The sequence below is a fragment of the Mesorhizobium sp. LNHC221B00 genome (genome assembly GCF_000502935.1).
In the GTDB taxonomy this organism is placed as follows: domain Bacteria; phylum Pseudomonadota; class Alphaproteobacteria; order Rhizobiales; family Rhizobiaceae; genus Mesorhizobium; species Mesorhizobium opportunistum.
Genome location: NZ_AYWR01000005.1, coordinates 344,703 through 397,823 on the forward strand (window position 1 = coordinate 344,703; position 53,121 = coordinate 397,823).

General features: G+C 61.1%; 44 protein-coding genes and 1 tRNA gene (1 of these 45 cut by a window edge). 25 read left to right on the plus strand and 20 right to left on the minus strand.

What is annotated here, in order from left to right; translation table 11 throughout:
* From X741_RS1000000169675 to X741_RS156950, 4 genes are all read left to right on the plus strand, one after another.
* Nucleotides 1–1,289, plus strand: partial view of a glycosyltransferase gene (locus X741_RS1000000169675; protein ID WP_198023946.1) — the 3' end only. Its footprint begins 1,975 nt before the window's first position; the window shows 1,289 of its 3,264 coding nt (coding positions 1,976–3,264); its start codon lies beyond the left edge, outside the window; the stop codon is at nt 1,287–1,289.
* Nucleotides 1,290–1,306: 17 nt separating this feature from the next.
* Nucleotides 1,307–1,990, plus strand: a complete 684-nt coding sequence (locus tag X741_RS156955; RefSeq protein ID WP_023777241.1) for a class I SAM-dependent methyltransferase — start codon at nt 1,307–1,309, stop codon at nt 1,988–1,990.
* A gap of 6 nt (nt 1,991–1,996) precedes the next feature.
* Complete coding sequence (locus X741_RS1000000167470) at nt 1,997–2,782, plus strand: class I SAM-dependent methyltransferase (protein WP_023777242.1); 786 nt, start codon at nt 1,997–1,999, stop codon at nt 2,780–2,782.
* Between the two features lie 128 nt (nt 2,783–2,910).
* The gene (locus X741_RS156950; protein WP_023777243.1) at nt 2,911–3,708 is read left to right on the plus strand and encodes a sulfotransferase family 2 domain-containing protein; all 798 of its coding nucleotides are present in this window, start codon (nt 2,911–2,913) and stop codon (nt 3,706–3,708) included.
* 29 nt (nt 3,709–3,737) lie between these two features.
* On the opposite strand, the gene X741_RS156945 is transcribed toward X741_RS156950, so the two are convergent.
* From X741_RS156945 to X741_RS156910, 8 genes are all read right to left on the minus strand, one after another.
* The gene (locus X741_RS156945) at nt 3,738–4,517 is read right to left on the minus strand and encodes a class I SAM-dependent methyltransferase (protein ID WP_023777244.1); all 780 of its coding nucleotides are present in this window, start codon (nt 4,515–4,517) and stop codon (nt 3,738–3,740) included.
* A 183-nt stretch (nt 4,518–4,700) separates the two neighbouring features.
* Nucleotides 4,701–6,632 (minus strand): hypothetical protein, encoded by a 1,932-nt coding sequence (locus X741_RS156940; protein ID WP_156937867.1) that lies wholly within the window; start codon nt 6,630–6,632, stop codon nt 4,701–4,703.
* The gene (locus X741_RS156935; protein ID WP_023777246.1) at nt 6,629–7,009 is read right to left on the minus strand and encodes a hypothetical protein; all 381 of its coding nucleotides are present in this window, start codon (nt 7,007–7,009) and stop codon (nt 6,629–6,631) included. The genes X741_RS156940 and X741_RS156935 overlap by 4 nt, the downstream gene beginning before the upstream one ends.
* Before the next feature lies 1 nt (nt 7,010).
* Entirely contained in the window at nt 7,011–7,949 is a 939-nt protein-coding gene (locus tag X741_RS1000000171445) for a WxcM-like domain-containing protein (RefSeq protein WP_023777247.1), read from the minus strand.
* Entirely contained in the window at nt 7,946–8,884 is a 939-nt protein-coding gene (locus tag X741_RS156925) for a glycosyltransferase family 2 protein (protein ID WP_198023947.1), read from the minus strand. Before X741_RS156925 ends, X741_RS1000000171445 begins: the two co-directional genes overlap by 4 nt.
* Nucleotides 8,881–10,011, minus strand: a complete 1,131-nt coding sequence (locus tag X741_RS156920; RefSeq protein WP_023777249.1) for a DegT/DnrJ/EryC1/StrS family aminotransferase — start codon at nt 10,009–10,011, stop codon at nt 8,881–8,883. The genes X741_RS156925 and X741_RS156920 overlap by 4 nt, the downstream gene beginning before the upstream one ends.
* A 35-nt stretch (nt 10,012–10,046) precedes the next feature.
* Nucleotides 10,047–10,787: an ABC transporter ATP-binding protein gene (locus tag X741_RS156915; RefSeq protein ID WP_023777250.1), complete on the minus strand. Its 741-nt coding sequence runs from the start codon at nt 10,785–10,787 to the stop codon at nt 10,047–10,049.
* Nucleotides 10,788–10,794: 7 nt separating this feature from the next.
* Nucleotides 10,795–11,682, minus strand: a complete 888-nt coding sequence (locus tag X741_RS156910; RefSeq protein WP_224687107.1) for an ABC transporter permease — start codon at nt 11,680–11,682, stop codon at nt 10,795–10,797.
* Nucleotides 11,683–12,040: 358 nt separating this feature from the next.
* Here X741_RS156910 and X741_RS156905 point away from each other — a divergent pair, with 358 nt between their 5' ends.
* The 3 genes from X741_RS156905 to X741_RS156895 all read left to right on the plus strand — a co-directional run bounded on the left by X741_RS156905 (nt 12,041) and on the right by X741_RS156895 (nt 15,586).
* Nucleotides 12,041–13,987 carry a nucleoside-diphosphate sugar epimerase/dehydratase gene (locus X741_RS156905; protein WP_023777251.1) on the plus strand — a complete coding sequence of 649 codons (1,947 nt, stop codon included), beginning with the start codon at nt 12,041–12,043 and terminating at the stop codon, nt 13,985–13,987.
* The gene (locus X741_RS156900) at nt 13,987–14,919 is read left to right on the plus strand and encodes a glycosyltransferase family 2 protein (RefSeq protein WP_023777252.1); all 933 of its coding nucleotides are present in this window, start codon (nt 13,987–13,989) and stop codon (nt 14,917–14,919) included. Before X741_RS156905 ends, X741_RS156900 begins: the two co-directional genes overlap by 1 nt.
* 118 nt (nt 14,920–15,037) lie before the next feature.
* Nucleotides 15,038–15,586 carry a sugar transferase gene (locus tag X741_RS156895; protein ID WP_023777253.1) on the plus strand — a complete coding sequence of 183 codons (549 nt, stop codon included), beginning with the start codon at nt 15,038–15,040 and terminating at the stop codon, nt 15,584–15,586.
* On the opposite strand, the gene X741_RS156890 is transcribed toward X741_RS156895, so the two are convergent.
* Nucleotides 15,565–16,518, minus strand: a complete 954-nt coding sequence (locus tag X741_RS156890) for an NAD-dependent epimerase/dehydratase family protein (protein WP_023777254.1) — start codon at nt 16,516–16,518, stop codon at nt 15,565–15,567. The genes X741_RS156895 and X741_RS156890 overlap by 22 nt on opposite strands.
* A gap of 17 nt (nt 16,519–16,535) precedes the next feature.
* The gene (locus tag X741_RS156885; protein WP_023777255.1) at nt 16,536–17,915 is read right to left on the minus strand and encodes an O-antigen ligase; all 1,380 of its coding nucleotides are present in this window, start codon (nt 17,913–17,915) and stop codon (nt 16,536–16,538) included.
* 481 nt (nt 17,916–18,396) lie between these two features.
* Here X741_RS156885 and cysD point away from each other — a divergent pair, with 481 nt between their 5' ends.
* Genes cysD through cysQ form a run of 3 tightly spaced genes read left to right on the plus strand, consistent with a single transcriptional unit; the run spans nt 18,397 to nt 22,044 of the window.
* On the plus strand, nt 18,397–19,302 hold the full coding sequence (cysD, locus tag X741_RS156880; protein WP_023777256.1) for a sulfate adenylyltransferase subunit CysD: 906 nt from the start codon (nt 18,397–18,399) through the stop codon (nt 19,300–19,302).
* A 2-nt stretch (nt 19,303–19,304) separates the two neighbouring features.
* Nucleotides 19,305–21,242: a sulfate adenylyltransferase subunit CysN gene (gene cysN / locus X741_RS156875; protein ID WP_023777257.1), complete on the plus strand. Its 1,938-nt coding sequence runs from the start codon at nt 19,305–19,307 to the stop codon at nt 21,240–21,242.
* A gap of 10 nt (nt 21,243–21,252) precedes the next feature.
* On the plus strand, nt 21,253–22,044 hold the full coding sequence (cysQ, locus tag X741_RS156870; RefSeq protein ID WP_023764432.1) for a 3'(2'),5'-bisphosphate nucleotidase CysQ: 792 nt from the start codon (nt 21,253–21,255) through the stop codon (nt 22,042–22,044).
* A gap of 28 nt (nt 22,045–22,072) precedes the next feature.
* Here cysQ and X741_RS156865 read toward each other — a convergent pair whose 3' ends face one another.
* The 4 genes from X741_RS156865 to X741_RS156850 form a co-directional block, all read right to left on the minus strand.
* Nucleotides 22,073–23,215, minus strand: coding sequence for a DegT/DnrJ/EryC1/StrS aminotransferase family protein (locus X741_RS156865; protein ID WP_023777258.1), 1,143 nt, complete (start codon nt 23,213–23,215; stop codon nt 22,073–22,075).
* Nucleotides 23,216–23,470: 255 nt separating this feature from the next.
* Complete coding sequence (locus tag X741_RS156860; protein ID WP_023777259.1) at nt 23,471–24,394, minus strand: carbohydrate kinase; 924 nt, start codon at nt 24,392–24,394, stop codon at nt 23,471–23,473.
* Nucleotides 24,391–24,837, minus strand: coding sequence for an RbsD/FucU domain-containing protein (locus X741_RS156855; RefSeq protein ID WP_023777260.1), 447 nt, complete (start codon nt 24,835–24,837; stop codon nt 24,391–24,393). Before X741_RS156855 ends, X741_RS156860 begins: the two co-directional genes overlap by 4 nt.
* Nucleotides 24,838–26,064 (minus strand): ROK family transcriptional regulator, encoded by a 1,227-nt coding sequence (locus X741_RS156850; RefSeq protein WP_023777261.1) that lies wholly within the window; start codon nt 26,062–26,064, stop codon nt 24,838–24,840.
* A 229-nt stretch (nt 26,065–26,293) separates the two neighbouring features.
* On the opposite strand from X741_RS156850, the gene X741_RS156845 reads away from it, so the two are divergent.
* The 10 genes from X741_RS156845 to X741_RS156800 all read left to right on the plus strand — a co-directional run bounded on the left by X741_RS156845 (nt 26,294) and on the right by X741_RS156800 (nt 42,463).
* Nucleotides 26,294–27,310, plus strand: a complete 1,017-nt coding sequence (locus tag X741_RS156845) for a sugar ABC transporter substrate-binding protein (protein WP_023777262.1) — start codon at nt 26,294–26,296, stop codon at nt 27,308–27,310.
* 160 nt (nt 27,311–27,470) lie between these two features.
* Nucleotides 27,471–28,532: an ABC transporter permease gene (locus X741_RS156840; RefSeq protein WP_023777263.1), complete on the plus strand. Its 1,062-nt coding sequence runs from the start codon at nt 27,471–27,473 to the stop codon at nt 28,530–28,532.
* 2 nt (nt 28,533–28,534) lie between these two features.
* Nucleotides 28,535–29,317, plus strand: a complete 783-nt coding sequence (locus X741_RS156835; RefSeq protein WP_023777264.1) for an ATP-binding cassette domain-containing protein — start codon at nt 28,535–28,537, stop codon at nt 29,315–29,317.
* Nucleotides 29,318–29,448: 131 nt separating this feature from the next.
* Nucleotides 29,449–31,917 carry a glycogen/starch/alpha-glucan phosphorylase gene (locus X741_RS156830; RefSeq protein ID WP_023777265.1) on the plus strand — a complete coding sequence of 823 codons (2,469 nt, stop codon included), beginning with the start codon at nt 29,449–29,451 and terminating at the stop codon, nt 31,915–31,917.
* 107 nt (nt 31,918–32,024) lie between these two features.
* Nucleotides 32,025–34,238 carry a 1,4-alpha-glucan branching protein GlgB gene (gene glgB / locus X741_RS156825; protein ID WP_023777266.1) on the plus strand — a complete coding sequence of 738 codons (2,214 nt, stop codon included), beginning with the start codon at nt 32,025–32,027 and terminating at the stop codon, nt 34,236–34,238.
* A 52-nt stretch (nt 34,239–34,290) separates the two neighbouring features.
* Nucleotides 34,291–35,556, plus strand: a complete 1,266-nt coding sequence (gene glgC, locus X741_RS156820; RefSeq protein ID WP_013896505.1) for a glucose-1-phosphate adenylyltransferase — start codon at nt 34,291–34,293, stop codon at nt 35,554–35,556.
* Nucleotides 35,557–35,639: 83 nt separating this feature from the next.
* Entirely contained in the window at nt 35,640–37,085 is a 1,446-nt protein-coding gene (gene glgA / locus X741_RS156815) for a glycogen synthase GlgA (protein WP_023777267.1), read from the plus strand.
* Nucleotides 37,086–37,088: 3 nt separating this feature from the next.
* Complete coding sequence (locus X741_RS156810) at nt 37,089–38,717, plus strand: alpha-D-glucose phosphate-specific phosphoglucomutase (RefSeq protein WP_023777268.1); 1,629 nt, start codon at nt 37,089–37,091, stop codon at nt 38,715–38,717.
* Nucleotides 38,718–38,769: 52 nt separating this feature from the next.
* Nucleotides 38,770–40,836, plus strand: a complete 2,067-nt coding sequence (gene glgX, locus X741_RS156805; protein WP_023777269.1) for a glycogen debranching protein GlgX — start codon at nt 38,770–38,772, stop codon at nt 40,834–40,836.
* Nucleotides 40,829–42,463, plus strand: a complete 1,635-nt coding sequence (locus tag X741_RS156800) for an alpha-glucosidase family protein (RefSeq protein WP_023777270.1) — start codon at nt 40,829–40,831, stop codon at nt 42,461–42,463. Before glgX ends, X741_RS156800 begins: the two co-directional genes overlap by 8 nt.
* 42 nt (nt 42,464–42,505) lie before the next feature.
* Here X741_RS156800 and X741_RS156795 read toward each other — a convergent pair whose 3' ends face one another.
* Together X741_RS156795 and X741_RS01000000166440 are read right to left on the minus strand one after the other, a co-directional pair.
* Entirely contained in the window at nt 42,506–44,275 is a 1,770-nt protein-coding gene (locus tag X741_RS156795) for a TadG family pilus assembly protein (protein ID WP_023777271.1), read from the minus strand.
* Between the two features lie 2 nt (nt 44,276–44,277).
* Nucleotides 44,278–44,724 carry a TadE/TadG family type IV pilus assembly protein gene (locus X741_RS01000000166440; protein WP_023764417.1) on the minus strand — a complete coding sequence of 149 codons (447 nt, stop codon included), beginning with the start codon at nt 44,722–44,724 and terminating at the stop codon, nt 44,278–44,280.
* A gap of 283 nt (nt 44,725–45,007) precedes the next feature.
* Between X741_RS01000000166440 and X741_RS156790 the strand changes: the two genes are divergently transcribed.
* The 4 genes from X741_RS156790 (at nt 45,008) to X741_RS156775 (ending at nt 50,458) form a co-directional block, all read left to right on the plus strand.
* The gene (locus X741_RS156790; protein ID WP_023777272.1) at nt 45,008–46,600 is read left to right on the plus strand and encodes a peptide ABC transporter substrate-binding protein; all 1,593 of its coding nucleotides are present in this window, start codon (nt 45,008–45,010) and stop codon (nt 46,598–46,600) included.
* A gap of 164 nt (nt 46,601–46,764) precedes the next feature.
* The gene (locus tag X741_RS156785; protein WP_013896497.1) at nt 46,765–47,688 is read left to right on the plus strand and encodes an ABC transporter permease subunit; all 924 of its coding nucleotides are present in this window, start codon (nt 46,765–46,767) and stop codon (nt 47,686–47,688) included.
* Nucleotides 47,681–48,802, plus strand: a complete 1,122-nt coding sequence (locus tag X741_RS156780; protein ID WP_023777273.1) for an ABC transporter permease subunit — start codon at nt 47,681–47,683, stop codon at nt 48,800–48,802. The genes X741_RS156785 and X741_RS156780 overlap by 8 nt, the downstream gene beginning before the upstream one ends.
* Nucleotides 48,803–48,838: 36 nt before the next feature.
* A complete protein-coding gene (locus X741_RS156775) occupies nt 48,839–50,458 on the plus strand; it encodes an ABC transporter ATP-binding protein (protein WP_023764414.1) in 1,620 nt (539 codons plus the stop codon).
* A 40-nt stretch (nt 50,459–50,498) separates the two neighbouring features.
* On the opposite strand, the gene X741_RS156770 is transcribed toward X741_RS156775, so the two are convergent.
* From X741_RS156770 to X741_RS156755, 4 genes are all read right to left on the minus strand, one after another.
* Complete coding sequence (locus X741_RS156770; RefSeq protein WP_023777274.1) at nt 50,499–50,858, minus strand: hypothetical protein; 360 nt, start codon at nt 50,856–50,858, stop codon at nt 50,499–50,501.
* Nucleotides 50,859–50,959: 101 nt separating this feature from the next.
* Nucleotides 50,960–51,406 carry a hypothetical protein gene (locus X741_RS156765; RefSeq protein ID WP_245272679.1) on the minus strand — a complete coding sequence of 149 codons (447 nt, stop codon included), beginning with the start codon at nt 51,404–51,406 and terminating at the stop codon, nt 50,960–50,962.
* On the minus strand, nt 51,407–51,622 hold the full coding sequence (locus X741_RS156760) for a hypothetical protein (protein ID WP_023777276.1): 216 nt from the start codon (nt 51,620–51,622) through the stop codon (nt 51,407–51,409).
* A gap of 656 nt (nt 51,623–52,278) precedes the next feature.
* Complete coding sequence (locus X741_RS156755; protein WP_013896490.1) at nt 52,279–52,566, minus strand: hypothetical protein; 288 nt, start codon at nt 52,564–52,566, stop codon at nt 52,279–52,281.
* Between the two features lie 271 nt (nt 52,567–52,837).
* Here X741_RS156755 and X741_RS156750 point away from each other — a divergent pair.
* Nucleotides 52,838–52,914 (plus strand) — tRNA-Pro (locus tag X741_RS156750).
* Nucleotides 52,915–53,121 lie beyond the last annotated feature (207 nt).

A 53,121-nucleotide genomic window follows, 5' to 3' on the forward strand; every position in this document is an offset into this window, starting at 1 on the left:
TCGTTCTGGAAGTCGATCGCCATCCTGACGCCGAACTGATCTATAGCGATGAAGACAAGATCGATTTGGAGGGCAGGCGTTATGATCCATGCTTCAAGCCGGATTTCTCGCGGGAGCTTTTCCGATCCCAGAACTATCTGAACCATCTCACCGCACACCGGGCGGAAAATATCCGCGCCGCCGGCGGCTGGCGACCCGGCTTCGAGGGCAGCCAGGATTATGACCTCAATCTGCGCGTCATCGAGCGCATTGCCCCTGAGAGAATTCGGCACATTCCGAAAGTGCTCTACCATTGGCGGGCGGTGGAAGGCTCGACGGCGCTTGACGGTTCTCAAAAGAACTACGCCTACATGGCGGGGTTGCGGGCGCTGGACGAACACGTCGAGCGCATGGGCATTCCGGCGAGAGCCGAGGAAGCTCCAGGCATACCCTGTTACCGTCTTCGATTTTTCGTGCCCGAGCCACAGCCGCTTGTGAGCCTTATCGTCCCAACGCGTGACAAGGTCGAACTCCTGCGCCGCTGCGTGGAGTCCATCCGCGAAAAGACAACTTACAGGAACTACGAGATTTTGGTGGTCGACAACGGCTCGGTGGAAGAGGAAACCCTTGCCTATTTCAGCGAGTTGAAGGAAGCGAAGAATGTTCGTGTGCTCCGTTACGACAAACCGTTCAACTATTCTGCGATCAATAACTTCGCCGTGGGGAAAGCGAAGGGATCGATCATCGGTCTTGTCAACAACGACATCGAAGTGATCTCGCCGGACTGGCTTACAGAAATGGTCTCCTGGGCCGTTCAGCCGGATGTGGGCTGCGTCGGCGCAAAGCTCTATTATGGTAATGATACGATTCAGCATGGCGGCGTGATTGTTGGCTTGGGCGGTGTCGCAAATCATTCGCACAAGCATTTCCCACGCCATCATCCAGGGTATTTTTGCAGGCTGAAGGTCCTGCAGAATCTCTCCGCTGTTACGGCAGCCTGTCTCCTGATCCGCAAAAGCTTGTTCAAAGAAGTCGGTGGTCTCAACGAGGTCGACCTGACGGTCGCCTTCAACGATGTGGACCTTTGTCTGAAAGTACAGGAAGCCGGCTACTCAAACGTCTGGACGCCCTATGCCGAGCTTTACCACCTTGAAAGCGTCTCTCGCGGCGTTGAGGATGCTCCGGAAAAAATGGCGCGTTTCAACAGTGAAATTGCGTATATGCAAAGGCGGTGGAAAAAGATCATCGAGCGTGATCCCTTCTATTCGCCGAACTTGACAAAAGCGCGCGAAGATTTCTCGCTAGGCTGATACCGGAAAGAATAGCAATGGCCGAATTCCATTTCGTCGAAGACTACGAAAAGCACGTCGCGAGACTCATGCGCGATCATCCGATCGACGAGGCGATGTCGCTCGACGTCGGTGGCGCCTATGACATTATCGGCCGCATTGAAGCCGAAGCCCTCGTCAAGAACGGCTTGCGCGACGGGATGCGCCTTGCCGATGTCGGCTGCGGTTCCGGGCGCACGGCGGTTGCGCTCGCAAGACGCTTGCGCATCGACTATGACGGTTACGATATCGTTCAGGCTTTGCTCGACTATGCCAGGAGCAAGGCACCCGAAAAGTATAGGTTCCACATGAACCGAGCGGTGAAACTCCCGGCCCCGGACGCAACATTCGACTATGTGTGTGCCTTCAGTCTGTTTACCCACCTTCTGCACGAAGAGACCTTCATCTATATGCGCGACTGTCACCGTGTGCTGAAGAAGGGCGGCAAGCTGCTTTTTTCTTTCCTGGAGTTTCGCATGGCCGCCCTCTGGTCCATTTTTGAGGCGACTGTGAAACAATACGAGGCGAGTACTCGCCCGACTCTCAACATGTTCCTTGAACGCCAGGCCATTGAGGTCTTCGCGGCCAAGATCGGCTTTAGTGTGGAGGCATTCATCGACGCCGACGCTCCGGTTCTCGATGGGCATAAGCTCGGCCAGTCTATGTGCGTGATGGTGAGATAAAGTCAGATGCGATTATTTCAAAAGCCTCGCCCAGCGCTACCACCGCGCACGAAGAAAATCACTTCGGCGTTGAACCTTGCCGGAAAGGGTATCGAATACGGGCCTTTGCACGCGGTACTTTTGCGAAAGGCGCACTATGACGTTTCCTATGTGGACTATGCCGACCGCGCTTACTTGGCCGAGCACTATGCCAACAATCCTGACGTCGATGTCAGCCTAATCCCGGAGATCGACATAGTCACCGGCGGCAAGCTGATTTCTGAATTTCTCCCGGAAGAGTCCATCGACTATGTCGTGGCATCGCATGTAATGGAACATGTGCCTGACTTGCTTGGTTGGCTCGAATCGAATCTGCGTGTACTCAAGCTAGGCGGTCGGATTGCCGTCGCCTTTCCGGACAAGCGCTACTGCTTCGACCTGAAACGAAAAAATAGCACGATTTCTGACGTTATGGCGGCTTACTTGGAGAAGCGCACAAAACCTAGCTTCCAGCAGATTTGTGACCACTTCTGGAATGTTAGCAAGGCCAAGGCGGCGGATTGTTGGAAGAAGTCAACCACTCCCGACAACGCAGAATACGTTCATGACAGAAGGACCATCGTCGATACACTTCGAAAAATGGGGGCAAGGGAAGACTATATCGACTGCCACTGCTGGGTTTTTCCTGACTTCAAATTTCTTGAAACAATGAACGTGATAAGGTCCGTTCACAACGTTGGATTCGAAGTCGTATCGTTTTATCCGACTCAACCAAATACTTTGGAATTTTACGTGACTTTTGAGAAAATTTAAGAGTATTCGCATAATATTTGGAGTTGGTAGGTAACAGTGAGGCGATCGATGGCGCGCTTCGTGTAGTGAAGACAAGGAGCGATTATACCGATTTCGAACCTAGCCAAACACGGGGGTGTGTAGGCAAAATGCTGCAATATGATAAGATATTCTTTCTACATATTCCAAAGACTGCGGGCAGCGCTTTTAACCATATATTCAAACCGCTTTTTGGCCCGGATCGCTATTTTGAGCATATGGAGAGTCAGCCAGAGCTATTTCTATCGGTGCAACAGGACTGTCGCCCCTTCTTTCTGTCTGGGCATGTGTACTTTGAGGCTGCGTGTCCGCTGATCGAGAGGTCCGATGTCTTCACCGTCACCATCCTGCGCGAGCCAGTAGCGCAACTCATTTCACATTTGAAATGGGTAAAGTATGTAGGCAGCCCAAAGTACCCGGATCCGAACGCCATAGATGCCGAGATTTTGGAGTTTGCGCGGGAGCTTTTTCAAGTACCTCTCAATGACACTGAGAGAATCGCCGGTTTTTTGGATCGTCCGCTAGGATTAATGCTCTTTGACAACCTGCAGGTGCGGTACTTGTCTGATCCATTCGTTCCGCGGATCGGTCCAGTGCAAAGAACAAAGGCAGAAAACAATATTAAAAAATTCGATTTATTATTTACATTGGATGATATGGAGAAGGCTATAGAGAATTTGGCCAATAAATTTCCTGGAATTGGAGATATAAATCTATATAATTCGGCCAAGATTGAGGACGAAGTAGATTTGGGAAACGTAGAAATTTTCGAATTCTACCACCGGCGCACCGCATTTGACCGGGATCTCTATTCTGCTGCTCGAGAATTTTCGCTGAAGTTTCATCTTTCGGCAGCAAAGCCCAAAATGCGCTGGTTTTCAAAGTTTGCCTTGGGCAACTGGCCCTGAAACGGCATCGCTCAGGGCCGGGAAAGCTCTTATTTTCGCGCCACTAGAGCTAGCGCCGGTCCATTTGGGTGTGCCGGATGGTCGAATTCGATTGCTTCCACTGTGAAGCCGGAATCGGTGATGGCCCTCATCAGGGAATCTCGGGTAAGCCAAAATGCCCATGGCTTTCCGCCGCCGCAGAAGCCGGCCCAGTTGAGTGCTTCTTCGTAGTTGCGTCTGCACACGGTGTATGAGTTACCGTTGACTTCGATCTCGTACGGCTTCTCGAACTGCTTGGCCAGATTTTCTCGGGTGCGGCGTAGCGAGTCGTCGTAGTAGTGCGTCCAAAGGAAGATCGTATCGGACACCCGAGCAATGTTGCCAAGAAATTCAACGGGGTCGGTCATATGATACAGTATGCCCGACGCCACGCATACATCGAAGCGTTCGCTGGTTTCCGACAGATACTTCATCGCGTCGCCGTAGAGAAATCGGGCACGACTGAGGTTGAAGATTTCCTTGACGCAGAGGCATTTTAGGTAGGATCGCGAATTGGCTTCGACAGCGAGTATCGATTCCGCACCTGCTTGATGCATCATGTAAGTGTGTCCCGCCTCCAGCGGTCCGAGCTCCAGAATGCGCTTGCTGGCAAATCCGCCAATGGTTTTCGAAAGCCAGTCGATGCGGGCGTCTTCAAATAGGGCCGCGCTCCCGGGCGTCGTCGTCGCGCCGGCCGTCGCCGGAAATTTGGACGACCACTCGCCTTTGAAAATATCAATTACATTCTGACTGCTTGGCGCCGTCGTCACGTACGCGTCTAAGATATCCATTTGGGTTCCTTTTTTCGAATGCTAGACGGATTGTAGCGACTTGCACAGGCTGCCCGTAGGCTTCTGAAACGGCGCAGCGTTCGCCGAACCCTTGTCTCATGCCGCAGCTCATTGTTGCGCCGTGTTGGTGGCTCTTGCGACCGATCGCCGTTTCAGGTTTCTCGCCAATGCGAGTGGTGTGATCTATCCCGCGACTCCAGGCTCTCTGAGAACGCATGAAACATTGAGCTCTTTTACAACCGAGGGCTGGCTGTCGGAAACCGGGTCAAGCCGAAACTCATTCTTGAAGCCGTGTGGTTCGATCACGAGGAACCGCACCGCATTCCCATTGCCTGCAGCAATTTGCCGGGTGCGGCTGTTGGCTTCGGAGAAGGTCGAAGCGCCCCACGGAACATAGAAGAGCTGGACAGTCGTGGGGTTTTCAACACCCACGGTGCTATCTACGCGGACTGCCAAGCAGTGATGAAGGTCACCTGCTTGCCCGACCGAAAAAGCCATCTGAACATCCTTGCCGGCGGACAGATTCAGTTGATTGCCAGGGCGGGTCTCGGCTTTCGCGTTGCTCACCGTGACGCCGTCAATTGGCTTGCCCAGCACGTTCCAGGTCGGGTTGCCGGGAGCACGCTCAAGCAGGTCGGGCGGAAAGTAGCGTATGAATGACGCCCCCATTTTCACCGCGTTTGCGTACGCCAGCGTCATGTCGCGAGGATAAAGCGTCGGACAATCGATAGGCCCTCCGATGAGCAGCTTCGCATGTAAACACGCGCCGTTTCGAAGCGTTAGATCAGATGTCTGCCGAAAGTAGGAAGCGTGGGCAAAGACTCCTGCCGCCATGGTGAACACGACGACGCAACTCGTTGCCACCACCGCAACGATGCGAATTGCCCCCATCTTCCTCGGCCACAGCATTGTCGCCATAACGATGGCGCCCGCAAACACCCAGGGCCAAATCAATGTCGCCCAAAAGAAGTGAAAGCGCGCGAAGCCAAAGGCGAAGAGTTGCAAAGGGGTGGATATGTTGGCGGGGCGCAAATCGCTTCGACCGGCGGCGACCATTAGAAGGTAGAAAAATACCGAGGCGAACAAGAGGAGGGTGATCAATCCGGAACGGGCAGGAACCGAATGCCGCGTCTCCGCCGTCTTGACATTGCGCAGGCCGGCTATTGCGACCGTCACGGCAAGGGCCATGCAAAGCAAGACGACCAAAAGAGATCGCAACGGATCCGAACCCGCCAGCATGAGACTGCGGCCTACCTTGCCGAACAAGTAAAACCAGAACTCGGGGCTGTTCGGCAGGGACCAGGGCGTTCCTGTATGCACTTGGCCATGTTGGACGAATACGAGGACGTAACCCTGAACGATGACGGTAATGACGGACGCGCAAAACAGCGCAACTCCGTCAGGAATCAAATCACCAAATGCGCGCCGATTAATCGCGATGCAGACAATGAGTGTGGCGGCCAATGCGAGTAAGGAGAAAGCGCCGGAAGTGTAAGTCAATCCCGAAAGAATGCCCATCACGAACAAAACGAAAGAGCGAACGGGCCACGGCCAGGGGCTTACGACTAAAATGTAAACTGCACCAAGAATGAATATCAGCGGTACAGCTTGGTGATAAGCTATGTTTTGTCGGCCCCAATAGCTATCCGACTGCAGCATAAGCAAAGTGAACGCAAAGGCGCAAGCTGTAAGCAGTCTATCGTCGAGAGCGGACTTGAGGAGGATCCATTGCAATAAAAGGAGGAAACCGAGGGTAGTTGTCATGGAAAGTAGTTGATCTACAACAGAATTTCCTTTGAAAATCATAAAATTAAGAGACTCAAGAAATTTGCCAACGGCGTATAGAGTGTCGTTTGCCGGTGTAAAAAGATATTTAAGACTAAAAGATCCTGATGTTCCGTCAAAGTAGGCGCGCCAGTCATCAAAATATGGAAGGTCTATTCCATAGTTAACCCACTGAACTGCCATCCAAACGAGGCAGGCAATCGGGATGGCGATAAAAAGGGCGATAATGATACGCTCTGCCGGTCTCGGCGTGTGGTGAGGTGGGCGCATGGCATGGGGGGCTACTCCCAGCATGAGGTCCGCCGTTTGAGGCCCGACAGAACGTTTCATCGTTGTCTGCGCAGTATCCATCGAGAAACCAGGAAGTTGAGAATTGTCGTGAAGGCGAGCGTTGAAAAGAACGCCACCGTTCGGCTTTGCAGCAGTTGTTCGAGAAAATGAAGAGTTGCCAACCCGACAACAAACACGGCGGCGACCGAACCGCCGATCGCCAGTCGGTCCGCCAAGCCCGTACGGCCTCCGGGAAAGACACGATCGGGATAAAACGTCATCACAAATACGAGGCCTACCAACCAGGCGAGGCCGTAAGACAAGCTCGAAGTGAGCACGGTGAGGCCAGCGAAATATACGATACTGGTCAGGGCGGTGTTCAGGCCGCCGGCAACGAGGAACCGGGCAGCGTCTCCACCAATTCGATCAGCGGCCATCCTACCTGACCGTATCCAGGAAATCCGTGTAGTCCCTGATGTAGTCGTCGGCATCGTAGGGATGCGAGGCCATGACCAGGAGCACCGTATCCGGCTGAAACTTGTACTGAATTCCCCAGACGCCGGGCGGTATGTAGAGCCCGATAGACGGTTCGGTCAACGAAACCTCTTTCCTGTCATGGCCATCGTCCACGACAACCGAGAGACGGCCGTGAGCAGCGATAAGGAACTGGTGGCACTCGCGATGCGCGTGCTCACCCCTGACCTTGTCGGACGGCACGCCGTAGACCAGGAAAGACCGCGCCGGCTTGAACGGCAGGTTCAAACCGAACTCCAGCGGTGCGAGTTCGCCGCGCAGGTCGCCAAAATGCGGCAGCCGCCAGAGTTCGCTGCCGCCGACCGCAAGCGACATTTTCTCACCGACCGTGCCGGGGAAGGTTTGCGTGACGGCTGGCACGATCCGCAGGCCGGTCTGGTAGCCGATGATGATGGCGGGATTTCCGACCACAACAGCATTGGCAGGCACGTTCTTGGTCACCACGGCGCCGGCGCCTATCATCGCATGACGGCCAATGATGACGCCCGGCAGGATTGTCGCGTTGGCGCCGATCGACGCACCGTCCTCGACCGTCGTCAGCAGGAACGCTTCGGGATATTCCTTGGAGCGCGGGAAGCGATCGTTGGTGAAGGTCGCGTTCGGACCGACAAACACGCTATTGCCCAGGCGTACGCCATCCCACAGCTGGACGCCGCTCTTGATGGTCACATCATTGCCGACGACCACATCGTTCTCGATGAAGACGTGATCGCAGATATTGCAGTTCGAGCCGATCACGGCGCCGGGGAGGACGTGGGCGAACGCCCAGATGCGTGTCCCGCTGCCGATTTGAGGGCTTTCGCAGATGCCGCGTTCATGCACGAAAAATGGCTTGTCGGTCATTTGGCTGTTCCGTCAACGACACGGCTGATGATCCTGAGAGGGCGTGACTTGGTGTTTTCAACGGCGCGCCAGAGATAGCAGCCAAGAATGCCCTGAACCAGGAGACTGGCCGACCCGAAACCGGTGATGAGCAGCACCAACGTCGTGTATCCAGCAGGGTCGATGTTGCCGAGCAGGCGCGCAATCACGGTAACAATTGCAAACAGAAGGCTTAGCACGCAGCCTGCAAAACCTAACCAGAGTGTGAGCATGATCGGAAAATCAGAGAACGATAAAATACTGTCCATCATGTATCGGAACCGCCGTGCCATGCCCCAGGCGCTTGTTCCGTGCTCTCGTTCGCGGCGACGGTAGGGTACGAATTCACGCCTGAAGCCAACCCAGAACAGTTGCACCACAAGCGAGCTGTTCGGCTCCTCGATCGACAGGATGGCCTCCAGCACTTGGCGGTTGCAGGCGAAAATATCCACGCCGCCGCTCGGCATGCTTGGCAGGACGAGCCTGCGGTAGGCGGCCCAGAAAGCCTTGGACAGAAATTTGGTCAGGGGTGGATCGCTACGCCCGGTGCGCTGCCCAAACACCACGTCGGCTTCATCCTTTTCCAGTTTCGAAAAGAATTCGACGATCAGTTCCGGTGGTTCCTGCAGGTCGGCGGCCATGGCGGCGACCTGGTCCCCTGAGGCATGTTCGAGCCCGGTTCGAATGGCGGTGAACGAGCCAAAGTTCCGGCTATGGAAGATGATCTTGTAGTCATAGCCCGAGCCTTTCAATTCCTTGACCAGGAGAGGGCCGGATTCGTCCGGCGATCCGTCGACAACGAAGACGAACTCGATGTCACCTCGATATCTGGAATGGAAATTGGCGACCGCCTCCAGAAGGGAAGGGATGTTCGCCTGATTTCGATAGATCGGGAAAACGATCGAACGTGTTGTCACATTGCCTCCCATTCGCGGAGGGCCAAGCACACTTGCTCTATTTCGTCACTCGTCATGTCGGGATAGCAAGGGACGGAGCAGAGACGGCTGACGCTGGCTCTTGAAACGGCGAGATTTTCCGTACCCTTCATCGGCAGATCGGCCCAGCCGATCTGGTCGCAGTCCAGCACGGGATAGTGAATGTCGGTGTCGACCCCGCGCTCTTTCATGAACGCTCGGAATGCATCCCGGTCGTCGCAGAGCGCGACGGCGAGGTGCGCGACAGCGCCGTCGCCACTTTCCAGGAATTGTGCTCGGCGCCCGGCGCTCGATTTATACCGGCTGAGGATGGCGCGCCGGTGCCCGTTGCGGATATCCACATCGCCCAGCAAAACGTCCAGTATCGCGGCTTGAACCTCATCCATGCGAGAGTTGCGGCCGTTGGGCACGCCGACATGATATTTTGAACTCCAGCCATATTGCTGCAACTGCCGTATGTGCGCGGCGGCTGACGCGTCAGGGGTGAGAACAGCGCCGCCGTCACCCATGGCCCCGAGATTCTTGGTTGGATAGAAGCTGAAAGTGGAGATATCTCCCAGTGAACCCGCAACTTCGTTTCTGATCCTTGCCCCGTGCGCCTGCGCGCAATCCTCCACAATTGGAATGTGCGAGAGGCCAGCCTCGGCAAGTCCGGCCCTCATGGCTCGGACATCGACGACGCCACCATAAAGGTGGGTGACGACGATCGCAGCGGTGTCTGCGTTGGCTGCTTTCAACACGGACTGAACGTCCATGAGCTGGCTAGCCGGTTCGATGTCGACATAATGCGGAATGAGGTCGTTGTGCCAGCAGGCGCAGCTAGCATAACCCCCTGCATTGGCCGCGATGATGACTTCGCGCCCGCGCGAGCTGTTGCGCCTGATGACAGCGGCCAAGGCAAATTCAAGTGCATCGGTGCCATTGGCGACAAGGACACATTCCGAAACACCTATATACTTGGAAAAATTTGCCGCAAATCTCTTGCCCGCCACGCCGTTGAGCCACCATCCGGACCGCAGCGTGCTCGCTACTTCACGCTCGATTTCAACCTGATAGCGCTGATACAGGCGCTTCAGATCATTCATCGGAACGGAGTCTTGTTTCGTCATGCGTCAGTCTCGCTATCCGATACCCGCGAAAAGGATTAGAGCTTGGCTGGCTTTCCAGCACGCTTAACCGGCTCTGTCGTGAACGATTCGATCCGACCGCTCCTGAGCGTCATTTTTTTCGTGCAGACGCTTTGGATAAGGGCCTCACTGTGGCTGGCCAGAACGACGATGCCGGCCTTTTCCGCCAGTTCATCCATGCGCCTTTTGGCCTTGGCCTGAAAAGAGGCGTCGCCGGCGCCGATCCACTCGTCCATCAACAGAATCTCGGGATCAAGCGCGGTTGCCGCCGAAAAGGCCAATCGCGCGGCCATGCCCTGGCTGTAGGCCTTGAATGGCAGGTCGATGAAGTCCCCGAGCTCGCTGAAGGCGATGATATCCTCCATCTTCTCTTCGATCTCGGCTTCCGTCCATCCGCTGATCAACCCACGCAACACGATATTCCTGCGCCCGGTGGCCTCGCGGCGAAAGCCTATGTTGATATTGAAAAGAGCGTCGACCTTGCCTTCTATCGCGACGCTTCCGCCCGATGGTTCGTAGATCCCGTAGAGCACCTTGAGTAGGGTGGTCTTGCCGGCTCCGTTCGGGCCAACCAGGCCCAGCCGGTCGCCGGCCTTCAACTCGAAGCTTATGCCGTCGAGCGCCTGCACAAACTGCTTTCTGCCCGAGCTCTCGATCCTGCCGCCTGGCCCACCCACGCGCCGGTCCGGCGCGGAAAGCGTCAGCTTCTCGTGCAGCTTGTAAACAAGGCTAACGTTGTCCAGTTTGATAGAAACCATCGAAGACTCAGATGATGAAGATGACTTGCTTGCGGTACCGGCCAAGCAGCAGCAATGCAATCATCCATATAGCCAATGACACGATGATCGTTACGGTGAAAGCATGAGCTGGAAATTCTCCAGTCATGATCGGCAAACGGACGATCTCGAGGAAATATGTAAACGGATTCCATTCGTAGGCGTATTTTTGTATGGGATCTTGCCCATTATACACCCAGAAAACGGGCGTGAAGAACATGCCAACCCGCAACAAATTGCCAACAATGAACTGACTGTCAGGAAAGAAGGCCCCAAGAAAAGCGAAGACGGTGATAAGGGCCGGTGTGGCGAACAAGATCAGGAACAATCCTGCCAACGACCAGAGCCATGGAGTAGCGACCGGAGAGCCGCTCAAGAGCAGAATGACAAGGCAACCAGCGATCGCATAGCCTGCCCGGATGGCAGACTGCAATGCCAGCCGCATCACATATACAAACAAAGGCAGCGTCGTGCCTTCGATGAAGCTCTCTTCGCGCTGGAACAGCGACACGCTCAGGGACATGACCTCCATCAGGTAGAACCATACCAGAAGGCCGATCGCGACATAGGCAGCATAGCCCGCGGCATCCTTGCCGGCAGGTTGGAACACGAAAACGAACGTGCCCACGAACGCAACGTAGTTGACCAGCAGCCAAAGCGGTCCGAGAGTCGTGCGTCTGTGCTGGTCGCCGATGTCCTCCTGGGCCAGCGCAACCCAGACCCTGTGCAGCCGCATGGCCCTGGAGATGTCGTCAAAAGCGCCGTTTAGTGCCGCAATCATCGTCTGGGGTATCGCAATCTGTCGTTCCGGCGCATTACTCTTCGCTGGCCATAGCGAACCACCAAGCCCCTCTCTAATAGCCATTTCGAAGAGCATATGGCAACGCATTGCGTCGTAACGAGGTCGAGAGCAGAGTCAACCGCGGCAAAATTGGATACACGCTCACGTTGCGGCAGTGTGCAAATCGCAAGGCTGGCCACAGGCTCGGCAACAACCATTCGGCAACAGGGCGTAAATCTTACTCTTATTCACACGCTCTACCGAAAAAACATCTGGCTATACCTCCCGGCCCGCAGTATGCGATACAACACGGCGGGGGCCGGGGATGGCACTTTGAGGGAGTGATCGGTCACGAATAATTTCGTGTTCGCACTCTGTCGGTGCTCATGTTCGAGAGCCTGGAGTCTAGTGCCGCCCAATGAATTCTCCCCTTGTATTCGGACTCAGGCCCGAAATGCGGCGTGGCTTCATCATGGTCCAGGACGTGGTCATGGTCCTGGTCGCGGTGGCGCTCAGCCTCGTTCTTTCGCGGTCGAATCTTTCGTTCGAGGCGCTGTCGCTCGAGGGCCTTGTCACCTGGGCGAGCATCGTTCTCATCAGCCACCTGCTGTTCAGATCCTGCGGCCTCTACACCACGGTGTGGCGCTTTGCCTCGACGCCTGACTTCTTCAACATCCTGAAGAGCTGCGCGATTCTGACGTGCGCGCTCTATGCCGTTTCGCTGGTGGTTCGCTTCTTCGAGCCCGTGGCGGGCCTCAACGAGCGCCAGTTCATCGTCTTCTTCCTCGTCTCCTTCACCATCATCTCGGCGCCCCGGCTGTTCTACCGCTTCCTGCGCGATGGCGCGAGCTGGGGGATCTTGAACCGCAAGACCGACAAGGCGCGGACCAAGCAGGCGTTGTTCGTCGGCCGGCTTGGGGAAGCCGACCTGATCATCCGCTTCACGCGCGCGGCCGAGCCCGCCGACCATTCCATCGCCGGCATCATGGCGACCGAGCGTGACGCGCCCTTGGGCACGCGCATTCAAGGTGTGCCCGTGGTGGCGACCCGGCCGCGCCTCATCGATGTGCTGGAGGATTACACGAGCGGCACCCAGAGCCTCGATCTGCTGATCTTCGGCAGCGGCGCCGAGCACGAGATCGAGGAGTATTCCGAGCTTGTTCGCGTCGCCCGGCAGGGTGACATAGCGGTCGTCCAGTTCTCGGGGCTTTCGCAACTGGGCCAGGAAGGCAAGCTCGTCCTCGATGCCGTCGAGATGGAAACGATCCTGCGCCGCCCGACGGTGCCGTCCGATATCGAGCGCATCGGCGCTTTCGTCGGCGGCAAGCGCGTCCTGGTTACCGGAGGCGCGGGCTCCATCGGCCGCACGCTGGTCAAACGGTCGCTGGAACTGGGGGCCGAGGCGGTTCTGGTCGCCGACAATTCCGAGTTCGGCATCTTCCAGTTGAGCCAGTACGTCAACGAGAAGGACCATGATCGCCTCAAGGTCCGCATCGTCGACGTCGCGGACCGGCGCCAGATGACGCGCGTCGTTACCGAATTCAAGCCGGACATCATCTTCCATGCCGCGGCCCTGAAGCACGTTCCGCTGCTCGAGGAAAACTGGGAATCGGCCATCCAGACCAACGTCTTCGGGACGCTTGTCTGCGCCGAGGTCGCCGCCAAATGCGGTGTCGCGCAATTTGTCCTGGTGTCGAGCGACAAGGCCGTCGATCCGACTTCCGTGCTCGGCATGACGAAGCGAGCCGCCGAACAGATCGTGAGCGGCTTGCATGGAATGCCGGCCGGCGAAGCGGGCGGGCGCCGCGCCGCCACCAAGTTCATAGCCGTCCGGTTCGGCAACGTCTTTGGCAGCAATGGTTCGGTGGCGACCATATTCCAGGCGCAGATCGAGGCTGGCGGGCCGGTCACCATTACGGACCGGCGCATGACGCGCTATTTCATGACTGTCGCCGAAGCCGTCGATCTCGTCATCATGTCGGCGGCCGATGCCGCGTCGCGGCCGGCCGGCCAGGATTACGCCGTCTACATGCTCGACATGGGCAAACCCGTGCCCATCCTCGAAGTGGCCGAAACGATGATCCGCATGTCCGGAAAGAGCCCCTACACCGACATTCCAATCCGCTTCACCGGGATCAGGCCGGGGGAAAAGCTCCACGAAACGCTGCACGGTGAAGACGAGGAATTGGTCGAACTCAGCATTTCGAAGATTTTTGGCCTCAGCACCGATGTCGTGCAATGGTCGGATGTCCACGCCGCGCTTGCCGCGCTGCAGCAATCGATGAAGAGCCAGGACAAGGCAGCCTCGCTCGCCGTGCTTGCCGATCTCGATCGTGCGACGAAGGCAAGGACGAACGTATCCCAGGACATGATCCCGAAGACGGCCGGGCAGGCGAGTTAGTGGGTAAGGCAGATCTGCGCATCGCGGTCCTGATGGGCACGAAGGACGGCGCTGCTTTCATCGACGAGCAATTGCAGTCCTTGGCTATGCAGTCGCACCCTTTGGTCGATTTGTGGATATCCGACGACGGCTCCGTCGATGGCACGATCGCCATCGTCGAGGCTTGGAAACCCCGCTGGGCAAAGGGTCGAATGACCTTGCTGGATGGGCCGCGGCAAGGCTTCGCCGCCAATTTCCGATCGATGATTCTCGACCGGCGCATCGATGCGGATTGCTATGCCTTCAGCGACCAGGACGATATCTGGGAACCGGACAGGCTGGAAAGCGCCGTCCGCTGGATGCAGGGGTTCGACGCGGGAAGACCGCTGATGTTCTGCTCGCGAACCGCGACCATGACCGAAACGGGAAGCCTGGTCGGCCGTTCGCCGCTGTTCAGCCGGCCGCCGTCCTTCCGCAACGCACTCGTCCAGAGCATCGCTGGCGGCAACACCATCCTGCTCAATCGCGCGGCGCGCGATCTGCTGGCAAGGGCTTGCGCGCGGACTGGCTTCGTCAGTCACGACTGGTGGGCCTATCTGATTGTCACCGGCGCCGGCGGTGTCGTCCACTATGATCCGCGGCCCCTGGTGCGCTACCGGCAGCATGCGGCAAACCTGGTTGGCGCCAACGTATCGTGGCAGGCACGGGTCTCGCGGCTTGGCCGCCTGTTCAAGGGCGAGTTTGCCGGCTGGACCGATCTCAACCTTGACGGCCTCGCCGCCAACCGCGACCTCCTGACGCCCGATGCGGCGGCGTGCCTCGACCTGTTCGCAAATGGTCGCCAGGGCAGCCTTTTCCAGCGCCTGCATGCTCTGCGCAAAAGCGGCGTCTATCGACAGACTTTGGCCGGGACACTCGGGCTCTATCTCGCGTTCGTCCTGGGTCGCATCTGAACCGGACGGCTGCGTGGCGCGCTTGGTCAAGAGGCGACCTCATGCTACGTCGGCCGGATGACGGGCTACGCTTGGTCACGCCCAGGAGAGCTTTGGCAGAGAGTATGATCGGCCGTTCATGAAAGCAGCCAAGAAAATCCTCGATCTCGCCGGCGCGGCTTTGCTGTCGATTGTCACTCTTCCTGTGCTGTTGCTCGCTGTCCTTGCCGTCCGGCTATCGTCGCCCGGTCCGGCGATTTTTTCGCAGACGCGTGTCGGTCGCGGTGGCGTCCTGTTTCGCTGCCACAAATTGAGGACGATGTACCAGGGAACGCCGTCCTTGCCCTCGCACGAGGCGCCCGTAGGCGCCGTGACATCGGTCGGCAAGGTCTTGCGGAAATTCAAGCTCGATGAGCTGCCGCAGTTCTGGAACGTTCTGCAGGGCGAGATGAGCCTGGTCGGGCCGCGTCCCTGTCTGCCGACCCAGACCGAATTGATCGAGTGCCGCAGGCGGCTGGGCGTTTTGGAGGCGCTTCCAGGCATTACCGGCCTTGCCCAGATCCGGGGCATCGACATGTCCAACCCGCACCTCCTGGCCGAAACCGACGCTGCCTATCTCAGGACCGCGTCGCTCTGGCTCGATCTTCGGATCCTGTTTGGAACGCTCTATCGCAACGCAGGCGATTGAGCGTTTCCAGGCCGCGCTATCGCGGCCAACCGCTCCAGCGTGGCGGCTTCCGGCAGCCAGCCTTCGGATGCGAGCAAGGAAGGATCGCATATCTGCGTCGCGGTCATGCTGTCCCAGAACATGCGCTTGCCCAGCAGGATCGCGCCCGCCCGCATCGGCCCGGCCGGCACGGTCACCAGGCGCGCCGGTCTTCCGAACCCCCTGCGAAAGGCGCCGACGATGGCCGCGACCGAAACCGGCGCCATATCGCTCGCACCATAGATCGGGCGAAGCGGTTCAGAATGGCTCAGCAGGTGCCACACCGCTCCCGCCGCTGATGACAATGACAGCAGCGAGCGGTTTCCTGTCAGGGCGCCTGTCGGCAGCGGCAGGGCGGTATCGGCCTGCCGCATCAGTGTCGCCAGGTTTCCTTTCATGCCGGGGCCGTAGACCGGAGGCAGCCGCAACGCGGCGGCGTCGGAACGGCCGTGCAACGCATAGGCGTCGCGCACCCTGGTCTCGGCTTCGCGCTTCGAACGTCCATAGGCGCATTGCGGGTCGGGGATGGTGTCCTCGTCGATCGTTGCGCTGACACGGGCGCCGATCACGGCCCGGATCGAGGAGAGGTGGATGAAGCGTCCGCTTGCCTGCTCGGCGCTGGCTTGCGCCAGCCGTGCGCTCAATTCCGCATTGCCCGCCAGGAAATCGGCCTCGCTGGCGTTGCCCTGATCGTTGTTCAGGCCCGCGCAATGAACGACGTCCGTGACATCCCTGGTCAGCGCCAGAAAAGCCGCGGCCGGCGCATCGAAACCGGGCATCGGCACGACTTCGGAACCTGGACCAAGTTTCTCCGGGTGGCGGGAGGCGAGGCGAAGCTCGACGCCGGCCTCGCGAAGCTGGCGGACCACCTGACGGCCGATGAAGCCTGTCGCGCCTGTGACCAGGACTTTCATTGCCTTTGCCCGGACGATTAATGATAGGCGGATGGAAGCGTCGGATCTCCCATCCCTGGCGAAAGCACTTCTTTCGCCGCTGGCTGAAGCGTTTTTTCCGCCGCGGGTGGAAGCCCTTGGTTCTCCACTAAGGGCGCGAATGCCTGGTCTTGCGGCAATGGAGCCTGGCGGCCTGAGGCGAGATATGTTCCCGACACCAGGAAGACCATCAGCACCGAATCCAGAATGTCATGGCCGATCAGGATGCCGGTCATTCCGGCACAGAGATAGGTGATCACCGCGACGACAATCATGGTGGCGCCGAACCGCTCGATCGGATCGCTGCTGTTCCGCAGCACCAGGGCGGCATTCCTGGCGGCAACCACAAAGATCGCCGCCAGCGCCACGGCGCCCAGGATGCCTGCCTGCACCAGGGCGGTCAGGAAGCCGTTGTGGAAATGATTGAAGCCCAGCGACAACGCGAACTGGTTCTGGAAGCCCTGGCTTATCAAGAGCTGCGTCGCACCGACCCCATGCCCGAGCAAGGGCATCTCGCGGAATGCCTTGAGGCCGATCTGCCAAAGGGCGACGCGTATTCCGACCGAAGTGTTGTAGTCGCCGTGGCTGCCAAGCGCGCTCAAGTCGGAGCGGAGGAAGTCGAGGCGCCCGGATATCGTCTGGAAGCCGAAAGCGGCGATGACGATGCCGACCGCCACCACCAGCAGCAGCAGGCGAACGACATTGCGCCCTCTCACCCTATGCTGGTTGATCAGCAGAACGGCGATGCCGGCGATCAGCAGCGCCAGCCAGATGATGCGGGTGCCGGAGTAGACGATGGCGATCGTTCCGCCAAGCGCCGCGCAGATGAGGGCGGTCCTGTGCCTCTCGACCCCCGACAGGGCGCCGGCCACACAGACCATGACCGCGAGGCACAGGACCTCTGCAAACACGATTGCATTCCCGGCCCCGCCCTCGGCACGCATGCCAAACCAATATTGCTGGAAGATCGCCAGCAGCAGCGCGGTAAAACAGGCCGCCATGCTGCAGAGCACGATGATGCGGACGAGCGTTGTTTTCTGCGTGATGCTCCAGGTCGAGTAGGAAATGGGGAAAAACAGGAAGGTGATGAGCGGGATCAGATGCGAGGCATCCCTGACGATCGCATTGTTGACGATGGAAGCAGCGAGATTGGCCGCGCAATAGGCATAGAACGCAACCGTCAGCGCCATCATAGCCGGGTCGATATTGAAGCGTCTTCTCCTGGAGGCGATCAACAGGACGGACCACAGGCCGCCGCCATTGAACACGAAGCTGACCACCGATCCCAGGACCGGTGGAAAAAAGAAACAAAGAATGGAGAAGTAGATATTGATCTGCGAAGGCGTGAATTGCCTTTTTATGGACGAAAGCGCGTTCAATTTGGGCTCGCTGTTTCGAGAAGCTTATGCGGCACATTTTGTCTGGTGGAACCGAATGTGCGCGCCTCGAAATTGCCCATGCTTCAAGACGCATCTTGCCGCTTCCGGTGGTGGTATAGCGGCTGAGCGCCTTTTTCGATAGTATGCCCGGTCGATTGCCACTGAAAATCGGCAACCGCGACGATCGGTGGAGGGCTCTCGGAGCGTCGATCCGCCAGCTTTCTCCAGGCAATATTTTTCCTGCGTTTCCTCAGCCGGAGATACGGCGAGGAGAAATTTCCGAATTCTTGCGGAACCATGGAAAATTCATTCTCGAACCGACAGCTGCCCGGCTCGTCTTGCATTGTTCTGGGCCGCGCCGATCTGCTAGAACGCCCGCACGAAACACTTTGTCCAGAAGCGAAGCTTGAAGCGGGCGCAAAAACCCGATGATTTGACGCAAGGTCTTCTGTCGGAAAGCACGAGAGAACGCTCACAGTCCATGACAATAGCGCTTACGCATCTTCAGCGGCTTGAAGCCGAGTCCATTCACATATTCCGCGAGGTTGCGGCCGCCTTCACCAAGCCGGTCATGCTCTATTCGGTCGGCAAGGATTCATCCGTGCTGATGCACCTAGCGATGAAGGCGTTTTATCCGGCCAAGCCGCCATTCCCGTTTCTCCATGTCGACACCACTTGGAAGTTCCGCGAAATGATCGCCTTTCGCGATCAGATGGCGCAGAAGCTCGGCTTCGATCTCCTGGTCCATGTCAACGAAGATGGCTTGCGCGACAACATCAATCCGTTCGATCATGGGTCCAACACCCATACCCATGTGATGAAGACCATGGCGCTGCGCCAGGCGCTCGACAAATACGGCTTCGATGCCGCTTTTGGCGGCGCCCGTCGCGACGAGGAGAAGTCACGCGCCAAGGAGCGCATCTTCTCCTTCCGCAGTGCCCAGCATGTGTGGGATCCGAAGAACCAGCGGCCCGAAATGTGGAAGATATTCAACACCCGCATCGCTTCGGGTGAATCGATCCGCGTCTTTCCGTTGTCGAACTGGACCGAGCTCGACATCTGGCAGTACATCCTGCAGGAGAATATTCCCATCGTGCCGCTCTATTTCGCCAAGCAGCGGCCGGTCGTGGAACGCGACGGCATGCTGATCCTCAAGGACGACGAACGCATGAAACTGCGCCCCGGCGAGGTCGTGGAGGACCGGCTGGTGCGCTTCCGCACGCTGGGCTGCTATCCGCTGACCGGCGCCATCGAGTCGGATGCCGACACGCTCGAGGCCATCGTCGGCGAGATGCTGACGGCGCGCACCTCCGAACGGCAAGGTCGCCTGATCGACCGTGATGAAGCCGGGTCGATGGAAAAGAAGAAGCGCGAGGGGTATTTCTGACCATGCGCCACATCATGGCAAAGAGCCTCGCCCCGACCGACGGCGTCCGCGATTATCTGGCCGCGCAGGAGAAGAAGTCGCTGCTGCGCTTCCTGACCTGCGGTTCGGTCGATGACGGCAAGTCGACGTTGATCGGACGCCTGCTGTCCGACACCAAGCAGATCTTCGAGGACCAGCTCGCCGCGCTCGAACGCGATTCGCGCAAGCATGGCACAACCGGCGACGACATCGATTTCGCACTGCTGGTCGACGGGCTGGAGGCTGAGCGCGAGCAAGGCATCACCATCGATGTCGCCTATCGCTTCTTTGCCACGCCGAAGCGCAAGTTCATCGTCGCCGACACGCCCGGCCACGAACAATATACCCGCAACATGGCGACCGGAGCCTCGACCGCCGACCTGGCAATCGTGCTGATCGATGCCCGGCAGGGTGTGCTGCGTCAGACCAGGCGCCATTCGATCATCGCCTCGCTGCTCGGCATCCGCCACATCGTACTGGCCGTCAACAAGATCGATCTCGTCGATTTCGACCACGCGGTCTTCGACCGGATCGTCGAAGACTACCGGCAATTCTCGCGCGCTCTCGGCTTTCAGACCATCGAGCCGATCCCGATGTCGGCTCGCTATGGCGACAACGTCAGCCGCCGCTCCGAGAACATGCAATGGTATTCCGGTCCGACGCTGATCGAGCATCTTGAGACCGTCTCGGTCGAAGAGGCGGCCGTCGAATTGCCGTTTCGTTTTCCGGTGCAGTACGTCAATCGCCCCAATCTCGACTTTCGCGGTTTTGCCGGCACGATCGCGTCCGGCGCCATTGCGCAGGGCGACGAAGTCGTCGTCGCCAAATCCGGCAAGTCATCGCATGTCAAACGCATCGTCGCTTACGGCGGCGATCTCCAACAGGCGGTGGCCGGCCAGGCCGTCACGCTCGTCCTCGACGACGAGGTCGAGGTCTCCAGGGGCAACATGCTGGTGTCACCGGCCACCCGGCCGCAGGTCGCCGATCAGTTCGCCGCCAACATCGTCTGGTTCGACGAGCATGCCCTGCTGCCGGGCCGCTCCTATATCCTGCGCACCGAAACCGACCAGACCAGCGCCACCGTTACCGATCTCAAATACCGCATCAACGTCAACGACTTCGCCCACGAGGCTGCCAAGTCGCTTGAAATGAACGAAGTCGGTATCTGCAACATCTCGACGCGGGCGCCGATCGCCTTCGACCCTTTTGCCGAGAACCGCACCACCGGCGCCTTCATCCTGATCGACCGGATCAGCAATGCGACGGTTGGGGCAGGCATGATCGTGCACTCGCTGCGCCGGGCCGAAAACATCCATTGGCAGTCGCTCGATGTCGGCAAGCGCGTGCGCGCCGACATGAAGAACCAGCGGCCGGCCGTGTTCTGGTTCACCGGGCTTTCGGGCTCCGGCAAGTCGACCATCGCCAACCTGTTCGAGAAGAAGCTGTTCGCCACCGGCCGCCACACCTATATCCTGGACGGCGACAATGTCCGTCACGGTCTCAACCGCGATCTTGGTTTCACCGATGCCGATCGCGTCGAGAACATCCGGCGCGTCGCCGAGGTGGCCAAGCTCATGGCTGACGCCGGTTTGATCGTCATCGTGTCCTTCATTTCGCCGTTCAGCGCCGAGCGGCGCATGGCCAGGGAGTTGATGGCCGACGGTGAATTCATCGAAGTGTTTGTCGATACACCTTTCGACGAATGCGCCCGGCGCGATCCGAAGGGCCTCTACGCCCGCGCGCTGAATGGCGAAATCAAGAATTTCACCGGTGTCGATTCGCCTTATGAAGCGCCGGAGAAACCGGAAATCCATCTGAAGACGCTCGGCAAATCGGCTGAAGCGATGGTAGATACACTGGAACACTGGCTGAACGAGCGTGACATTGCCGAAGACCAATATGACAGCGGCGGCGGCATCTGACGACAGGCTGATGCTCGAGACCTTCGAGCGGCTGGCCCTGGCGGCCGGGCGCGAGGTCATGCGCGTGTTCCACGCCGGCTGTGCGGTCGACCAGAAATCCGACGCCTCGCCGGTAACCGAGGCGGATCGCGAGAGCGAGAAGATCATTCTCACCGGGCTGCGCAGCGCCTTTCCCGACATTCCCTGTGTGGCCGAGGAGGAAGCAGCGGCTGGCGTCATGCCGGCCGAACTTGGCGATGCCTTCTTCCTCATCGATCCGCTCGACGGCACCAAGGAATTCGTCAACCGCCGCACCGATTTCACCGTCAACATCGCGCTTGTGCGCCATGGCGTGCCGGAAGTCGGCGTCGTCTTCGCGCCTTGCACCGGCCGCTTCTTTTCCGGCTTGCCGGGCAGGGCGGAAGCCCTCGAAGTCGACGGTGATTACCAGATCGTCGCACGCCGGCCGATCTCGGTGAGGACGGCGGCGATACCGCTGGCCGTGGTGGCCAGCCGCTCCCACAACACGCCGGAAACCGAGGCCTATATTCGCGACCTCGGCGCCGCCGAGATCGTCTCGGTCGGATCGTCCCTGAAATTCTGCCTTCTCGCCAGCGCCGAGGCGGATGTCTATCCGCGTTTCGGCCGCACCATGGAATGGGACACCGCGGCCGGCGATGCGGTGCTGCGGGCCGCCGGCGGCACGACGCGCACGCTGGACGGAAAGCCCTTGGCCTATGGCAAGCGCAATCAAGCCGAGGACGCGGATTTCGCCAATCCGCATTTCATCGCCAGCGGCAGGGCAGGGGCGAGCCCCGCCTGAGAACTGCCGATTAGCCGAGACTTGCAGCTTACTCGGCTGCGGCCTGCGCCGAGTTGGAGCCGATATAGTTGCGGATCGTCTCAATGATCCGGTCCTGGTCGGCTTCGCTGAGATAGGGGTGCATCGGCAGGCACAGGATTCGCTTTGGCAGGTCCTCCGAGACGGCAAGACCGGTTGGCGTGCGCGGGTAGTCGCGATAGGCGATCTGGTCGTGCAGCGGCTTGACGTAGTAGATGACCGACGGAATCCCCTTTTCGCTCAGATGCGCCCTCAGGCCGTCGCGCTTGGGCGTCTCGATCGCGTATTGCGCCCAAGCCGAACGGCTGCCGTCCAGGTTGCGGGCGGCGGTGACGATATCGCCAAGCCCTTCGGCGTAGCGCTTTGCCACCGCCTGGCGGGCAACCATCTCGTCTTCCAGGATGGCGAGCTTTTCGATCAGGATCGCCGCCTGCAGTGTGTCGAGCCGCGAATTGATGCCGACGCGGATGTTGTCATATTGCGTCTCGCCCTTGCCGTGGAAGGCGAAGGAACGCAGCTTGTCGGCCAGCGCGTCGTCGTTGGTGAACATCGCGCCGCCGTCGCCGTAGCAGCCAAGCGGCTTGGCCGGATAGAAGCTGGTCGAGCCGACATGGCCGAAGGCACCGCACATCTTGTCGCCAAGCGATCCGCCCATCGACTGGGCGGCGTCCTCGATCACCAACAGCCCTTCGCGGTTGGCGATGGCCATGATGGCATCGTAATCGGCGGCAAGGCCGAACAGGTCGACAGGGATGATCGCCTTCGGCTGCAGCCTGCCTTCCTTCTTGATCATGGCGATGGCCGCCTCGAGACTGGCGATATCGATATTGTAGGTTGCCGGATCGACATCGACGAAGACGGGCTCCGCCTTGGCCAGCGCCACCACCTCGGCGGTGGCGGCGAAAGTGAAGCTCGGCACGAACACCGCGTCACCCGGGCCGATGCCGGCGGCAAACAGCGGCAGCAGCAGCGCGTCGGTGCCGTTGGCGCAGGCCACGACATGCTTGGTGCCGACATAGGCGGCAAGTTTGTTTTCGAATTCGGTGACCTGCGGCCCCAGTATATAGCGGCCCTCGTCGACGACACGGTCGATGGCGACCCTCAGCCGGTCGCGGATTCGTTCGCGCTGCGCGCCAAGATCGATGAACTGCATGTCGGCCTCAAAAACGGTTTAACCAGGCGATTTAGCCAGATAACGGCCCGCTGGTACCAGAGTTGCGCCTGCCGAGAAAGCCGGGCAGGCGGAGCGACAAATTGCGGAGTTGTCGCAGTCCGTTACCTGTATTCCCGGTCTATGTCAGCCAGATGCCGGAAATCCGGGCTTTGTCGGGCGCTATGGCGCCTTTATAGCCCCATGGATCGGTCCTGCGAAACATAAAGTGATCGACCGGTTCAATCCGAGGGGTGCTCAGGCGATCTCATGCCGCCAGGGCGGGTTGGCGCCTGCCCGCGACACCGTCACCGCCGCCGCCTTGGCGCCGAGCGCCAGCGCCTTGCGGATGGCGTCCTGCGACAGTCCAGCGATTGCCGCCTTCGTCAGCAGGCCTTGTTCGTGCAGGGAGGCGAGGAGGCCGGCGTTGAACGTGTCGCCCGCACCGACCGTGTCGACCACCTCGACCTTCTCCGGCACCACGCTGACGGCATGATCCTTGGTGTAGCCGACGGCGCCTTCGCTGCCATGGGTCACGACGATCAGCTTCGGGCCGCGGTCGAGCCAGTTGCGCACGACATCCTCGTGCGAACCCGCTTCGCCAAACCAGTTCAAGTCCTCATCCGAGAGTTTCACGATGTCGGCCATCGCCATCATGGCGCGGATGCGCCGGAGATGCTTTGCCTTGTCCGGAATGAAGTTCGGCCGGATGTTGGGATCGAGCATCATGACGCGGCCCTCATGCTCGCGTTTCATGAACGCCTCATAGGCGCTACCGGCCGGCTCCGAAATCAGGCTGATGGCGCCGAACAGCATGGCCTCGATCTCGCTGCCCAGCGTCGGCAGGTCGTCGATGGTCAGCATGCGCCCCGCGGTGTTCTCGTCGTAGAATGTGTAGGTCGCCTGGCCGTTGTCCAGCCGCACGAAGGCAAGCGTGGTCGGACGAGGGGAGGTGTGCGCATAGGTGGAACTGACCTTGCTCGCCCCCAGCGCGTCGCGGAACTGGCCGCCGAAAAGATCCGACGACAGGCCCGAAAAGAAGCCTGCCGGCGCGCCAAGGCGGCCAAGCGCGATCGCCGAATTGAACACCGCGCCGCCGACATAGGGCGCAAAGGCCGGTTCACCCTGCGTCGTGGTGCGCGGCAGCATGTCGATCAGGGCTTCGCCGCAGCAGAGGATCATGGCTTCCTGGTCTCCGGCGGATAGATCACGCCCTTGCGGATGATGATGTTGGCGTAAAGCCGCGGCTCGCTTGTCGCGACGATGGCATGCGCCGATTTGACCCGTGCATAGAAGTCGGCGCCGGCCAGCGCAACCACCTTGCGGCCCGGCGCGCGTCTGGCACAGATCGCCTCAATCTCGTGATGGACAGGGTCGGCAAGCGACGGATCGCCCTTCACGGAGGCGCGAAACAGCGCCTCAGCTACTGCGTCGTCGACCGGCAGGATACTGAGGATGGCGTCGAGCACCGGGATGAGCGGATGACCATCGGCCCGGATGAGGCGTCTCGCATGCTCTTCGGCCGGATAATTTCCGTCGACAAGGGCGATCTCGTCGCCGTGGCCCATGGCGCGCAATGTCGACAAAAGGTCAGGACCGAGCAGCGCCGGGATTCCGATCAGCATTCAGGCGCTCCTGGAAATCGTCGTCGAGCCGATCAGGAAACGTTCGGAAAGCGGCAGGCTGGCGCCGCCGAGCGCGCGGGCATGGATGCCGACGGTTCCTTCGCGAACGGCGGGAAGTTTCAGGCCTTCGCCATCGATTGCCGCAACGGCGTCAACGATGGCATCGACCAGCCGGCGGCGCACCGCCTTCGGCATCCAGCCATCGATCACCGCCGCCTCGAAATCGATGACAGAGGATGCAGCCACGATGGCATAGGCAAGCGCCCGCGCGGCGCTGGCGATCCAGTCGTCGAGCTCGCCGCCGATCTCGCCCCAGTCCTCGGGCGAGGTCCACAGATGCGAGGCCTCGACGCCACGATCATTGAGCGCCTTTTCCAGCATGGCGATCGAGGCCACGTCGATCAGCTGGGTCGGCTTTCCGTCCGGGCCCGGCACAGGCATGGAGCCGAGCGCGCCGGCGTTGCCGGTCGGACCGCCGAACAGCCGGCCGTTGAGGACGATGCCGCCGCCGGCGAAGGCGCCGATGTAGAAATAGACGAAATCACGCGCTCCCCCCGCCTGACCGAAAACGAGTTCGGCGCCGCAGGCCGAGGTGGCGTCGTTCTGCAGATAGACCGGAAAATCGCACTGCGCCTGGATGTCGGCCTTGATGTCGCGGTGGCGCCATTCGTCCATGACATCGCGCGGCGCGCCGGCGGTGTCGGCCCAGTTCCACAACTCGAACGGCATTGCGATGCCGAGCCCGGCAATGCGCTTGTCTTGCTCGGGCTTCAATTCGCCGCGCATCTTCTTCATGCCTGATGTGACGAACTCGACCGTCTCGCGCGGTGCCGGATAGCGATAGGAGTGCTGCAGCATTGAGCGCACATGCCCAAGAAAATCGATCAGCACGAGTTCCGCGCTGCGGCGGCCGATCTTGAGGCCGATGAAGAAGGCACCTTCGGGATTGAGTGCCATCGGGATGGAGGGCTGGCCGATCTTGCCACGCAACGGTGCCTGGCGGACGAGCAGGCCTTCTTCCTCGAGTTCGCGCATGATGACCGAAACCGTCTGCGCCGAAAGTCCGGTCATGCGGGCGATGTCGGACTTCGCCAGGCTGCCATGCTGCCGCACCAACGAGAGCACCAGCCGCTCGTTGTGATCGCGCATGCCGCTCTGGTTGGTGCCGCGGTGAATAAGGCTGTCATTCGCATCGGGCGAACCATGCCTCGCAGTGGCGGTCTCCACCCTGTTCCTCCCGTCGTTTCCCCGCGATGCTTTTGGGCCAGAATGAGCGAGCGGCGCAACCCTGTCAATAATAAATAAGAGTGATTTAATTATTGACAGGGGCCTCGGTCTGGTGTCTGTTTGGGACAGCGTCCACGCTGGGAGAAATTCGTTGGATGCGCTGTTGGTGCCGGTTGGCCGGCACCCGGATGGTTCCACTGGGAGGAAGATCGTGAACAATACAAAACTGTTGAAATCGACCGTGTTTGCCGCCGCGGCTCTTGGTCTGATGGCGTTTGCCTCGTCTGCGTCCGCAGCTGGCGTCGGCGCTTGCCTGATCACCAAGACCGACACCAACCCCTTCTTTGTCAAAATGAAGGAAGGCGCGACCGCAAAGGCCAAGGAACTTGGTGTCGACCTCAAGACCTACGCCGGCAAGATCGACGGCGACAGCGAGAGCCAGGTGGCGGCGATCGAAAGCTGCATTGCCGACGGCGCCAAGGGCATCCTGATCACCGCATCCGACACCAAGGGCATCGTACCAACGGTGAAGAAGGCGCGTGACGCCGGCGTGCTTGTGATCGCGCTCGACACGCCGCTCGATCCGATCGACGCGGCGGATGCCACCTTCGCCACCGACAATCTCGAGGCCGGCAAGCTGATCGGCGCCTGGGCCGCCGCGACGCTCGGCGACAAGGCCAAGGACGCCAAGATCGGCTTCCTCGACCTGACGCCGTCGCAGCCGACCGTGGACGTGCTGCGCGACCAGGGCTTCATGATGGGCTATGGCATCGACGTGAAGGACCCCAACAAGATCGGCGACGAAACCGATCCGCGCATTGTCGGCCATGACGTCACCAACGGCAATGAGGAAGGCGGCCGCAAGGCGATGGAGAACCTGCTTCAGAAGGACTCCGGCATCACCGTCATCCACACCATCAACGAGCCGGCCGCTGTCGGTGCTTACCAGGCGCTCAAAGCCGTCGGCCTTGAAAAGCAGGTGCTGATCGTCTCGGTCGACGGTGGCTGTCCCGGCGTGAAGTCGGTTACAGAAGGCGTGATCGGCGCGACATCTCAGCAGTATCCGCTGCAGATGGCGGCGCTCGGCATCGAGGCGATCGCAGCCTTCGCCAAGGACGGAACCAAGCCGAAGCCGACCGAAGGCAAGAATTTCTTCGACACCGGCGTCAACCTGGTGACCGACAAGCCGGCCACTGGCGTCAAGTCCATTGACACCAAGGAAGGCCTCGCCAAGTGCTGGGGCTGATGCCGGTCTGACCGGCAATTACCGAACCTGAGCGGTCGGGGCTTGATCCCCGGCCGCTTCGGGTGGACGATGGGTCGCGTGACCGCGAACAATCCCGGCAGCAGACCGGAAAGGCGTGGACGGGCGTCAGCGTTTGGCTGATCCCTCACGGGGAGGAAACATGGCTCAAGCTCAGGAATTCGAGAAGGTTCTCTCGGGCAGTGACACAAGCGTCGCCGCCTTTGACGAGCACAAATCGGCCGTCAAGCGCATCCAGCATTTCCTGCATTCGACGCCGGCCGCTGTGCCGCTGATCGTGCTGGTCCTATCGATCATTATCTTCGGCATCACCATCGGCGGGCGCTTCTTCTCGTCCTACACGCTGACATTGATCCTGCAGCAGATTGCCATCGTCGGCATCCTGGGCGCCGCGCAGACGCTGGTCATCCTGACTGCCGGCATCGACCTGTCGATCGGCGTGATCATGGTGATTTCAGCCGTGATCATGGGCAATTGTGCGGTCAGCTACGGTATGCCGGCCATTCTCGCCGTGACGATCGGGCTTGCCGCGGGTGCGGCCTGCGGGCTGCTCAACGGACTGCTGGTCGCCTACATGAAACTGCCGCCCTTCATCGTGACGCTTGGCACCTGGAACATCGTCATGGCCACGAACTTCATCTATTCGGCCAATGAGACGATCCGCGACACCGACGTCGACACCCAGGCACCGCTGCTGCATCTGTTCGCAATGAGCTTCAAGATCGGCACGGCGGTGCTGACGCTCGGCGTCATTGCCACAGTCGTGCTCGTGATGATCCTCTGGTACGTGCTCAATCACACGGCATGGGGCCGCCATGTCTACGCCGTCGGCGATGACCAGGAGGCGGCGAAACTCTCGGGCATCCAGACCAAGAAGGTGCTGATGACGGTTTATACCCTTGCCGGATTGATCGCCGCTTTCGCTGCCTGGGTCTCCATCGGCCGTAACGGCTCGATCTCGCCTTCGTCAGCGGTCACCGACTACAATCTGCAGGCCATCACCGCCACGGTGATCGGCGGTATTTCCCTGTTCGGTGGGCGCGGCTCGATCCTGGGCACACTGTTCGGCGCGATGATCGTCGGCGTCGTCTCCATGGGCCTCAACATGCTCGGCGCCGATCCGCAATGGAAAGTGCTGCTTACCGGTGTGCTGATCATCGGCGCCGTGGCGATCGACCAATGGATCAGAAAGGTTTCGGCATAGTCATGACCCAGGAACCCATCCTTACCGCGCGCGGTCTGATCAAACGCTACGGTCGCGTCACCGCGCTCGACAATGCCGATTTCGACCTCTACCCCGGCGAAATTCTCGCCGTCATCGGCGACAATGGCGCCGGCAAGTCGTCGCTGATCAAGGCGATTTCCGGCGCGGCCGTGCCGGACGAAGGCGAGATCCGGCTCGAAGGCAAAGCCGTCGCCTTCAAGTCGCCGATGGAGGCTCGCGAAGCAGGCATCGAAACCGTCTACCAGAATCTGGCGCTGTCGCCGGCACTGTCGATCGCAGACAACATGTTCCTCGGTCGTGAGATCCGCAAACCCGGCTTCCTGGGAGAATGGCTGCGCATGCTGGACCGTCCGGCGATGGAAAAGCGTGCCCGCGACAAGCTCACCGAGCTGGGTCTGATGACCATCCAGAACATCAGCCAGGCGGTGGAAACGCTGTCGGGCGGCCAGCGCCAGGGCGTGGCGGTGGCGCGCGCCGCCGCCTTCGGCTCGAAGATGGTCATCATGGACGAACCGACGGCAGCTCTTGGCGTCAAGGAAAGCCGCCGCGTGCTCGAACTGATCCTCGACGTCAAGAAGCGCGGCCTGCCGATCGTGCTGATCTCGCACAACATGCCGCATGTCTTCGAGGTGGCGGACCGCATCCACATCCATCGCCTCGGCCGACGCCTCGCCGTCATCGATCCCAAGCAATATACGATGTCCGATGCCGTCGCCTTCATGACCGGCGCGAAGGCACCCCCGGAGGCCGCGCTGGCGGCCTGACTGTCAAATTGCCGCAGGGTAAGCCGGCGGCGGCGCATCTAAATCGATTGAATGTATGCTGCAATGCGGTAACATGGGCTGGGATGAATGGTGAAAGCCGGTATGATCGTGGCAACCGCACGAGAGGCAGCATGACGCGCGCGATGACATCCGAACCCCTTCCGCCACTGCTCGAAAATCCTGATCCGAAGACGCTCGCAAGGGAAGTCTTGATGGCCCTCAAATACAGGGTCGGCAAGGACACCACCGTCGCGACCCAGTACGACTGGCTCACCGCCTCGATCAAGGTCGTGCGCGACCGCATCGTCGATCGCTGGATGCAGGCAACCAGAGAGGCCTACGACCAGCAGGAAAAGCGCGTCTATTATCTGTCGCTGGAGTTCCTCATCGGCCGCCTGATGCGCGACGCCTTTTCCAATCTCGGCCTGATGGACAATATGCGCGAAGCGCTGTCGTCGCTCGGCGTCGACCTCGATCTGATCGCGGCGCTCGAACCCGATGCCGCGCTCGGCAATGGCGGCCTTGGCCGGCTCGCCGCCTGCTTCATGGAAAGCATGGCGACCGTCGACATCCCGGCGCATGGCTACGGCATCCGCTACGCCAACGGCATGTTCCGCCAGGAGATTCACGACGGCTGGCAGGTAGAACTGCCCGAGACCTGGCTCGATCACGGCAACCCCTGGGAGTTCGAGCGCCGCGAACGCGCCTTCGAGGTCGGCTTCGGCGGCGCGGTGGAATCGATCACCTCGAAGGACGGACGGCTGGAGCGCCATGTCTGGAAGCCGACCGAGCATGTCCTGGCGGTCGCCTACGACACGCCGGTCGTCGGCTGGCGGGCAAACCGTGTCAACACGCTGCGGCTCTGGTCGGGCATGCCGATCGACCCGATCCTGCTCAACAAGTTCAATGCCGGCGACCACATCGGCGCGCTGGCCGAAAGCAATAAGGCGGACGCGCTGTCCCGCGTGCTCTATCCGGCCGATTCCCACATGGCCGGGCAGGAACTCAGGCTGCGCCAGGAATATTTCTTCTCCACCGCCTCGCTGCAGGACATCGTCCAGCGCCATCTCAGCCAGTATGGCGACCTGAAGTCGCTTCCCGACAAGGCGGCGATCCACCTGAACGACACCCATCCGGCGATCGCCGTTCCCGAGCTGATGCGGCTGTTGATGGATGTCCACGGCGTGGACTTCGACCTCGCCTGGGACATCACCAAGCGCACCTTCGGCTACACCAACCACACGCTTCTGCCCGAGGCGCTGGAAAGCTGGTCGGTGCCGCTGTTCGAGCGGCTGTTGCCGCGCCATATGCAGATCGTCTACGCCATCAACGCGCAGGTTCTGCTCGAAGCACGCGCGACCGACCAGTTCTCGAACGAGCAGATCAGCCGTATCTCGCTGATCCAGGAAAATGGCGACCGCCGCGTGCGCATGGGCAACCTTGCCTTTGTCGGCTCGCACTCGATCAACGGCGTCTCGGCGCTGCATACCGAGTTGATGAAGGAAACGGTGTTCGCCGACCTGCACAGGCTCTATCCCGATCGCATCAACAACAAGACCAACGGCATCACGCCACGGCGCTGGCTGATCCAGTGCAATCCCGGGCTGACATCGCTCGCCCGCGAGGCGATCGGTGACCGTTTTCTCGATGACATCGACGCCATCAAGGGGCTCGATGCCTTCGCCGACGATGCCGTCTTTCGCGACAAGTTCGCCGCCGTCAAGCGGCAGAACAAGGTGCGGCTGGCCAATCTCGTCGCCGACCGGCTCGGCATCAAGGTCGACCCTTCGGCGCTGTTCGACATCCAGATCAAGCGCATCCACGAATACAAGCGCCAGCTCCTGAACATCCTCGAGGCGGTGGCGCTTTACGACCAGATCCGCTCGCATCCGGAGCGGGACTGGATGCCGCGCGTGAAATTCTTCGGCGGCAAGGCGGCGCCCAGCTATCACAACGCCAAGCTGATCATCAAACTCGCCAACGACGTCGCCAGGGTCATCAACCGCGATCCGGCCGTTCGCGGCCTGCTGAAAGTGGTGTTCGTGCCGAACTACAATGTCAGCCTGGCCGAAATCATGATGCCCGCCGCCGACCTGTCCGAGCAGATCTCGACCGCCGGCATGGAAGCGTCCGGCACCGGCAACATGAAGTTCGCGCTGAACGGCGCATTGACCATCGGCACGCTCGATGGCGCCAATGTCGAAATCAAGGAGTGCGTCGGCGACGACAACATCTTCATCTTCGGCCTCACCACCGCCGAAGTCGCCGAGCGGCGCAACAATGGCTACAATCCACGCGGCGTCATCGAAGCGTCGCCGGAACTTGCGCAGGCCGTGGCCGCTGTCTCATCGGGCGTCTTCTCGCCCGATGATCCCGACCGCTACCGCGACCTCATCAACGGCCTCTATGACAGCGACTGGTTCATGGTCGCCGCCGATTTCGACGCCTACGCCGCCGCCCAGCGTGAGGTCGACGCCGTCTGGCGCAACAGCCCGGACTGGTATGCCAAGGCGATCCGCAACGTCGCGCGCGTCGGCTGGTTCTCGTCCGATCGCACGATCCGTCAATACGCGAAAGAAATCTGGAACGTGCCTGCCTGATGTGATTGCATGAGGCCACGAGCAATGTGGTCCCGGTGATGCGGGTCGAAAGTCAGTTCGCATCACCAGAAACAAAACACCTGGTGCCCTGGGAGGGACACTGCCTGATGAGGAAGCCGCGCGCGACCGCTGCGACAAGCGGGCCGGACGGACTGGCGCCAGCCAGCGATGTTGCGGCGATTGTTGCCGGCACGCACGGAGATCCGTTCGCTGTCCTCGGTGTCCATGAGGTCGGCAAGGGCCTGTTTGCCCGTTGCTTCGTTCCGAATGCTGAATTCGTCACCGCCTACACGCTGACCGGCATCAAGGCCGGTGAGCTGACCAGGCGGGATGATGCCGGTTTCTTTGAAGGCAAGCTGTCGATCAAGAAGCGCCAGCCGCTGCGCTACCACGCGCGCAATGCCGGCGGTGACTGGTGGCTGACCGACCCCTATTCGTTCGGCCCGGTTCTCGGTCCGATGGACGACTACTATATCGCTGAGGGTTCGCATCTCCGGTTGTTCGACAAGCTCGGCGCCCATGTCATCGAGCACGAGGGCGCCACCGGCGTCCATTTCGCCGTCTGGGCTCCAAATGCCCGGCGCGTTTCGGTGGTCGGCGATTTCAACGATTGGGACGGCCGCCGCCACTCGATGCGCGATCGCCGCGATACCGGTATCTGGGAGGTGTTCATTCCCGATATCGGCGCCGGCCGGCCCTACAAATACGAGATCATCGGCCCCGACGGCGTCAGGCTGCCGCTGAAGGCCGATCCTTTCGCCTTCAAGTCCGAACTGCGCCCGGCCACCGCTTCGGTCGTCGCCGTGCCGCCCGCCCATCAGTGGGGCGACGAGGCGCATCGCACGTTCTGGCGCAACGCCGATCCCCGGCGCGAGGCCATCTCGATCTACGAGGTCCACGCCGGCTCCTGGCAGCTTCGCGACGATGGCACGTTCCTGTCATGGGACGAACTGGCCGATCGGCTGATCCCCTATGCCGTCGAGACCGGCTTCACCCACATCGAGTTCCTGCCGATCTCCGAACATCCCTATGATCCGTCCTGGGGCTACCAGACGACCGGCCTCTACGCGCCATCGGCCCGCTTTGGCGATCCTGACGGCTTTGCTCGCTTTGTCGACGGCGCCCACCGTGCCGGCATCGGCGTCATCCTCGACTGGGTGCCGGCGCATTTCCCGGTCGACGAGCATGGGCTGGTCCATTTCGACGGCACCGCACTCTATGAGCATGCCGATCCGCGCAAGGGCTTTCACCCCGACTGGAACACGGCGATCTACAATTTCGGCCGCCGCGAGGTGGTATCGTTCCTGGTCAACAATGCGCTGTTCTGGGCCGAAAAATACCACGTCGACGGGCTGCGCGTCGATGCGGTCGCCTCGATGCTCTACCTCGACTATTCACGCAAGCAGGGCGAGTGGATCCCCAACGAGAAAGGCGGCCGCGAGAACCTGGAAGCTGTCTCCTTCCTGCAGAAGATGAACAAGGAGGTCTACGGCCACCATCCAGGCGTCATGACCATCGCGGAGGAATCGACCTCATGGCCGAAGGTCTCGGCGCCCGTGCATGAAGGCGGGCTTGGCTTCGGCTTCAAGTGGAACATGGGCTTCATGCACGACACGCTGGAGTATTTCGCCAAGGAGCCGATCTTCCGCAAGCACCACCACAACGACCTGACCTTCGGCCTGACTTATGCTTTCTCGGAGAATTTCGTGCTGCCGCTCTCGCATGATGAGGTCGTGCACGGCAAAGGCACGCTGCTCGGCAAGATGGCCGGCGACGACTGGCAGAAGTTCGCGACCTTGCGTGCCTATTACGGCTTCATGTGGGGCTATCCCGGCAAGAAGCTCTTGTTCATGGGACAGGAATTCGCGCAGCGCCGCGAATGGAGCGAGGCGCGCGCGCTGGACTGGAACCTGCTCGATTTCCGGCCGCATCGCGGCGTCTGGCAGACGGTGCGCGATCTCAACTATCTCTACCGGTCGCGCCCGGCGCTGCACGGCCGTGACTGCGAGCCGGAAGGCTTCTCCTGGCTGATCGTCGATGACAGCCAGAATTCGGTTTTTGCCTGGGTACGCAACGCGCCGGGCGGCAGCCCGGTGGCCGTCATCTCCAATTTCACGCCGGTGCCGCGCGACAATTATCGCGTGCCGTTGCCGAAGGCCGGCAAGTGGCGCGAGATCATCAACACCGACGCGTCCGAATATGGCGGCTCCGGCATGGGCAATGGCGGCTTGGTCGAGGCAAGGGCGGAGGGCAAAAGCATCTCGGCAACGATGCTCTTGCCGCCGCTGTCGACGATCATGCTTGAACTCGTAGCCGGCTGAGGCCGTCAAGGCGGGGCAACAGGGCGAGACTGAGTAACTTGGGAGGGTAGAAATGGCAGACTTGAAACGGACCCAGCCGCTGGCGCGCGATGCCATGGCCTACGTATTGGCAGGCGGCCGCGGCAGCCGCCTCAAGGAACTGACCGACCGGCGCGCCAAGCCGGCTGTCTATTTCGGCGGCAAGACGCGCATCATCGATTTCGCGCTCTCAAACGCGCTCAATTCCGGCATCCGTCGCCTGGGCGTCGCCACCCAATACAAGGCGCATTCGCTGATCCGCCATTTGCAGCGCGGCTGGAACTTCCTGCGGCCCGAACGAAACGAAAGCTTCGACATCCTGCCGGCCAGCCAGCGCGTGTCGGAAACGCAGTGGTATGAAGGCACGGCCGACGCCGTCTACCAGAACATCGACATCATCGAGGCCTACGGCCCCGAATACATGGTCATCCTCGCCGGCGACCACATCTACAAGATGGACTATGAGCTGATGCTGCGCCAGCATGTCGATGCCGGCGCCGATGTCACCGTCGGCTGTCTTGAAGTGCCGCGCATGGAAGCGACCGGGTTCGGCGTCATGCATGTCGATGCCAAGGACAACATCATCGCCTTCGTCGAAAAGCCCGCCGACCCGCCCGGCATTCCCGACAAGCCCGAGTTTGCCCTGGCCTCGATGGGCATCTACGTGTTCAAGACCAAGTTCCTGATGGAACAGCTGCGCCGCGATGCCGCCGAGCCCGGCTCGAGCCGCGATTTCGGCAAGGACATCATCCCCTATATCGTCCAGCACGGTAAGGCGATCGCCCACCGCTTCGCCAAGTCCTGCGTGCGCTCGACCGCCGAGAACGAGGCCTACTGGCGCGATGTCGGCACGGTCGATGCCTATTGGGAAGCCAATATCGATCTGACCGACGTGACGCCGGAGCTCGACCTCTATGATCGCGACTGGCCGATCTGGACCTATGCCGAGTTGAAGCCGCCGGCAAAGTTCGTCCATGACGAGGACGGCCGCCGTGGCTCAGCCGTGTCCTCGCTGGTCTCGGGCGACTGCATCGTCTCCGGCGCCTCACTGAAAAGAAGCCTGATCTTCACCGGCGCGCGCATCAATTCCTATTCGACGCTGGAGGAAGTCGTCATGCTGCCCGACGTTCATGTCGGCCGGAACGCAAAGTTGAAGCGCGTGGTCATCGACCATGGTGTTAGGATACCGGAAGGGCTGGTGGTGGGCGAAGACCCAGCTCTCGACGCGAAGCGTTTTCGGGTCTCGGAAAAAGGCATCTGCCTGGTCACGCAGGACATGATCGACAAGCTGAAGCTTTAGGAGCAATTCCAAGAAAAGTGTGAGACGGTTTTCCGTCCGGAATGGCTTGAAACAAAGAATAGACAGGATCGGACCATAAACGCATGCAGGTTCTGTCGGTCACGCCAGAGATCTTCCCGCTGATCAAGACCGGCGGACTTGCCGATGTGACTGGTGCGCTTCCCATCGCGCTGGCGGCCAAGGGCGTGAGCATGCGCACGCTCATGCCGGGCTTTCCGACCGTGATGGCCGCCTTCAAGAAAAAAAAGGCTGTCCTGCAATACCCCTTGCTGCAAGGCGGCAAGGCTTCCGTCCATTCCGTCCAGCTTGCCGGCCTCGAACTGTTCGTGCTCGACGCGCCACATTTGTTCGATCGCCCCGGCGGCCCCTATGGCGATGCCAGCGGTGGCGATTGGCCGGACAATTGGCGGCGCTTCGCGGCATTGAGCCAGGTCGGCGGCGACATCGCCGGCGGCGCCATCTCCGGTTACCAGCCCGACATCGTCCACGCCCATGACTGGCAGTCGGCGATGACGCTGGCCTATATGCGCTACGGCAAGGCGGTCGGCGTGCCCTCGATGATGACCGTCCACAACCTCGCCTTCCAGGGCCAGTTCGGCGCCGGCATCTTCGGCGAGCTTGGCTTGCCGGCGGCGGCTATGGCGCTCGATGGCGTCGAATATTATGGCGGCGTCGGCTTTCTCAAGGCCGGCCTGCAGGCCGCCTGGGCGATCACCACGGTCAGCCCGACCTATGCGCAGGAAATCCGCTCGCCCGAATTCGGCATGGGTCTCGACGGGCTCATCAACATGCGCTCCAGCGATCTCTATGGCATCGTCAACGGCATCGACGTCGGCATCTGGGATCCGGAAACCGACAAGCATCTGGTGTCGAACTACAGCGCCGAAACACTCGATGCGCGCACGCCTAGTCGGGCAGCGGTGGAGGCGCGCTTCAGTCTGGAGCCCGACGGCAGCCCGATTGTCTGCGTCGTCAGCCGCCTGACCTGGCAAAAGGGCATGGATATCCTGGCAACGGCGGTCGACGGCATCGTTGCGACCGGGGCGCGCCTGGCCATACTGGGCTCGGGCGATGCCGGCCTCGAAGGTGCGCTGCTCGCCGCCGCCGCACGCCACCGTGGCCGTATCGGCGTCGTCGTCGGCTATGACGAGGCGCTGTCCCACATCATGCAGGGCGGCTGCGACGCCATCGTCATTCCCTCGCGCTTCGAACCCTGCGGGCTGACGCAGCTTTATGGCCTGCGCTATGGCTGCGTGCCGGTGGTCGCCCGCACCGGCGGCCTGGCGGACACGGTCATCGATGCCAACGAGGCCGCCGTGTCGGCCGGCGTCGCCACCGGCTTCCAGTTCGCTCCCAACAATGGCGGCGCCTTGCTGCACGCCATGCGTCGTCTCGTCGATGCACATGCCGATCCGGCGATCTGGAAATCGCTGCAGCGCCAGGGCATGAAGGCCGACGTGTCGTGGGACAAGAGCGCGGAAAAATACATTGAACTCTATCGCTCGCTGCTTTCGAAAAGGGTTGCCTGAAGCATGATCCGTACCGTCCCCACCAAACCCTATCTAGACCAGAAGCCAGGCACGTCGGGCCTGCGCAAGAAGGTGCCCGTGTTCCAGCAGGAGCACTATGCCGAGAATTTCATCCAGTCGATCTTCGACGCGCTCGACGGGTTCAAGGACAAGACCCTGGTGATTGGCGGCGACGGTCGCTTCTACAATCGCGAGGTCATCCAGAAGGCCATCGCCATGGCAGCCGCCAACGGCTTCGGCAAGGTGATGGTCGGGCAGGGTGGCATCCTGTCGACGCCCGCCGCCTCGCACATCATTCGCAAATACAAGACTTTCGGCGGCATCATCCTGTCGGCCAGCCACAATCCCGGCGGTCCGCACGAGGATTTCGGCATCAAGTACAATGCCGGCAATGGCGGCCCGGCGCCTGAAAAGCTGACCGATGCGATCTTCGCCAAGACCAAGGCGATTTCGAGCTTCAAGACCGCTGATATCGATCCGATCGACATTGACACGATAGGCACGGTCAAGGCCGCCGGCATGACGGTCGAGATCATCGATCCGGTCGCCGACTATGCCGAGCTCATGGAAAGCCTGTTCGACTTCGATGCGTTGCGCAAGCTGTTCAAGTCTGGCTTCCGCATGCGCTTCGACGCCATGCACGCGGTGACCGGCCCTTACGCCAAGGAGATCCTCGAAAACCGGCTCGGCGCTCCGAACGGCACCTGCCGCAATTTCAAGCCGCTGCCCGATTTCGGCGGCCATCATCCGGACCCCAATCTGGTCCATGCCAAGCACCTCTATGACGAGATGATGGGCGCCGACGCACCCGATTTCGGTGCTGCTTCCGACGGTGACGGCGATCGCAATTTGATCATCGGCAAGGGCATCTTCGTCACACCATCGGATTCGGTGGCGATGCTCGCCGCCAACGCCCGCCTGGCGCCGGGCTACAAGGACGGGCTGAAGGGCATCGCCCGCTCGATGCCGACCAGCGGTGCTGCCGATCGCGTCGCCGAAAAACTCGGCATCGGCATCTACGAGACGCCGACCGGCTGGAAGTTCTTCGGCAATCTGCTGGATGCCGGCATGGCGACGATCTGCGGCGAGGAGAGCGCCGGCACTGGCTCCAACCACGTCCGCGAAAAGGACGGCCTGTGGGCGGTGCTGTTGTGGCTCAACATCCTTGCCGCGCGCGGCGAAAGCTGCAAGCAGGTGGTCACCGAGCACTGGGCGGCCTATGGGCGCAACTACTATTCGCGCCACGACTATGAGGAAGTCGAGAGCGACCGTGCCAACGCGTTGGTCGACGAATTGCGCGCCAAGCTCGGTTCGCTGGCCGGCACCAACGTGCGTGGCCTGAAGATCGCCAATGCCGACGACTTCGCCTATCACGATCCCGTCGACGGCTCGACCAGCGAGCACCAGGGCATCAGGGTGCTGTTCGAAGGCGGCTCGCGCGTCGTCTTCAGGCTCTCCGGCACCGGCACCTCGGGCGCGACCTTGCGCGTCTACATCGAGCGCTACGAGCCGGACAAGGCGAGGCACGATCTCGACACGCAGGAAGCGCTCGCCGACCTGATCGCGGCGGCCGACGACATTGCCGGGATCAAGAGCCACACCGGCCGCAACAAGCCGAGCGTGATTACTTGAGGACGGTGCTGCGCGTTTTCCTTCTTCCCCTGTGGAAGAAGGGGGAGCCTGCATGACCCAACTCGGCGCCACCGTCACGCGCGACGGCATCCGCTTCGCCGTCTGGTCCTCGTCGGCGAGGCGCCTCTGGGTGTCGATCTTCGATCATGCGGGCTACCACGAGACCGACCGGCTTGAACTCCAGCCGGAAGGACAGAGCGTCCACGCACTCTTCGTCTCCGGTCTCGCCGCCGGCACGCGCTATGGCTTTCGCGCCGACGGCGATTATGCGCCTGAGCAAGGGCGGTGGTTCGACCCAGACAAGCTGTTGACCGATCCCTATGGTATCGAAATCGATCGGCCCTATGCCTATCACTGGCGGCTTGCCGCGCGGCGCAACGAAGGTGCCGACACGGCATCATTGATGCCGAAGACCGTGGCGCTCGCGCTGTCCAGGCCGATGCCGGCCCGGGCGCCTGTCTTTTCGCCGGGTGGGCTGATCTATGAACTGAACGTTCGCTCGTTCACCAAGCTGCATCCGGACATTCCGGAAGAGCAGCGCGGTACGATCGCGGCACTTGCTCATCCTGTCATCATCGAGCATCTCAAAAAGCTCGGCGTCGCCGCCGTCGAACTGATGCCGGTGACGGCGTCGATCGACGAGCGGCATCTGCCGCCGCTCGGGTTGAGCAATGCCTGGGGCTACAATCCCGTCACCTTCATGGCGCTCGACCCGCGCCTCGCGCCCGGCGGCCTGGCTGAATTGCGTGCTGCCGTCGCGGCACTGCGTGAGGCCGGTATCGGCACCATCCTCGACTTGGTCTTCAACCACACGGGGGAAAGCGATCGGCTGGGGCCGACCCTGTCGCTGCGCGGCTTCGACGATCAAGCCTACTACCGGCACCAGCCGGATGGCAGGCTGGTCAATGACACCGGCACCGGAAACACGGTCGCCTGCGATCACCCGGTGGTGCGGGAAATGGTGCTCGACACGCTTCGCCATTTCGTCCGCCATGCCGGCGTCGACGGTTTCCGCTTCGATCTGGCGCCGGTGCTGGGCCGCGTCGACGGCGCGTTCGATCCCGCCGCGCCGTTGCTCGGGGCGATCGCCGGCGATCCCGTCCTTGCCGATCGCGTGTTGATCGCCGAACCGTGGGACATCGGTCCCGATGGCTATCAGCTCGGCAATTTCCGGCCGCCTTTCCTTGAATGGAACGATCGCTACCGCGACGACGCCAGACGCTTCTGGCGCGGCGATGCCGGCATGATCGGTGGGCTGGCGACGCGGCTTGCCGGCTCGTCCGATGTTTTCGGCAAGGCAGGCCAGCCGGCCAGCCGCAGCGTCAATTTCATCGCCGCCCATGACGGCATGACGCTGGCCGACATCGTTTCCTATGAGCGCAAGCACAACGCGGCCAACGGCGAGCAGAACCGCGACGGCCACAACGACAATTTGTCCTGGAACAATGGCGCCGAGGGCGAGACGGACGACACGGCGATCGCCAAGGCGCGCTTCGACGACCGGTGCGCGCTGCTTGCGACGCTTTTCGCCTCGCGCGGAACGATCATGCTGACCGCTGGCGACGAATTCGGCCGCACACAGAAGGGCAACAACAACGCCTACGCGCAGGACAACGCGATCACCTGGCTCGACTGGGCAGGCCGCGACCAGGCGCTGGAGCGATACACCTCGGCGCTCGCAGCACTTCGCCGCGCCGTGCCTGCCTTGTCGGACACACATTTGCTGACGGGTGAGCCGGCCGAGTCTTCAGGCATCCCCGACGTCGCCTGGCTGGCCGAGACCGGCGCGCCGCTTGCCGAGGCGGACTGGAATGATCCCACCCGGCATCGCCTCGTCATGCTGCTAGGCGATGCCGGGGGCGGCCGCCTTGCCATCATGGTCAACGGCGATCGCCGCCAATGCGTCTTCACTCTGCCAGTAAGGGAAGGGTTCCGATGGCAGCCGGCGATCGAAACGCAGGCGATCGACCTTGCACGCCCGCTGCCGGGCCGCAGTGTCAGTTTTATGACAGAGCATCGGATCGAAAAGTGGCAACCGGTTTTCGGGCAATCCGATGCGGAAAAATTGGTCCGCGCCGGCCCGGCAAGAGCCGCGACAGGAAGGGTTCGTGATGGCTGACGACAATTCCGGGCAGGGCGCGGAATGGTGGCGCGGCTGCGTCATTTATCAAGTCTATCCGCGTTCCTTCCAGGACACGACCGGCGACGGCAGCGGCGATCTCAGGGGCATCACGGCAAGGCTGGCCCACATCGCCTCGCTTGGCGTCGATGCCGTCTGGCTGTCGCCCTTCTTCAAGTCGCCGATGGCCGACATGGGCTACGACGTTTCGGATTATCGCGCCGTCGATCCGATGTTCGGCACACTGGAGGATTTTGACGCGCTGGTCGCCGAGGCGCATCGGCTGGGTCTGAAGATCATCATCGACCAGGTGCTGTCGCACTCGTCCGACAAGCATGAATGGTTCATCGAAAGCCGTTCAAGCCGCGACAATCCCAAGGCCGACTGGTACGTCTGGGCCGATACGAAACCCGATGGCAATGCACCCAACAACTGGCTGTCCGTCTTCGGTGGCCCGGCCTGGGAATGGGACTCGACCCGCCGGCAATATTACATGCACAATTTCCTCGCCTCGCAGCCGGACCTGAATTTCCATAACCCGGAGGTCCAGGACGCGCTTCTGGACACGGTGCGGTTCTGGCTGGAGCGTGGCGTCGACGGTTTCCGGCTCGACACGGTCAATTACTATGTCCACGACCGCTGGCTGCGCAGCAATCCGCCTTTGGCGTCGAGCGTCGCCGGCACCAACGGCGAGACCAACACCTATCTTTACCAGGAGCATCTGTTCGACAAGACGCAACCGGAGAACCTTGCCGTCCTCAGGCGTTTCCGGGCGCTGCTGGACGAGTATGAGGACCGCGCCGCGGTCGGCGAGATCGGCGATGAAGGCCGTTCCCTGCAGACGCTCGCCGCCTACACCTCCGGCGGCGACATGCTGCAGATGTGCTACACGTTCGATTTGCTCGGCCCGCAGTTTTCAGCGGCGCATGTGCGCGGCTGCGTCGCGGCCTTTGAAAATGCGGTGGCCGATGGCTGGGTCTGCTGGGCCTTCTCCAACCATGACGTGGTACGCCACGTCAGCCGCTGGATGCCGCCGGACGGCGACCCCGACGCGGTGGCCAGATTCTCGATCATGCTGCTCGCCTGCCTGCGCGGCTCGATCTGCCTCTACCAGGGCGAGGAACTCGGCCTGGAGGAGGCCGAGCTTGCCTATGAGGATTTGCGCGATCCCGTCGGCATCCGCTTCTGGCCCGGTGTGAAGGGCCGGGATGGCTGCCGCACACCGATGGTCTGGGAGGCTGGGGCCGACAATGCCGGCTTCTCCACCGGCAGGCCCTGGCTGCCGGTGCCGGCGAGCCATCGCGCCCGCGCGGTCGATGTGCAGAACAGCGACGAGCAATCGGTGCTGTCCGCCTATCGCTCGGCGCTCGCCTTGCGCAAACGGCATTCGGCGCTGGTCGGCGGTTCGATCCGCTTCCTTGACGCCGAGGGTGACGTGCTCGCCTTCATCCGCGAAGCAGGCGGGGAGAGGCTGCTCTGTGTCTTCAATTTCGCCGGGGAGGCGACAAATTGGCCGCTGCCGCCGGACATTGGTCCGGTCGCCGTTGTCTTGGATGGCACTGCTGCAGTCGAGGGAGAAGCGCTTTCGCTGCCGGCTCTCGGTCGCTTCCTCGGTCGGCTCGACTGATTGGCGGTCTTTGGGCCAAGCGATCCGCTTGGCGCAAATGCCTTACTGAACGAGCACCGCGCGTCCGCAGATCGCGCCGGTGACACGCACATCGGCCTGGCCGACGCCGACACCCAGCGCTGACAGCACATTGTAAAGCAGGTCGTCGACCGGCGCCGTGACAGTGTTAAGCAGGGTCACCACCGCCGGCTTCACCGTTCCAAGCAGCGCGGTCAGATCGATGCCGAGACCAAGCGCATTGACCGAAAGCGACAGGTTGTTGACCAGCGACGTGGTCAGCGACTGCGAGATATTTCGTGTCGAAACGGTCTTGATCGTCTTGTTGGCGATGTCGGTCGCGTTGAACGTCAAGGTTTGCGGGCTGTTGTTGGTGATCGCGGTCGCGGCCGAACCCATCACCTTGATCAGCGGGATGTTGATCAGCAGGAGCTTGAAGCTCACATTCGCGATCTCGGCGTCGGTGAAGGTCTGTGGCTGGCTGAAATCCGCGAAGCCGGAGGGATTGTTGCTGTTGGCCAGGTTGAGCCGGGCAATACCGGGATGCGCGGCAATGGAAACACTGATGCTGGACGGTCCTGCCGGACAAGTGATGTCGGTCAGCTTGGCTTCGGCATAGGCGACTTCGACATTGAGCGGCAGGTTGACGGCCAGCAGGCTGATGCCGCCGCCGAGACCCGGTGTGCCGACACCGACGGACGCCGTCAGTTTGATGCGCGTCTGGGCCGTTCGAACGACAGTGCCGATGCCGCCGACCGCGAGCCATGGCGAGGATTGCGCCGGCTCGCCAATGGCGATGCTGAGCTTGGTGGAGAGCAATCCCGGGATGGTGGCGCCGAGATCGATGTCGGCCTGGTTGGTGCCGTTCGCGAGCACTGCGGCGGCGGTCAGCATTCCCATTGCGCTTGCGTCCACGCCAAGGCCGGACGGCTGTTGCCCGAGCCCCAGGCTGCCAACGGAACCAAGGTCGACAAGACTGCTGAGCGGGATCTTGACCGTGCTCGTCGACTTGGACGCAATGCTCTGCAGGGCGATCTTTGCCGTGTTGCCGAGGCCGGGGACGTTGGCCATTGCGGTGGCGATCTGGCCCACCGTCGCCTTCGAGGCCAGGACGTTCGAATAGGTACCGCCGGTCACGTTCAATTGTGTGGCGAGCGCACTGATGAAGGAAAGCACGCTGACATCGGCCGAGATCAGCCCGTTATAGTCCATGACGCTGAGCGAGATGTTGCCGCCGAGAAGTCCGCTCAAAAGCGCATTGAGGATGCCGCCATTGACGCCGAGCAGCCTCGACCCGACCGAGAATGTCGCCTGCGGCGTCATGCTGGCCGTGGCTTGGGTGCCGATCACCGGTGTGGGGATGAGCGAACTGGCGAAATAGCGGGCGGGGATTTTCGCCAGCGTGACACGCACTGCATTGTAGGGGGTCACCCCCGCCTGGAAGCGCTGGGTGACAGTGGCGGTCGATGAGGCATATCGGCCTTGCGTGACCGTCACCACCGTCTTGCCGACCACCGGGGCAATGGTCTGGCCGGAAGCTTGAACGACGACGCCTGGCATGCCGTTATCGGTGAGCGTGGTGACGACTGCCGTGTTGACATTGTTGATGTTCGAGGCCGCGGTGATCGCCGCCAGGTCGACCATCGCCTGGGCTTCCCGGCGCTCGGTGTAGATCGAGGCCTCGTCGATCGCCACCGCCGCCAGCGCCAATGCGACCGGAGCGATCAGTGCCGTCATCACGGCGAAATTCGCCTTGCTGTCTCCCACCATCGACCGTGCAAGCCGGCCGATGCCCTTGCCCGCCCGCATCGGCATTTTCAGATCCCCCCGACCCTGATCGTCGACTGGCGTTTGATCGTGGTACCGGGCATCGCTATGCCCGGGAAGAGATTCCAGATCGGCAGGTTGCGCGCATCGTACGAGACGGACACCACGAACTGGCTGCCATCGGCCACGCTGTCATTGGCCTGGTAGGACAGTTTGCTGGCGTCCACGAAGGGATAGCCGGCGGCGTTGTTGGTGAGGAATGCGGCCACCAGCGTCTGGCGCTCGGTCTGATTCAACCCGGCGATCGCCGTCCGGGCGGCGTCGGCCGCAATCTGCTGAATAGAGCTGGCGGCTCCGAAATAGATGCCGTATGCAACCATTCCGAGCAAGAGAAGGATGAACAGCGGTGACAACAGAGCGAACTCGACCGCTGAAGTTCCCGAAGCGTCCATTCGGAACGCACGCCTTCGGACCTTGGAAATGAGGATCTGAACCATGATACCAGCATGCCAAAGTTCGCATGCAGAAAGCGAAAACCCTGGGTGCAATCAGGGGGTGCATGCGATTGAAAAAGCCGCTCTAAATTAGGCGTTGCTTCTTCAGCTATACCGATTGACTTAGGGTCAATCAGTACTCGGTTGAAAAGAGCTTACCTCCTGTCTAGTCTCCTGCCACCAGCTGCCGGGGGGAACCGGCGGCGCGCTCGAAGGGGCCAGCCATCGGCTCCGGGGCGTCAACACTTAGAGGCGCGCCGACGGCAGCGCCGACAGGGAGAACTTCATGCTGAAAAACATGCTGAAGGCGACGGTTTTCGCCACGACCATGGCAGTGACCGCCGGCACTTTCTACACGCCGGCTTTCGCCGAAATTGTCTACAACCGCGGCACCGCTGCAGAATCAGAATCCGTCGACCCCCACAAGACCTCGACGGTTTACGAAGCCAATGTCCTGCGCGACCTGTTCCAGGGTCTCGTCATGCAGGACGAGAAGGCGAACCTCATCCCTGGCGCCGCCGAGAGCTGGACGGTATCGGACGACGGCACCGTCTATACCTTCAAGCTGCGCAAGGACGGCATGTGGTCGGACGGCAGCCCGGTGACGGCGGACGACTTCGTCTATGCGTTCCATCGATTGGAAGACCCGGCGACGGGCGCCGAATACGCCTCGATGCTTTATCCGGTAAAGGGTGCGGAGGACGTCAACACCAAGAAGGGCAAGCCTGAGGACATGGGTGTCAAGGCGATCGACGCCAACACCCTGGAGGTGACGCTGAAGGCGCCGACGCCTTACTTCCTGGAGATGCTGACCCACCAGGCGACCTATCCGGTCAGCAAGGCCTCCATCGAAAAGCTCGGCGCCGATTGGATCAAGCCCGGCAATCTTGTCTCGAACGGAGCCTATACGCTGGCCGAATGGGTTCCCAACGACCACATGAAACTGGTCAAGAATCCGAAATTCTGGGACGCCGCGACCGTCAAGTTCGACGTGGTCAACTACATCCCGACCGAAGACCGCTCATCGGCGATGAAGCGCTTCGAGGCCGGCGAACTCGACAGCTATGACGACCTGCCGACCGAACAGCTCGCCGATCTCAAGACCAAGTTCGGCGACCAGATCCACGTCGGTCCATATCTCGGCACCTACTATTACGCGATCAAGACCGACAAGGCGCCTTGGAACAATCCCGAGCTGCGCAACGCCATCTCGATGGCGATCGACCGCGACTTCCTGGCCGAAAAAGTCTGGCAGAACTCGATGCTGCCTGGCTATTCGATGGTGCCTCCGGGCATCGAGGGCTATACGCCGGCAGTGGCCAAATATGCCGACATGCCGCAGATCGACCGTGAGGACGCAGCCAAGAAAATCCTCGAGAAGCTCGGCTACACGCCGGAGCATCCGCTGAAGATGGAAATCCGCTATAACACCTCGGAGAACCACAAGAACACCGCGGTCGCCATCCAGGAACAGCTGAAGCCGCTCGGCGTCGACGTCACCCTGCTCAACACCGACACCAAGACCCACTATTCCTTCCTCGAGCAGAAGGGCGACTATGACGTGGCCCGTGCCGCCTGGATCGCCGACTACAAGGATCCCGAAACCTTCCTCGGCATCTCGCGCAAGGCGAGCGGCAACAACTACTCGAACTACGACAGCCCGGCCTATGAGGCGGCCATGGACAAGGCCGCGGCCGCCGGCGGCAAGCCCGAAGAGCGCATGAAGGAGCTCTCCGAGGCCGAGCGCATCCTGGTCGACGATGTCGGCCAGATTCCGCTTCTCTACTACAGCTACCACGACATCGTTTCCTCGAAGCTGCATGGCTTCGTCGACAACGTGATGGATGTGCATCCGTCGCGCTTCGTCAGCAAGGACTGATCCCTGGCCAGGCCCGCCGCGCGCTTCGAGTGCGCGGCGGTGCTGGTTTGCCATCGCATCGGTCCGGAAAGCGGAATCGATTTTCGGGAATCCGGTGCGAAGATTGAAGGCTGGAGCGCAATCGTCCGACTGGACGCGCGAGTTCCGGATCAAGCGGGGCACCGATGCTGCGATACGTATTCCGGCGGCTTTTGACCGCCATCCCGACGCTGTTCGTCATCGTGACGATGGCGTTCTTCCTGATGCGCGTCGCGCCGGGCGGCCCATTCAACCAGGAGCGCGGGCTGAGCCCCGAGATCAAGGCCAACCTTGAAGCCCAATTCGGCCTCAACGACCCGCTCTGGCTGCAATACGTCCACTATCTCGGCAATCTCCTGCGCGGCAATTTCGGCCCGAGTTACAACATGCCGGATTTCACCGTCACCGAACTGTTTGCCAAGGGCCTGCCCATATCCATCCAGCTCGGCGCCTCGGCGCTGATCCTGGCGCTGCTGCTCGGCAGTGTGCTCGGCACCGTCGCCGCACTCAACCAGAACAAGCTAGGCGACTACGCGGTGATCGCGCTGGCGACCGCCGGCAGCACCATCCCGACCTTCGTCATCGCGCCGGTGATCCAGCTTCTTTTCGGGCTGACCTGGAAGCTGTTGCCGATCGGCGGGTGGGGCGATGGCGCCTTCATCAACAAGATCGGCCCGGTGCTCACCCTTGCCTTGCCACAGATCGCCATCGTTGCCCGCCTGATGCGCGGCTCGATGATCGAATCGCTGCGCTCCCACCATATCCGCACGGCCCGCGCCCTCGGCCTTTCCGACTGGTCGGTGGTGGTCAAGCACGCGCTGCGCGGCGCCATCTTGCCGATCGTCTCGTTCACCGGCCCGGCGGCGGCGGCGCTGTTGACCGGTTCGGTCATCGTCGAGACGATCTTTTCCATTCCAGGCGTCGGCCGCTATTTCGTCGATGCCGCCCTCAACCGCGACTACACGCTGGTGATGGGAACGGTGGTGGTGATCGCCATCTTCACCATCGTCTTCAACCTGATCGTCGACGTCATGTACGCGGTCGTCGATCCGAGGGTGCGCTATGACTGATATCGCAGCCACGGCCCCCGTCATCGTCGGCCGCTCGCTCTGGGGCGACGCCTGGGCGCGTCTCAAGGCCAATCGCGCCGCCATGTTCAGTCTTTATTACCTGACCTTTGTCGCGATCATCAGCGTGTTCGGCCCCTGGTTCGTGCCGCATCAGTACACGACCATCTATGCCGACTATGTGCGCACGCCGCCGAGCTTCACGGCCTATCCCAAGGCAGATATGATCGAGACGGCCCTCAATGACGCGATCAGGCGCATGCGGGTCGACATCAAGGAATGGAAGCAGGATGGCGAGCGCGTCACGGTCACCGTCACCTCGACGAAGCCGATCGACGATCGCAACATCCGCTACCTCGACCGGTCCGACGCCTTCGACAACACCAAGATCGAGAGCAAGTCGCCCGACGGCCTCGAAGTGACGATGAGCACGTCGGTCAAGCAGCAGTATTTCCTGTTCGGCACCGACAACACCGGCCGCGATCTTCTCTCGCGCACACTGATGGCCGGGCGGATATCGCTGGCCATCGGCCTTCTTGCGGGCGTCGTGGCGGTGGTGATCGGGGTGATCTACGGAGCCACGGCCGGCTTCGCCGGCGGCAAGGTCGACGAAGTGATGATGCGCATCGTCGACGTGCTCTATTCCTTGCCGTTCATCTTCTTCGTCATCATGCTGGTGGTGTTCTTCGGCCGCAACTTCGTGCTGATGTTCCTGGCGGTCGGCGCGGTACTATGGCTCGACATGGCGCGCATCGTGCGTGGCCAGGCGCTGTCGATCCGCCGCCAGGAATATGTCCAGGCGGCCGAAGCCATGGGCGTCGGCCAGCGCGGCATCCTGCTGCGCCATGTCATCCCCAACCTGCTTGGTCCCGTTGTGATCTACATGACGCTGCTGGTGCCGCAGGTCATCATCCTGGAGAGCTTCCTGTCGTTCCTGGGGCTTGGCATCCAGGAACCGATGACCAGCTGGGGCGTCCTGATCTCGGTCGGCGCCAAGAACATCGGCACGGCCAACTGGCTGCTCTTGTTTCCCGCCTTCTTCCTCGTCTCGACGCTGTTCGCCCTGAATTTTGTCGGCGACGGCCTGCGCGACGCGCTCGACCCAAGAGATCGATAGAGATGATAGCGATCGATAGAGATGGGGACCGTTGACATGGCTGCTGCCGAAACCATCCTCAGCGTCAAGGACCTGCGCGTCCGCTTCCGCACACTCGACGGCGCGGTCGAAGCGGTGAAGGGCATCAACATCCACGTCAATGCGGGCGAGACCGTTGCCGTGGTCGGCGAATCCGGCTCCGGCAAGAGCCAGACGATGATGGCGGCGATGAGCCTGCTGGCCTCCAACGGCGAAGCATCGGGCAGTGTCGACTATCGCGGCCGCAACCTCCTGGCACTGAGCAAGTCCGAGCTGAACAAGGTCCGCGGCCGCAAGATCAGCATGATCTTCCAGGAGCCGATGACCTCGCTCGATCCGCTTTATTCGATCGGCAACCAGCTGATCGAACCGATCCGCCGGCATCGCGGATTGAATGCCGCCGAGGCGCATGAGGAGGCGCTCAAGCTGCTGCGGCTGGTGCATATTCCCGATCCGGAGCGGCGGATGAAATCCTATCCGCACGAAATGTCCGGCGGCCAGCGCCAGCGCGTGATGATCGCCATGGCGCTCGCCAACGACCCCGACATCCTGATCGCCGACGAGCCGACGACGGCGCTCGACGTGACCATCCAGGCGCAGATCCTGATGCTTCTGGCCGAATTGCAGCGCAAGCTTGGCATGGCGATCGTCTTCATCACCCACGATCTTGGCATCGTCCGGCGCTTCGCCGACCGGGTCTATGTCATGCGCCAGGGCGAGGTCGTCGAGGAAGGCGAAGCCGAAGCGATCTTCGTCGACCCGCAGCACGCCTATACCAAGATGCTGCTGGCGGCCGAGCCGACCGGAACAAAGGCGCCACCGCCCGCCAATGCGCCCGTGGTGCTCGAAGGCAGGAATGTCGAAGTCACGTTCAGGATCGGCGGCGGCTTCCTCGCCGGCGAACCGTTGATGCTGCGCGCCGTCGACGACATTTCGATCCGGCTGCAGCGCAACCAGACGATCGGCATTGTCGGCGAATCCGGCTCGGGAAAATCCACGCTCGGCCGCGCTTTGCTGCGGCTGTTGCCGAGCGACGGGCTCATTCGTTTCGGCGATCGCGACATTTCCACCGCCGACCGGCAGGCGATGCGGCCGCTGCGGCGCCAGATGCAACTGGTCTTCCAGGATCCGTTCGGCTCGCTGTCGCCGCGCATGACCGTCGGCCAGGTCATCACCGAAGGGCTGCTGGTGCATGAGCCCGATCTTTCGGGCAAGCAGCGCGACCAGCGCGCGGTCGAAGCCCTGCGCGAAGTCGGCCTCGATCCAAACGCGCGCAATCGCTACCCGCATGAATTCTCGGGCGGACAAAGGCAGCGCATCGCCATTGCCCGTGCCATGATCCTGAAACCCAAAATGGTCGTGCTGGACGAACCGACCTCGGCGCTCGACCGCTCGGTTCAAAAACAGATCGTCGAGCTGCTGCGCAAGCTGCAGGCCGACCACGAACTGTCCTACCTGTTCATCAGCCACGACCTTGCCGTGGTGCGCGCCATGGCCGACTACATCATCGTCATGAAGCAGGGCAAGATCGTCGAGGAGGGACCGACCGAGGCGATCTTCAGCAATCCGAAGGCTGCCTACACCCAGACGCTGATGAATGCGGCAATCGATGTCACGCGGTTCCGGTTGAGCGCCTGAAACGTCGCTTCAGACAATCATCGTGGCGGCGTCTGTTTGCTCAGCTCGCCGACCTCTGGCACCTGCGCGCCCGTGCGGCGACAATGGCATCGTGCCGTTGCTTCAATTGATCGATCCTCGCCGTCTCGCGGTTTGCGACCGCCGTCTTCACCCGCGAACCACCCAGCAGCCAGCGCGGCACGCTGGTGTTGGCGACGTTGCCGCGCGTGATCGCCATCTGCGAGATTTCGCCGGCGTTTTCGCCCAGTGCGCTGTTGAGTTCGGGGCAGCTCATTTTGTCGTATTTCGCCGCGTTCACCGTCCTGCCGATCGATGAGCAACCGGCCAAGAGAAAGCCGGCCACGAGAAGCAGTGCAACCAAAACAACCGGTGCCGGCTTTGCCTTTGAAATCAAATCCATGTCCGCATCCGGCTCGCCGTCTACCGGCCCCTCATACCATAGTTAGGTTCGATGCCCATTTCGTCAAAGTTTGCGCCTGCTGTCGAGCACGCAGTCCGTGCTCACGCTGCTTTGGCGACGCATCCGGTCCCGGAGACTCCACCGCCGAGCACTGCCTGGGCGATGTCGGCCTCGTTTTCATCGACATGGGCCGTCACCAAAACGATCCCCTCGGCGACGCTCCGATCATCCGGCTCGATGGTGGTCGTAACGAATGTCCCGAGCAGCGCGCCGGCACCGCCGCCGCAGATCGCGCCGATCAGCGCCGCTGCCGGCAGTCCGGCAGGCAGAGGATTGATGCCTAGGACTGCGACAGCGCCCAGGCAGGCCGACGCCCCGGCGACCGCGCCAAGCAGGACAGAAGGTGTCTTTAGGACTGCGACTTCGTCATGGTAGGGCCCGATGACGGCAATCTGTACGCGGGGAACTCCGGCCGCCACCAAGGCGCCTGTGACTCTGGCTGCTTCGGCATGGGAATCAAAAAGCCTGCTAATTGTCGGCATGGTCATTCAGGGCGCGTTTTTGTCCAGCACCGTGTCGGCAACGAAGGATGCGGCGATCAGATCATCGCCATCGATTTGGCCCTGGCCGTCCTCCATCGCGGCCGCGACCCTTTGGAAGGTCTTCATTTCGTCCTCGGTGATCCGAGCCTCCTGCATCTTGGTCCTGAGGTCGTGCACGCGTGTGCTTAAGGCATGGGATCTTGCGGTCTCACGATTCGACATGCTCTTCATTTCCGCTTTATTCGACTGTCTTCCCGCCCAATCAACCAAATTAGGATCGTGTACAGCCGTTCCAAGTTGGGCTTCGGTCGGATGGGGTGCCAGACCTAGGTCTAATCGCAAAGGGCAATGGTCTTGCCGGGGACGCCGCGCGGAACAGCAGCTGTTTGCCGCCGTTGTCCGCTGCACGATCGTGGGAGGAAGCTGATGGAAAAGAGTGTTGGCCAGGCGCGTTGGTTGCTCGCACCGGTCTTCGCCGCGGCCATCACCTTGATGGCTATCGGAATAGCCCTCGGCTGAGCACCCAGGAGAACCGGCCAAGGAGGAGAACCGGCCAAGGAGGAGAATCGGCCAAGGGTGAGAACCGCCCAAGATTTTGCAATTGGCGCAGCCACGTCCCTTCCTGCGCCGATAGGGTTCGCTCGCCGCTCTCATGTGATGAGTGATGTGGCGAGCGAACCCTCGATTTCTGGTGGGCGCCGCAACCCGCGGCCCTTTTGGGGGCAGCAAGTCGGATTCCTGCAGGTTTCAAAGTTGAATGACGGCTTTTGCGGCGTGGCGCCGCATGAGAGCCGTCAGTCGAGCTTGTGCGCGGGACGCCGCTGTAGGGCGTCTGGCTGGCCCGGCTCGATCGGCGAGCCGGGCCAGACGGGCGGCGATCAGTATCCGCCGTTGTCGATCACTACGGGGTGACGGTGATGGTGACGGTAGGTCGAGACGGAGCCCGTGACAATCACAGTGTCCCGACGATGATGCCGGCGGCCATGGTCGTAGAATGCAACTGTACCGTGGCGGCGATGATGCAGGCGCTGGCCGTACTCGTTGATGATCTTGACGTTGTTGTGGTGTCGATGGTGGGTCCTGATAACGACATCGGCCTCGGCTGCCGAAGCCACTGCCGGCAATCCGATGCAAAGCGCCAAAGCGCACATGGCCATTGTTTTCATTGTAATTTCTCCATTGCCTTGATTAGCCCTTCCTTGGATAACCGCTGCTGGCCCGCTTTGGTTCCGGTTCAGGGCTGGATGAGGACGGCTGGGTTGATGGACGGGCGATCACATCGTCAATGGCCTGGACGAGGCTGCGTCTCGGCCACGATAGTTGGGAAACCCTGGTGTCCGCACCATCTGCGGCGAAAGCAGACGAAATGCGACAGAAGTGCTGCCATTGCCGCTTGCAGGAACGAGGTGTGGCGGCTATAAGCCCGCGGTCTGGTCACGGAGTGTAGCGCAGCCTGGTAGCGCACCTCGTTCGGGACGAGGGGGTCGCAGGTTCAAATCCTGCCACTCCGACCAGAAACGCATTGGCGCATCCCGACTTCGGCGCCCTCCTGAAAACAAGGCAAGACGTTTCACCTCAAACGCCACGCGTTTTGGGGGTAAACACGGCTTGAAGCCTATGGTAGCCACGACCCTCGACAATTTGTGTTTCAGCCATCTGGAGTTTTCCAGTCTTGACCCCCAGGATCGTCGGCGAGGCCTTGCCCAACAGCTTCGAATTCG

Excerpts from the sequence above, each read along its gene's own strand:
- X741_RS156955 (WP_023777241.1), top strand. The coding sequence starts at position 1,307 with ATGGCCGAATTCCATTTCGTCGAAGACTACGAAAAGCACGTCGCGAGA.
- X741_RS1000000167470 (WP_023777242.1), top strand. The coding sequence starts at position 1,997 with ATGCGATTATTTCAAAAGCCTCGCCCAGCGCTACCACCGCGCACGAAG.
- X741_RS156950 (WP_023777243.1), top strand. The coding sequence starts at position 2,911 with ATGCTGCAATATGATAAGATATTCTTTCTACATATTCCAAAGACTGCG.
- X741_RS156945 (WP_023777244.1), bottom strand. The coding sequence starts at position 4,517 with ATGGATATCTTAGACGCGTACGTGACGACGGCGCCAAGCAGTCAGAAT.
- X741_RS156940 (WP_156937867.1), bottom strand. The coding sequence starts at position 6,632 with ATGAAACGTTCTGTCGGGCCTCAAACGGCGGACCTCATGCTGGGAGTA.
- X741_RS156935 (WP_023777246.1), bottom strand. The coding sequence starts at position 7,009 with ATGGCCGCTGATCGAATTGGTGGAGACGCTGCCCGGTTCCTCGTTGCC.
- X741_RS1000000171445 (WP_023777247.1), bottom strand. The coding sequence starts at position 7,949 with ATGACCGACAAGCCATTTTTCGTGCATGAACGCGGCATCTGCGAAAGC.
- X741_RS156920 (WP_023777249.1), bottom strand. The coding sequence starts at position 10,011 with ATGACGAAACAAGACTCCGTTCCGATGAATGATCTGAAGCGCCTGTAT.
- X741_RS156915 (WP_023777250.1), bottom strand. The coding sequence starts at position 10,787 with ATGGTTTCTATCAAACTGGACAACGTTAGCCTTGTTTACAAGCTGCAC.
- X741_RS156910 (WP_224687107.1), bottom strand. The coding sequence starts at position 11,682 with ATGCTCTTCGAAATGGCTATTAGAGAGGGGCTTGGTGGTTCGCTATGG.
- X741_RS156905 (WP_023777251.1), top strand. The coding sequence starts at position 12,041 with ATGCGGCGTGGCTTCATCATGGTCCAGGACGTGGTCATGGTCCTGGTC.
- X741_RS156895 (WP_023777253.1), top strand. The coding sequence starts at position 15,038 with ATGAAAGCAGCCAAGAAAATCCTCGATCTCGCCGGCGCGGCTTTGCTG.
- X741_RS156890 (WP_023777254.1), bottom strand. The coding sequence starts at position 16,518 with ATGAAAGTCCTGGTCACAGGCGCGACAGGCTTCATCGGCCGTCAGGTG.
- cysD (WP_023777256.1), top strand. The coding sequence starts at position 18,397 with ATGACAATAGCGCTTACGCATCTTCAGCGGCTTGAAGCCGAGTCCATT.
- cysN (WP_023777257.1), top strand. The coding sequence starts at position 19,305 with ATGCGCCACATCATGGCAAAGAGCCTCGCCCCGACCGACGGCGTCCGC.
- cysQ (WP_023764432.1), top strand. The coding sequence starts at position 21,253 with ATGCTCGAGACCTTCGAGCGGCTGGCCCTGGCGGCCGGGCGCGAGGTC.
- X741_RS156865 (WP_023777258.1), bottom strand. The coding sequence starts at position 23,215 with ATGCAGTTCATCGATCTTGGCGCGCAGCGCGAACGAATCCGCGACCGG.
- X741_RS156860 (WP_023777259.1), bottom strand. The coding sequence starts at position 24,394 with ATGATCCTCTGCTGCGGCGAAGCCCTGATCGACATGCTGCCGCGCACC.
- X741_RS156855 (WP_023777260.1), bottom strand. The coding sequence starts at position 24,837 with ATGCTGATCGGAATCCCGGCGCTGCTCGGTCCTGACCTTTTGTCGACA.
- X741_RS156840 (WP_023777263.1), top strand. The coding sequence starts at position 27,471 with ATGGCTCAAGCTCAGGAATTCGAGAAGGTTCTCTCGGGCAGTGACACA.
- X741_RS156835 (WP_023777264.1), top strand. The coding sequence starts at position 28,535 with ATGACCCAGGAACCCATCCTTACCGCGCGCGGTCTGATCAAACGCTAC.
- X741_RS156830 (WP_023777265.1), top strand. The coding sequence starts at position 29,449 with ATGACGCGCGCGATGACATCCGAACCCCTTCCGCCACTGCTCGAAAAT.
- glgB (WP_023777266.1), top strand. The coding sequence starts at position 32,025 with ATGAGGAAGCCGCGCGCGACCGCTGCGACAAGCGGGCCGGACGGACTG.
- glgC (WP_013896505.1), top strand. The coding sequence starts at position 34,291 with ATGGCAGACTTGAAACGGACCCAGCCGCTGGCGCGCGATGCCATGGCC.
- glgA (WP_023777267.1), top strand. The coding sequence starts at position 35,640 with ATGCAGGTTCTGTCGGTCACGCCAGAGATCTTCCCGCTGATCAAGACC.
- X741_RS156810 (WP_023777268.1), top strand. The coding sequence starts at position 37,089 with ATGATCCGTACCGTCCCCACCAAACCCTATCTAGACCAGAAGCCAGGC.
- glgX (WP_023777269.1), top strand. The coding sequence starts at position 38,770 with ATGACCCAACTCGGCGCCACCGTCACGCGCGACGGCATCCGCTTCGCC.
- X741_RS156800 (WP_023777270.1), top strand. The coding sequence starts at position 40,829 with ATGGCTGACGACAATTCCGGGCAGGGCGCGGAATGGTGGCGCGGCTGC.
- X741_RS156795 (WP_023777271.1), bottom strand. The coding sequence starts at position 44,275 with ATGCCGATGCGGGCGGGCAAGGGCATCGGCCGGCTTGCACGGTCGATG.
- X741_RS01000000166440 (WP_023764417.1), bottom strand. The coding sequence starts at position 44,724 with ATGGTTCAGATCCTCATTTCCAAGGTCCGAAGGCGTGCGTTCCGAATG.
- X741_RS156790 (WP_023777272.1), top strand. The coding sequence starts at position 45,008 with ATGCTGAAAAACATGCTGAAGGCGACGGTTTTCGCCACGACCATGGCA.
- X741_RS156785 (WP_013896497.1), top strand. The coding sequence starts at position 46,765 with ATGCTGCGATACGTATTCCGGCGGCTTTTGACCGCCATCCCGACGCTG.
- X741_RS156780 (WP_023777273.1), top strand. The coding sequence starts at position 47,681 with ATGACTGATATCGCAGCCACGGCCCCCGTCATCGTCGGCCGCTCGCTC.
- X741_RS156775 (WP_023764414.1), top strand. The coding sequence starts at position 48,839 with ATGGCTGCTGCCGAAACCATCCTCAGCGTCAAGGACCTGCGCGTCCGC.
- X741_RS156770 (WP_023777274.1), bottom strand. The coding sequence starts at position 50,858 with ATGGATTTGATTTCAAAGGCAAAGCCGGCACCGGTTGTTTTGGTTGCA.
- X741_RS156765 (WP_245272679.1), bottom strand. The coding sequence starts at position 51,406 with ATGACCATGCCGACAATTAGCAGGCTTTTTGATTCCCATGCCGAAGCA.
- X741_RS156760 (WP_023777276.1), bottom strand. The coding sequence starts at position 51,622 with ATGTCGAATCGTGAGACCGCAAGATCCCATGCCTTAAGCACACGCGTG.
- X741_RS156755 (WP_013896490.1), bottom strand. The coding sequence starts at position 52,566 with ATGAAAACAATGGCCATGTGCGCTTTGGCGCTTTGCATCGGATTGCCG.